General features: G+C 68.3%; 58 protein-coding genes and 1 pseudogene (2 of these 59 cut by a window edge). 32 read left to right on the top strand and 27 right to left on the bottom strand.

Features of this window, described 5'->3' with window-relative positions; all coding sequences use genetic code 11:
• Positions 1 to 45 carry the 3' end of a YidH family protein gene (locus tag ACNUDN_RS27210; RefSeq protein WP_419124786.1) on the top strand. 336 nt of this gene lie to the left of the window's left edge, so the window shows 45 of its 381 coding nt (coding positions 337-381); its start codon lies off the left edge, out of view; the stop codon is at positions 43 to 45.
• Between the two features lies 1 nt (position 46).
• Positions 47 to 388: a DUF202 domain-containing protein gene (locus tag ACNUDN_RS27205; protein ID WP_419124785.1), complete on the top strand. Its 342-nt coding sequence runs from the start codon at positions 47 to 49 to the stop codon at positions 386 to 388.
• On the opposite strand, the gene ACNUDN_RS27200 is transcribed toward ACNUDN_RS27205, so the two are convergent.
• From ACNUDN_RS27200 to ACNUDN_RS27180, 5 genes are all read right to left on the bottom strand, one after another.
• On the bottom strand, positions 381 to 1,724 hold the full coding sequence (locus ACNUDN_RS27200; protein WP_419125337.1) for an MBL fold metallo-hydrolase: 1,344 nt from the start codon (positions 1,722 to 1,724) through the stop codon (positions 381 to 383). The two genes, ACNUDN_RS27205 and ACNUDN_RS27200, sit on opposite strands and share 8 nt — an antisense overlap.
• Before the next feature lie 28 nt (positions 1,725 to 1,752).
• Complete coding sequence (locus tag ACNUDN_RS27195) at positions 1,753 to 2,166, bottom strand: DUF302 domain-containing protein (RefSeq protein ID WP_419124784.1); 414 nt, start codon at positions 2,164 to 2,166, stop codon at positions 1,753 to 1,755.
• A gap of 63 nt (positions 2,167 to 2,229) precedes the next feature.
• Complete coding sequence (locus ACNUDN_RS27190; protein WP_419124783.1) at positions 2,230 to 2,499, bottom strand: metal-sensitive transcriptional regulator; 270 nt, start codon at positions 2,497 to 2,499, stop codon at positions 2,230 to 2,232.
• Between the two features lie 62 nt (positions 2,500 to 2,561).
• The gene (locus ACNUDN_RS27185) at positions 2,562 to 3,437 is read right to left on the bottom strand and encodes a sulfite exporter TauE/SafE family protein (protein WP_419124782.1); all 876 of its coding nucleotides are present in this window, start codon (positions 3,435 to 3,437) and stop codon (positions 2,562 to 2,564) included.
• 5 nt (positions 3,438 to 3,442) lie between these two features.
• Positions 3,443 to 4,027, bottom strand: a complete 585-nt coding sequence (locus ACNUDN_RS27180; protein WP_419124781.1) for a rhodanese-like domain-containing protein — start codon at positions 4,025 to 4,027, stop codon at positions 3,443 to 3,445.
• A gap of 202 nt (positions 4,028 to 4,229) precedes the next feature.
• Between ACNUDN_RS27180 and ACNUDN_RS27175 the strand changes: the two genes are divergently transcribed.
• From ACNUDN_RS27175 to ACNUDN_RS27155, 5 genes are all read left to right on the top strand, one after another.
• Positions 4,230 to 5,606 (top strand): MBL fold metallo-hydrolase, encoded by a 1,377-nt coding sequence (locus ACNUDN_RS27175; protein WP_419124780.1) that lies wholly within the window; start codon positions 4,230 to 4,232, stop codon positions 5,604 to 5,606.
• Between the two features lie 15 nt (positions 5,607 to 5,621).
• Positions 5,622 to 6,821: an NAD(P)/FAD-dependent oxidoreductase gene (locus tag ACNUDN_RS27170; protein WP_419124779.1), complete on the top strand. Its 1,200-nt coding sequence runs from the start codon at positions 5,622 to 5,624 to the stop codon at positions 6,819 to 6,821.
• 31 nt (positions 6,822 to 6,852) lie between these two features.
• On the top strand, positions 6,853 to 7,227 hold the full coding sequence (gene trxA / locus ACNUDN_RS27165; RefSeq protein WP_419124778.1) for a thioredoxin: 375 nt from the start codon (positions 6,853 to 6,855) through the stop codon (positions 7,225 to 7,227).
• Positions 7,228 to 7,256: 29 nt separating this feature from the next.
• Positions 7,257 to 7,748, top strand: a complete 492-nt coding sequence (locus ACNUDN_RS27160) for a DUF309 domain-containing protein (protein WP_419124777.1) — start codon at positions 7,257 to 7,259, stop codon at positions 7,746 to 7,748.
• 108 nt (positions 7,749 to 7,856) lie between these two features.
• Positions 7,857 to 9,458 carry an FMN-binding glutamate synthase family protein gene (locus ACNUDN_RS27155; RefSeq protein WP_419124776.1) on the top strand — a complete coding sequence of 534 codons (1,602 nt, stop codon included), beginning with the start codon at positions 7,857 to 7,859 and terminating at the stop codon, positions 9,456 to 9,458.
• Between the two features lie 40 nt (positions 9,459 to 9,498).
• On the opposite strand, the gene ACNUDN_RS27150 is transcribed toward ACNUDN_RS27155, so the two are convergent.
• The 8 genes from ACNUDN_RS27150 to ACNUDN_RS27115 all read right to left on the bottom strand — a co-directional run bounded on the left by ACNUDN_RS27150 (position 9,499) and on the right by ACNUDN_RS27115 (position 19,124).
• Entirely contained in the window at positions 9,499 to 10,530 is a 1,032-nt protein-coding gene (locus ACNUDN_RS27150; protein ID WP_419124775.1) for a fused (3R)-hydroxyacyl-ACP dehydratase subunits HadA/HadB, read from the bottom strand.
• An 88-nt stretch (positions 10,531 to 10,618) separates the two neighbouring features.
• Positions 10,619 to 12,637, bottom strand: a complete 2,019-nt coding sequence (gene malQ / locus ACNUDN_RS27145) for a 4-alpha-glucanotransferase (protein WP_419124774.1) — start codon at positions 12,635 to 12,637, stop codon at positions 10,619 to 10,621.
• A gap of 109 nt (positions 12,638 to 12,746) precedes the next feature.
• Positions 12,747 to 13,775 (bottom strand): NAD-dependent epimerase/dehydratase family protein, encoded by a 1,029-nt coding sequence (locus ACNUDN_RS27140; protein WP_419124773.1) that lies wholly within the window; start codon positions 13,773 to 13,775, stop codon positions 12,747 to 12,749.
• An 87-nt stretch (positions 13,776 to 13,862) separates the two neighbouring features.
• The gene (locus tag ACNUDN_RS27135; protein WP_419124772.1) at positions 13,863 to 14,810 is read right to left on the bottom strand and encodes an alpha/beta hydrolase; all 948 of its coding nucleotides are present in this window, start codon (positions 14,808 to 14,810) and stop codon (positions 13,863 to 13,865) included.
• Positions 14,811 to 14,916: 106 nt separating this feature from the next.
• The gene (locus ACNUDN_RS27130) at positions 14,917 to 15,339 is read right to left on the bottom strand and encodes a nitroreductase family deazaflavin-dependent oxidoreductase (RefSeq protein ID WP_419124771.1); all 423 of its coding nucleotides are present in this window, start codon (positions 15,337 to 15,339) and stop codon (positions 14,917 to 14,919) included.
• Between the two features lie 59 nt (positions 15,340 to 15,398).
• Positions 15,399 to 15,821 (bottom strand): hypothetical protein, encoded by a 423-nt coding sequence (locus ACNUDN_RS27125; protein ID WP_419124770.1) that lies wholly within the window; start codon positions 15,819 to 15,821, stop codon positions 15,399 to 15,401.
• Positions 15,822 to 15,858: 37 nt separating this feature from the next.
• Positions 15,859 to 17,268: an MFS transporter gene (locus ACNUDN_RS27120; RefSeq protein WP_419124769.1), complete on the bottom strand. Its 1,410-nt coding sequence runs from the start codon at positions 17,266 to 17,268 to the stop codon at positions 15,859 to 15,861.
• 215 nt (positions 17,269 to 17,483) lie between these two features.
• A complete protein-coding gene (locus tag ACNUDN_RS27115; RefSeq protein ID WP_419124768.1) occupies positions 17,484 to 19,124 on the bottom strand; it encodes a threonine/serine exporter family protein in 1,641 nt (546 codons plus the stop codon).
• Between the two features lie 122 nt (positions 19,125 to 19,246).
• On the opposite strand from ACNUDN_RS27115, the gene ACNUDN_RS27110 reads away from it, so the two are divergent.
• Positions 19,247 to 20,239, top strand: coding sequence for a glycoside hydrolase family 6 protein (locus tag ACNUDN_RS27110; RefSeq protein WP_419125336.1), 993 nt, complete (start codon positions 19,247 to 19,249; stop codon positions 20,237 to 20,239).
• An 18-nt stretch (positions 20,240 to 20,257) separates the two neighbouring features.
• Here the strand turns inward: ACNUDN_RS27110 and ACNUDN_RS27105 are convergent, their stop codons facing one another.
• A complete protein-coding gene (locus ACNUDN_RS27105) occupies positions 20,258 to 20,989 on the bottom strand; it encodes a ZIP family metal transporter (protein WP_419124767.1) in 732 nt (243 codons plus the stop codon).
• A gap of 198 nt (positions 20,990 to 21,187) precedes the next feature.
• Between ACNUDN_RS27105 and ACNUDN_RS27100 the strand changes: the two genes are divergently transcribed.
• The 9 genes from ACNUDN_RS27100 to ACNUDN_RS27060 all read left to right on the top strand — a co-directional run bounded on the left by ACNUDN_RS27100 (position 21,188) and on the right by ACNUDN_RS27060 (position 30,750).
• Positions 21,188 to 22,237, top strand: a complete 1,050-nt coding sequence (locus ACNUDN_RS27100) for a glycosyltransferase family protein (protein ID WP_419124766.1) — start codon at positions 21,188 to 21,190, stop codon at positions 22,235 to 22,237.
• Positions 22,234 to 23,472, top strand: coding sequence for a glycosyltransferase family 4 protein (locus ACNUDN_RS27095; RefSeq protein WP_419124765.1), 1,239 nt, complete (start codon positions 22,234 to 22,236; stop codon positions 23,470 to 23,472). Before ACNUDN_RS27100 ends, ACNUDN_RS27095 begins: the two co-directional genes overlap by 4 nt.
• Complete coding sequence (locus ACNUDN_RS27090; RefSeq protein WP_419125335.1) at positions 23,426 to 24,316, top strand: glycosyltransferase; 891 nt, start codon at positions 23,426 to 23,428, stop codon at positions 24,314 to 24,316. The genes ACNUDN_RS27095 and ACNUDN_RS27090 overlap by 47 nt, the downstream gene beginning before the upstream one ends.
• A complete protein-coding gene (locus ACNUDN_RS27085) occupies positions 24,313 to 25,146 on the top strand; it encodes a glycosyltransferase family 2 protein (RefSeq protein WP_419124764.1) in 834 nt (277 codons plus the stop codon). The genes ACNUDN_RS27090 and ACNUDN_RS27085 overlap by 4 nt, the downstream gene beginning before the upstream one ends.
• 332 nt (positions 25,147 to 25,478) lie before the next feature.
• Positions 25,479 to 26,075: a TetR/AcrR family transcriptional regulator gene (locus ACNUDN_RS27080; RefSeq protein WP_419124763.1), complete on the top strand. Its 597-nt coding sequence runs from the start codon at positions 25,479 to 25,481 to the stop codon at positions 26,073 to 26,075.
• Positions 26,072 to 27,394, top strand: coding sequence for a glycosyltransferase (locus ACNUDN_RS27075; RefSeq protein ID WP_419124762.1), 1,323 nt, complete (start codon positions 26,072 to 26,074; stop codon positions 27,392 to 27,394). The genes ACNUDN_RS27080 and ACNUDN_RS27075 overlap by 4 nt, the downstream gene beginning before the upstream one ends.
• A 3-nt stretch (positions 27,395 to 27,397) precedes the next feature.
• The gene (locus ACNUDN_RS27070) at positions 27,398 to 28,651 is read left to right on the top strand and encodes a glucosamine kinase (RefSeq protein ID WP_419124761.1); all 1,254 of its coding nucleotides are present in this window, start codon (positions 27,398 to 27,400) and stop codon (positions 28,649 to 28,651) included.
• Between the two features lie 4 nt (positions 28,652 to 28,655).
• The gene (locus ACNUDN_RS27065; protein ID WP_419124760.1) at positions 28,656 to 29,663 is read left to right on the top strand and encodes an SIS domain-containing protein; all 1,008 of its coding nucleotides are present in this window, start codon (positions 28,656 to 28,658) and stop codon (positions 29,661 to 29,663) included.
• A 37-nt stretch (positions 29,664 to 29,700) separates the two neighbouring features.
• Positions 29,701 to 30,750 (top strand): GlxA family transcriptional regulator, encoded by a 1,050-nt coding sequence (locus tag ACNUDN_RS27060; RefSeq protein WP_419124759.1) that lies wholly within the window; start codon positions 29,701 to 29,703, stop codon positions 30,748 to 30,750.
• On the opposite strand, the gene ACNUDN_RS27055 is transcribed toward ACNUDN_RS27060, so the two are convergent.
• A complete protein-coding gene (locus ACNUDN_RS27055; protein ID WP_419124758.1) occupies positions 30,720 to 31,658 on the bottom strand; it encodes a GlxA family transcriptional regulator in 939 nt (312 codons plus the stop codon). The genes ACNUDN_RS27060 and ACNUDN_RS27055 overlap by 31 nt on opposite strands.
• Before the next feature lie 200 nt (positions 31,659 to 31,858).
• On the opposite strand from ACNUDN_RS27055, the gene ACNUDN_RS27050 reads away from it, so the two are divergent.
• From ACNUDN_RS27050 to ACNUDN_RS27030, 5 genes are read left to right on the top strand one after another with little or no spacing between them, the layout of a single operon-like run.
• Positions 31,859 to 32,383: a DUF1097 domain-containing protein gene (locus ACNUDN_RS27050; protein ID WP_419124757.1), complete on the top strand. Its 525-nt coding sequence runs from the start codon at positions 31,859 to 31,861 to the stop codon at positions 32,381 to 32,383.
• The gene (gene nthB / locus ACNUDN_RS27045; RefSeq protein ID WP_419124756.1) at positions 32,380 to 33,117 is read left to right on the top strand and encodes a nitrile hydratase subunit beta; all 738 of its coding nucleotides are present in this window, start codon (positions 32,380 to 32,382) and stop codon (positions 33,115 to 33,117) included. The genes ACNUDN_RS27050 and nthB overlap by 4 nt, the downstream gene beginning before the upstream one ends.
• Entirely contained in the window at positions 33,114 to 33,734 is a 621-nt protein-coding gene (gene nthA / locus ACNUDN_RS27040; RefSeq protein WP_419124755.1) for a nitrile hydratase subunit alpha, read from the top strand. The genes nthB and nthA overlap by 4 nt, the downstream gene beginning before the upstream one ends.
• Positions 33,731 to 34,039 (top strand): nitrile hydratase accessory protein, encoded by a 309-nt coding sequence (locus ACNUDN_RS27035; protein WP_419124754.1) that lies wholly within the window; start codon positions 33,731 to 33,733, stop codon positions 34,037 to 34,039. The genes nthA and ACNUDN_RS27035 overlap by 4 nt, the downstream gene beginning before the upstream one ends.
• Positions 34,040 to 34,061: 22 nt before the next feature.
• Positions 34,062 to 34,739 (top strand): energy-coupling factor ABC transporter permease, encoded by a 678-nt coding sequence (locus ACNUDN_RS27030; RefSeq protein ID WP_419124753.1) that lies wholly within the window; start codon positions 34,062 to 34,064, stop codon positions 34,737 to 34,739.
• Position 34,740: 1 nt separating this feature from the next.
• On the opposite strand, the gene ACNUDN_RS27025 is transcribed toward ACNUDN_RS27030, so the two are convergent.
• The gene (locus tag ACNUDN_RS27025) at positions 34,741 to 36,210 is read right to left on the bottom strand and encodes an amidase (protein ID WP_419124752.1); all 1,470 of its coding nucleotides are present in this window, start codon (positions 36,208 to 36,210) and stop codon (positions 34,741 to 34,743) included.
• A 61-nt stretch (positions 36,211 to 36,271) separates the two neighbouring features.
• Between ACNUDN_RS27025 and ACNUDN_RS27020 the strand changes: the two genes are divergently transcribed.
• Positions 36,272 to 37,483: an FAD binding domain-containing protein gene (locus ACNUDN_RS27020; protein ID WP_419124751.1), complete on the top strand. Its 1,212-nt coding sequence runs from the start codon at positions 36,272 to 36,274 to the stop codon at positions 37,481 to 37,483.
• Here the strand turns inward: ACNUDN_RS27020 and ACNUDN_RS27015 are convergent, their stop codons facing one another.
• Positions 37,484 to 37,954: a hypothetical protein gene (locus ACNUDN_RS27015; RefSeq protein WP_419124750.1), complete on the bottom strand. Its 471-nt coding sequence runs from the start codon at positions 37,952 to 37,954 to the stop codon at positions 37,484 to 37,486. It lies immediately after the preceding gene.
• Positions 37,955 to 38,079: 125 nt separating this feature from the next.
• On the opposite strand from ACNUDN_RS27015, the gene ACNUDN_RS27010 reads away from it, so the two are divergent.
• Positions 38,080 to 38,928: an LLM class F420-dependent oxidoreductase gene (locus ACNUDN_RS27010; protein WP_419124749.1), complete on the top strand. Its 849-nt coding sequence runs from the start codon at positions 38,080 to 38,082 to the stop codon at positions 38,926 to 38,928.
• Here ACNUDN_RS27010 and ACNUDN_RS27005 read toward each other — a convergent pair.
• The 3 genes from ACNUDN_RS27005 to ACNUDN_RS26995 all read right to left on the bottom strand — a co-directional run bounded on the left by ACNUDN_RS27005 (position 38,918) and on the right by ACNUDN_RS26995 (position 42,471).
• Entirely contained in the window at positions 38,918 to 39,061 is a 144-nt protein-coding gene (locus tag ACNUDN_RS27005; RefSeq protein WP_419124748.1) for a hypothetical protein, read from the bottom strand. The genes ACNUDN_RS27010 and ACNUDN_RS27005 overlap by 11 nt on opposite strands.
• A 133-nt stretch (positions 39,062 to 39,194) precedes the next feature.
• On the bottom strand, positions 39,195 to 39,911 hold the full coding sequence (locus tag ACNUDN_RS27000) for an SHOCT domain-containing protein (protein ID WP_419124747.1): 717 nt from the start codon (positions 39,909 to 39,911) through the stop codon (positions 39,195 to 39,197).
• Positions 39,912 to 39,936: 25 nt separating this feature from the next.
• Positions 39,937 to 42,471, bottom strand: a complete 2,535-nt coding sequence (locus tag ACNUDN_RS26995; protein WP_419124746.1) for a DEAD/DEAH box helicase — start codon at positions 42,469 to 42,471, stop codon at positions 39,937 to 39,939.
• 54 nt (positions 42,472 to 42,525) lie between these two features.
• Between ACNUDN_RS26995 and ACNUDN_RS26990 the strand changes: the two genes are divergently transcribed.
• Together ACNUDN_RS26990 and ACNUDN_RS26985 are read left to right on the top strand one after the other, a co-directional pair.
• Positions 42,526 to 43,371 carry a lysophospholipid acyltransferase family protein gene (locus ACNUDN_RS26990; RefSeq protein ID WP_419124745.1) on the top strand — a complete coding sequence of 282 codons (846 nt, stop codon included), beginning with the start codon at positions 42,526 to 42,528 and terminating at the stop codon, positions 43,369 to 43,371.
• Positions 43,372 to 43,379: 8 nt separating this feature from the next.
• Positions 43,380 to 43,814 carry an SRPBCC family protein gene (locus ACNUDN_RS26985; protein WP_419124744.1) on the top strand — a complete coding sequence of 145 codons (435 nt, stop codon included), beginning with the start codon at positions 43,380 to 43,382 and terminating at the stop codon, positions 43,812 to 43,814.
• 20 nt (positions 43,815 to 43,834) lie between these two features.
• On the opposite strand, the gene ACNUDN_RS26980 is transcribed toward ACNUDN_RS26985, so the two are convergent.
• Both ACNUDN_RS26980 and ACNUDN_RS26975 read right to left on the bottom strand, forming a co-directional pair.
• Entirely contained in the window at positions 43,835 to 44,665 is an 831-nt protein-coding gene (locus tag ACNUDN_RS26980) for an acyl-CoA thioesterase (protein ID WP_419124743.1), read from the bottom strand.
• 4 nt (positions 44,666 to 44,669) lie between these two features.
• Positions 44,670 to 45,872, bottom strand: a complete 1,203-nt coding sequence (locus tag ACNUDN_RS26975) for a metallophosphoesterase (RefSeq protein WP_419124742.1) — start codon at positions 45,870 to 45,872, stop codon at positions 44,670 to 44,672.
• A 44-nt stretch (positions 45,873 to 45,916) separates the two neighbouring features.
• On the opposite strand from ACNUDN_RS26975, the pseudogene ACNUDN_RS26970 reads away from it, so the two are divergent.
• The 4 genes and pseudogenes from ACNUDN_RS26970 to ACNUDN_RS26955 all read left to right on the top strand — a co-directional run.
• Positions 45,917 to 46,159, top strand: a pseudogene (locus tag ACNUDN_RS26970) (SDR family oxidoreductase); the annotation flags it as partial.
• A 4-nt stretch (positions 46,160 to 46,163) separates the two neighbouring features.
• A complete protein-coding gene (locus tag ACNUDN_RS26965) occupies positions 46,164 to 46,784 on the top strand; it encodes a TetR/AcrR family transcriptional regulator (protein ID WP_419124741.1) in 621 nt (206 codons plus the stop codon).
• Positions 46,785 to 46,834: 50 nt separating this feature from the next.
• On the top strand, positions 46,835 to 48,118 hold the full coding sequence (locus ACNUDN_RS26960) for a hydroxyacid-oxoacid transhydrogenase (protein ID WP_419124740.1): 1,284 nt from the start codon (positions 46,835 to 46,837) through the stop codon (positions 48,116 to 48,118).
• Between the two features lie 13 nt (positions 48,119 to 48,131).
• Positions 48,132 to 48,611 (top strand): acyl-CoA thioesterase, encoded by a 480-nt coding sequence (locus ACNUDN_RS26955; RefSeq protein WP_419124739.1) that lies wholly within the window; start codon positions 48,132 to 48,134, stop codon positions 48,609 to 48,611.
• Positions 48,612 to 48,636: 25 nt separating this feature from the next.
• On the opposite strand, the gene ACNUDN_RS26950 is transcribed toward ACNUDN_RS26955, so the two are convergent.
• From ACNUDN_RS26950 to ACNUDN_RS26930, 5 genes are all read right to left on the bottom strand, one after another.
• Positions 48,637 to 49,329 (bottom strand): alpha/beta hydrolase family protein, encoded by a 693-nt coding sequence (locus ACNUDN_RS26950; RefSeq protein ID WP_419124738.1) that lies wholly within the window; start codon positions 49,327 to 49,329, stop codon positions 48,637 to 48,639.
• Complete coding sequence (locus ACNUDN_RS26945) at positions 49,329 to 50,318, bottom strand: NAD-dependent epimerase/dehydratase family protein (RefSeq protein WP_419124737.1); 990 nt, start codon at positions 50,316 to 50,318, stop codon at positions 49,329 to 49,331. The genes ACNUDN_RS26950 and ACNUDN_RS26945 overlap by 1 nt, the downstream gene beginning before the upstream one ends.
• 67 nt (positions 50,319 to 50,385) lie before the next feature.
• A complete protein-coding gene (locus ACNUDN_RS26940) occupies positions 50,386 to 50,736 on the bottom strand; it encodes an STAS domain-containing protein (RefSeq protein WP_419124736.1) in 351 nt (116 codons plus the stop codon).
• Positions 50,733 to 51,821, bottom strand: a complete 1,089-nt coding sequence (locus ACNUDN_RS26935; RefSeq protein ID WP_419124735.1) for a cobalamin B12-binding domain-containing protein — start codon at positions 51,819 to 51,821, stop codon at positions 50,733 to 50,735. The genes ACNUDN_RS26940 and ACNUDN_RS26935 overlap by 4 nt, the downstream gene beginning before the upstream one ends.
• Positions 51,818 to 53,518, bottom strand: a complete 1,701-nt coding sequence (locus ACNUDN_RS26930) for a PP2C family protein-serine/threonine phosphatase (protein WP_419124734.1) — start codon at positions 53,516 to 53,518, stop codon at positions 51,818 to 51,820. Before ACNUDN_RS26930 ends, ACNUDN_RS26935 begins: the two co-directional genes overlap by 4 nt.
• 105 nt (positions 53,519 to 53,623) lie before the next feature.
• On the opposite strand from ACNUDN_RS26930, the gene ACNUDN_RS26925 reads away from it, so the two are divergent.
• Together ACNUDN_RS26925 and ACNUDN_RS26920 are read left to right on the top strand one after the other, a co-directional pair.
• Positions 53,624 to 54,943 carry an aspartate aminotransferase family protein gene (locus ACNUDN_RS26925; RefSeq protein ID WP_419124733.1) on the top strand — a complete coding sequence of 440 codons (1,320 nt, stop codon included), beginning with the start codon at positions 53,624 to 53,626 and terminating at the stop codon, positions 54,941 to 54,943.
• Between the two features lie 162 nt (positions 54,944 to 55,105).
• Positions 55,106 to 55,902, top strand: the 5' portion of a protein-coding gene (locus tag ACNUDN_RS26920) for a glycoside hydrolase 5 family protein (RefSeq protein WP_419125334.1). Its footprint extends 340 nt past the window's final position; the window shows 797 of its 1,137 coding nt (coding positions 1-797); the start codon lies at positions 55,106 to 55,108; its stop codon lies off the right edge, out of view.

The following is a 55,902-nucleotide window of genomic DNA, read 5'->3' as shown; positions in this document are numbered from 1 at the left end:
GCGGTCCTGGCCGTGCTGGTTGTCTGGCCACCCGCGGGACAGTGAGATGCCTCGCCGTGAGCCGACCAAGCCCGGTCTTCCCGCCGAACGCACGCTGTTATCTTGGGAGAGAAGCTCATTCGGGTTTCTTGTGGGCGGCGCCCTGGTGCTGCTGCGCCAACACGGGCCGCTGGGGCCCGGACGGATGCTGCTCGCCTGCACCGCGACGCTGCTCGCGCTGCTGGTCCTTGCGCTGGGCTACCGCCGGTCGCGGCAGATCAGGGACAGCCCGGTCGTCGCCGGCCGGGTGGTCACCGCGGCGCCACACCGGGAGGTGTTGTTGATCGGCGGCGCCACGGTGGTTTTCGCCGCCGGCATCGTCGGCGCGTTGTTGTTCGCGATCAGCTGACCAGACCGATCTTCACCGCCTGGTCGAACGCGTCGTCGACGAGGACCACCGTACGTCCCGGCCGGTCGATCATCGAGGCGGCGATCGACGAGCGGTATCCGGATGCGCAGTGCACCCAGACCTCACCTTCGGGGACTTCCTGGAGGCGCTTGCTCAACTCGTGCAGCGGAATGTTGACCGCACCGGGAATGTGCCCGTCGGCGAACTCACCGCTCTGGCGGACATCGAGGACGGTCGGCTGCTCGCGGATGGCCTCGGCCAGCGCGGCGAAGTCCGCGACGCGGTAGGACCGCAGTGGCGTGCCCGCGGCCAGCGCGTGGATGTCGCCGACCGCGGAGCCCGTCAGGTTGTCCACCCCGATGCGGGCGAGTTCCCTTCGGGCATCGGCGATCTGGTCGACGTCGTCGCCGATGAGCGTCAGCGGTGACCCCCACGAATACAGCCATCCCAGATAGGTGACGAAGGAGTCCGACAACTCGAAGCCGAGGGTGCCGCCGAGATGCCCGGCGGCGAACGCGGTGCGGTTACGCAGGTCCACCACCCATTCGCCGGCTTCGATCCGGCGCCGCAGTTCGTCGGGGTCGACCGGTTCGGGCAGCGACAGGTCGACAGGACCCGGGCCGGCGGTGTTGATGACGCCCATGTGTGCGTAATACGCGGGGTAGGCGCCCAACCCGGCGATCAGTTGGTCGACATAGCTCTGCTCGTCCTGGGTCAGCGCCGGATTGGTCTGGCGTTGATCGGCAATCGTGGAGGAATCCCCGCTGGCCGGGGTTGCCGAACAGAAGCTGCCGAAGCCGTGGGTGGGGTACACCTGGGTGGTGTCGGGCAGCTCGGCGGCGAGCCGGCGCACCGAATGGAACTGCGCGTGGCTGAGCTCCTGGGTGTGCTCGGCGCCGAGCAGGTCCGTGCGTCCGGTCGTGCCGTGCAACATCGACCCGCCGGTGAACACCCCGACCACCGAATCGTCGGAATCACGCAGCACGTAACTGACGTGGTGATGGGTGTGGCCAGGGGTGTGCATCACCTGCAGCCGGACCGGGCCGGCGTCCACCACATCGCCGTCGCTCACCGCGCGGCGCCGGTATCCCACGTCGTCGCCGGCGGGCACCACGTACTCCGCGCCGGTGACGCGCGACAGCTCCAGACCACCGGTCACGTAGTCGTTGTGAATGTGGGTTTCGAGCACATGGGTGACGTGCACCCCGCGCTCGCGGACCAGATCGAGCACGCGGTCGATGTCGCGTTGTGGGTCCACCACGACGCCGGTGCCGTCGATGCTGATCAGGTAGCTTCGGTCACCCAGGCCAGAGGTCTCGATGATGTCGATGTCCACGGTCGTATCCATGTCGAGGTGACGGTGCCTATCGGTTGTCGGCGGATTCCAGTGCAGCGAGCGCCGCCCGCAGCTTGGCGGCGGCCTCGTCGGCGACCTCGCGCAGGCCCGGTTGATCCGAGACCTGGACCATGATCTGCGGGTCCATTGCGTCGACGATCACGGTGTCACCGCCGGCCGAGGTGTCGGCACGGACGGCGACGTTGCAGGGCAGCAGCAATCCGATCTGGCGATCGGCGTTGACCGCGCGATGTGCCAGCGGCGGATTACACGCCCCGAGGATCAGGTAGTCTTCCATGTCCTCGCCCAGTTTCGCCTTCAGGGTGGCTTTCATGTCGATCTCGGTGAGAACACCGAAACCCTGGTCGGCCAACGCTTTCCGGGTGCGCTCCACCGCGTCCTCGAACGTCGTGTGCAGCGTGGTCGACAATGCGTAGCTCACATTTCCTCCGATCTCGTCGTCGTTGACGCCGGTTGGTCAGGCCCCGGGATCAGGCCCCGCTCATTACGCCAAGGCCAGGAACAGCTTCTCCAGTTCGGCTTCGGTCATCGGCTTTTGACCCTCGGCGGCCTCGCCGGTCAGGCATTCCCGCAACCCGGTCGCGACAATCTTGAAGCCGGCCTTGTCCAGTGCCCGCGACACCGCGGCCAATTGGGTGACGACGTCCTTGCAGTCGCGACCCTGTTCGATCATGGAGATCACCCCGGACAGCTGCCCCTGGGCTCTGCGCAACCTGTTGAGCACCGCGGCGATCGCATCCTCGTCACCAACCATGGCGCATCTCCTTTCGACGGGTAATACAGCGATGGTACCCGCCGGGGTATTCCCAGGGCCGGTCATGCGGCTGCATCCCCGGAGGCGGCGGTGCCGGTGAGGCGGCGCAGCGGACAGTGCGCGTAGCGGGTGCACGCCAGCGTCATGATCGCGGCGACCGCGGTGAGCGCCGCGGCGGCCACCCCCACACCGATGTGGATCTCCTGGGCCAGGATGACCGACGACATGGCGAGCACGAACCAGCCGAAGGTCTTCCGCAGGGAATCCGGGTTCACCCGTGCGGTCAACCGGGCGCCGGCCAGGGCTCCGATGACTGCCGCGCCCGTCACCGCCAGCGCAAGCGGCCAGTCGATCTGGACGCTGGACAGATAGCCGCCCAGTCCGGCGAAGGACTTCATCGCGATCACGATCAGCGACGTGCCGACCGCGACCGGCATCGGAAGCCCGCCGAGCAGCGCCAGGGCGGGAACCACCAGGAATCCGCCGCCCGCGCCGACCAGGCCGGTCACCAGTCCCACCACCAGTCCCTCAGCGATGATCTTGGGTATCGGCAGGCGATGGCCGCCCTCGGTCACCTCGACGTTCTTTCGTCCACGCAGCATCGCGACCGCGGTGGCGATCATCATCACGGCGAAGCCGATGAGCAGGACGGTGCCCGGGATGAACCGCGCCAGCAATCCACCCCCGTAAGCGCCGGCCATCCCGGCGGCACCGAAGATCAGGCCGGTGCGCCACTGGACCCGGCCGGCCCGCGCATGCGAGACCGCACCGATCGCGCTGGTGACGCCGACGACCAGCAGCGAGGTGGCGATGGCCTGCTTGGCGTCCATACCGGCCACGTACGCCAACAACGGTACGGTCAGGATGGAGCCGCCGCCGCCGAGCAGTCCGAGGGCTACCCCGACGAAGACAGCCAGGCCGATGGTGAGCGCGATCATGATCGTCAGCTCAGATTCCGGGCCGGACCGACGAGTTGGGACACGACGGTCTGCGCGTCGCAGCGGGCTCCGCGGTTGTAGGGGAGCTTCGAAAGCAACATGCCCATCGCGCAGGTGTTGGACAGTGCGGCGAAGGTCAGTCCGCCGCCGACCGCGCCGGCCAGCCACTTCAGCTTGGGGACGGCGATGCTGCCGAGAACGCTGCTCAGCACGATCGATCCTGCGACCAGCCGTACCTGACGTTCCAAGTCCCAGCGCGCTGCGCCGCGGTTGACCGCCAAACCCTTGGACTGCCAGGCGGTGATGCCGCCGTCGAGGATGTGCACGTTCGACAGTCCGGCGCTGCGCAGCGTCTCTTCTGCCTGCGCGGCGCGCTGGCCGGACCGACAGACCAGGACCACGTCCTCGTCGAGATGCTTGATGATCTCGTCGCGGTGTTCACGGAGTAGGTCCAGCGGCACGTTGTAGGCGCCGGAGATGTGTGCGGTCTCGAACTCGCCCGGAGTACGGACGTCGAGCACTCGCGGTGGCTTGGGCGAGTCGAGCATTTCGCCGAGGGTCTGCGGGTCGATGGAGACCGATGCAGTCATGGCCTGTCCTTTCGGAGGTGTGATACGGGGGCTGGGTGGCATACCGTGGGGGGTATAGCGTCCGTCATGATAAACATACCCCCAGGGGTAAATGCAAGGCGGAATTTTTATACCCCCCCGGGTACTTGACATACCCGTAGGGGTATGGGCACCCTGGTTCTCAGAAGGCCTGACCCACCATCGAACGGAAGGACCGCCCGAAATGAAGTTCATCCAGTACTACCTGGACTGCCTGTCGCACGCGTCGTACCTGATCGCCGACGAGACCACCGGTCGCGCAGTCGTCGTCGATCCGCAGCGCGATGTGGCCGAATACCTCTCCGACGCCGAGGAATACGGCTTCACCATCGAACTCGTCATCGAGACCCACTTTCACGCCGACTTCCTGTCCGGACACCTGGAGCTGGCCAAGGCCACCGGCGCCAAGATCGTGTACTCCTCGGTCGCCGAGACCGAATTCGAGTCCATGGGCGTCGCCGACGGCGAGCGCTACTCGCTGGGAGATGTGAACCTGCAGTTCCTGCACACCCCGGGCCACACCCCCGAGTCGCTGAGCATCGTGGTCTACGAGCACGCCGGCGACGTGCCCTATGGCGTGCTCACCGGCGACGCGCTGTTCATCGGTGACGTCGGCCGGCCCGACCTGCTTGCTTCCATCGGTTTCACCCGCGAAGAGCTGGCCGACAAGCTGTACGACTCGCTGCACAACAAGCTGATGACCCTGCCCGACGCCACCCGGGTGTATCCCGCCCACGGTGCGGGTTCGGCGTGCGGCAAGAACCTGTCCACCGACCTGTGGTCGACGATGGGGGAGCAGAAGGAGACCAACTACGCACTGCGTGCCCCGGACAAGGCCACCTTCATGGCGTTGGTGACGGAAGGGCAGCCGCCGGCTCCGAGCTACTTCGTCTACGACGCGATCCTCAACCGCAAGGATCGGGGACTGCTGGACGAGACCAAGATGCCGACCGCCATGACCTATGAGCAGGTGCGCGCGGCAATGAAGGCCGGCGCGATCCTCGTCGACGGACGCGGTCCCGAGGAGTTCGCGATGGGCCATCTGCGCGGCGCCATCAACATCGGGCTGGAAGGCCGGTACGCCGAGTTCGCCGGATCGGTCGTCCCCACCGACGTCGACATCGTGCTGTTCACCGAACCCGGTCACGAGCTGGAGGGAAAGAACCGGTTGGCGCGCATCGGATTCGATCGGGTGATCGGCTACCTGGACCGTCCCTTCGAGGCGATGCTCGACCACCGCGACGATGTTCAGATGGCCTCGCGGCTGACCGCGAAGGCGTTCGACCAGCGGGCCGCCGAACTGGCCGACCTGCAGATCGTCGATGTGCGCAATCCCGGCGAGGTGGAGGCCGGCGCCATCCCGAACGCGATCCCGGTTCCGGTGGGCCAGCTGCCGAGCCGGTTGGGTGAACTGGATCCGGCCAAGCCGACCGTGGTTTATTGCGCCGGTGGTTACCGATCCTCGGTGGCGGCAAGTCTGTTGCGGCAGAACGGATTCATCGACGTCAGCGATGTCCTGGGTGGCTTCGGCGCCTGGGAAGAATCCCGTCAGAACGCCTGAGCGGCAGGGAATCTCATGTCAACCGACAAGCATCAGATCGTCATCGTCGGCGGCGGCACCGCCGGAATCACGGTCGCCGCCCGCCTGCTGCGCAAGGGTTTCTCCGATGTCGCGGTCATCGAACCGTCCGACACGCACTACTACCAACCGCTGTGGACGCTCGTCGGCGGTGGTCAGGCCGACGCCGCCACCACCGCCCGGCCGGAAGCCTCGGTGATGCCCCCGGGGGCGACCTGGATCAAGAACGCTGCGGCCGCCGTCGACCCAGACGCCAACACCGTGACCTGTGCCGACGGGACGGACTACGAGTACGACGTGCTCGTGGTCTGCCCCGGCATCCAACTGGACTGGGACCGCACCGAAGGACTGTCCGACGCCCTGGGACGGGCCGGGGTGTCGTCGAACTACCGGTACGACCTGGCGCCGCGCACCTGGGAGTTCATCCGCGATCTGCGATCTGGCAGCGCGATATTCGCGATGCCCTCGGGACCGATCAAATGCGCCGGCGCGCCGCAGAAGATCGCCTACCTGGCCAGCGACTACTGGCGATCACAGGGAGTGCTCGACGACATCGACGTCCATCTGGTGGTACCCACACCGCGGCTGTTCGGAATCCCGGCGATCGCCGACAACCTCGACACGATCGCCGCCGACTACGGCATCACCGTGCACACCAACGCCGAAGTGACCTCCATCGACGCCGACTCGCACAAAGTGGCGGTGACCCACACCGTCGCCGGCGGCACCGACGCCATGCTCTCCTACGACCTGCTCCACGCGGTACCGCAGCAGTCGGCCCCGGACTGGATCAAGTCCAGCCCACTGTCGACCGGTGCTGCCGGCGGGTACGTGGAGATCGACAAGCACACCATGCAACACGTGCGGTACCCGAACGTGTTCAGCCTCGGCGATGCCGGATCCTCACCGAACTCCAAAACCGGTGCGGCCATCCGCAAGCAGGCCCCGGTGGTGGTCGACAACATCGACGCCTTCCTCAAGGGGCGCCCGATGACCGCTTCCTACAACGGCTACGGGTCATGTCCGATCGTCACGTCCTCGCACGCGATGCTGCTCGCGGAGTTCGACTACGACCTCAACCTGACGCCGTCACTGCCGTTGCTCGACCCGACCAAGCCGCATCGGGGCTACTGGTACCTGAAGAAGTACGGACTGCCGTTGATGTACTGGAACTTGATGCTCAAAGGTCTGGCCTGAAACCGACTGTCACACAAGGAAGGAAAGACCGATGACCATCAGAGAGCTCAGCTACGACGACTTCGAGTCCACCGTCATGGACAACCCGGTCGTGCTGGTCGACTTCTGGGCGTCCTGGTGCGGTCCGTGCCGCGCCTTCGCCCCGGTCTACCAGCGGTCCGCGGCAGCGCATCCGGAGGTGGTGCACGCCAAGATCGACACCCAGCACGAACGCGACCTGGCTGCCACGCTGGAAATCGCCTCCATCCCCACCGTGATGGCGTTCCGGGACGGCGTCCTCGTCTACCGGCAGGCCGGCGCGATGCCACCGGCGGCGCTGGACGACCTCATCAACCGCGTCAAAGCGCTCGACATGGAAGACGTCCGAGCCAAGATCGCGGCCCGCAAGGCGGCCGCCCCACAGTAGCGGCGGTGCAGAAGGGGCATCATGTCCATATGGTCGAACGCCCCCGCGATGCAGCAGGCCGGCCCCTCAACGCCCGTCCTCGGGACGCGCTGGGCCGGCCGCTCCCGCCGGGCAGCCAGGGGGTGCCCCGCATCCCCGAGAATCTTGCGCTGTCACCGGCCGAGTCGCTCTCCTACGCCCAGGATCTGTTGAACGAGGGGATGGCCTTCCACGCTCACGAAGTGCTGGAAGCGGCCTGGAAGAGCTGTCCGGAGGACGAGCGGCCGCTGTGGCAGGGGCTGGCCCAGCTCGCGGTCGGCCTCACGCATATCCAGCGCGGCAACCCGACCGGGGCCGCGGCGCTACTGCGCCGCGGTGCCGGTCACCTCGGTGAGGTCGCCTCTCCGGCGCCGTATTCAGTGGACCGCGACGGCCTGTGCAGCTGGGCTGCCCAGCTGATCGGTGACCTCGAGGCTGCGCCCGGCATCGCGCCGACGCGGCTGTGCCCGGCACTGACGACGCCCGCGGCGGAGCGGGGTTGAGCGCTGCCGCGCCCCCTGAAAGTGATTGTCGCACTGAGTTTATGAAAGTCGACCGGTTATGACAGTCGACGACGGCCGTGCGGGGCCGAATGTGGCAGTGTTGGCCCCATGAGGAAGCGGACACTGGCCGCACTGGCTCCCGCCGCGGCGCTGGCCGGCATCGCGGTGCAGGACCTGCTGCAGAAGGAGCATGCCCTCCGCCACAATTTCCCGGTCATCGCGCGAATGCGGTATCTGCTGGAGTCCATCGGGCCGGAGCTGCGGCAGTACATCATCACCAGCAATGACGCCGAGCGCCCGTTCAGCCGCGACCAGCGGCGCTGGGTGTACACCTCGGCAAAGAAGGAGAACAACTACTTCGCGTTCGGCACGGACAACGACACCGAGAACTCCGCGTATCCGATCATCAAGCAGGCGACGTTCTCCGAGGTGGTGCCCGCCTCACCGATCCACGGGCGGGACATCGAGGTCCCCGGTGCCAAGGTCCTCGGTGCACCCCGCGGACGTCGGCACGCCTTCCGGCCGGCCTCGGTGGTCAACGTGTCGGCGATGTCCTTCGGATCGCTCAGCCCGCAGGCGATCAAAGCGATGAACAAGGGCGCGAGGATCGCCGGCTTCTGGCACAACACCGGTGAGGGCGGTCTGTCCGATCACCACCGCCAGGGTGGCGACCTGGTGTTCCAGATCGGCACCGGTTACTTCGGCTGCCGTGACGACCACGGGAACTTCGATCTGAACCGGCTGGTCGACGTGGTCGGCTCGGGTCCCGTCCGTGCCATCGAGATCAAGTTGAGCCAGGGCGCCAAACCGGGCCTCGGCGGTCATCTCCCCGGCGCCAAGGTGAATGCCGAGATCGCCCGCATCCGCGGTGTGGAGCAGGGTAAAGATGTCGCTAGCCCGTCGCGGCACACCGCGTTTCGCAACGTCGACGAGATGCTCGACATGGTCGAACGGGTCGCAGATGCCACCGGGCTGCCCGTCGGCATCAAGTCGGCGGTGGGGGAGCTGGGCTTCTGGGAGACGCTCGCCGACCGCATGCAGGACGGGCAGCGCGGTGTCGACTTCATCGCCATCGACGGCGGCGAGGGCGGAACCGGAGCTGCGCCACTGGTTTTCGCCGATCACGTGTCATTCCCGTTCCGGATGGGCTTCGCCCGCGTGTACGGGCTTTTCGCGCAGCGCGGCTTGTGCGACCGGGTGACGTGGATCGGTTCGGGCAAACTCGGGCTGCCCGCGAACGCGATCGTGGCCTTCGCTCTGGGTGTCGATCTCATCAACGTGGCCAGGGAGGCGATGTTGGCGATCGGCTGCATCCAGGCGCAGAAATGTCACACCGACCGCTGCCCAACCGGGGTCGCGACGCAGAATCCGTGGCTGGCGCGCGGGCTGGATCCCGAGCAGAAATCGCATCGACTGGCCAACTACGTCATGACCCTGCGGCGCGACCTGTTGAAGGTCTCGGAGGCGGCCGGGGTACGCCATCCGGCCATGCTGGGCCCCAACCATGTGGAGATCCTCGACGGTGACCGGGGGCACCGGTCGCTCGCCGAGGTGTACGGCTACCAGGATCTGTGGGGCGTCCCCGGCGCGGACATCGTGGCCGACATCGACGCGTACATGCGCCGCCACGAGGACCGGCTCGGCGCCGACGAGGTTGTCCAGCATCCGCCGCTGAAGTCGCCGACCGAGCCCGGCCGGGCCACGGAGTAGCACCCGCGAATACGGCGGGCGATCACCGTGCCGATCACGCTCAGCGGAAGCGGAGGTTCACCGTGGCCAGGCCGAAGATCTTCCTGCCTGCGGATTTCGCGCCGACCAACACCACGCCCGAGCGGGACTCGGGGTCCAGTGACCTGACCTTGCCGCTGTACTCGATGTCGGCGCCCTCCTTGGCCGACACCACGGCGGGCTGGGAGAGCCGCACCGTGTAACGCGTCACCGCCCCGGGGTCACCCGACCACGCCGACACGAAACCGGCGCCCAGACCCATGGTGAGCATCCCGTGGGCGATGACGTCGGGCAGCCCGGCAAGCTTGGCGATGTCTTCGTCCCAGTGGATCGGGTTGGCGTCGCCGGCCACGCCGGCGTAGTTGACCAGATCGCCGCGGGACAACCGGGTGTGGTGCGCCGGTAGCTCCTCGCCGACCTTGACCTGCTCGAGCGGCCGCGTCCCCGGGGTGCGGGTCAGCCCCCCGTCGGCGATCCGGATCTCATCCTCGGGCCGCACCGTCTTGTGGTAGTCGGATGCGGATCCCCCGATGTCGAGGATGTTCATGTCGTGCATCATCGCGTTCTGCACCGCCGCCTTGACCCCGGCGTCGATGTCCTCGGCAGTGACGCCGACGACGGTGGTGTGCAGGGTGTGCACCCGTTCGCCGGCGGTATCGGTGAAGGTGTTGGTGACCGTGATGAAATCTCGGCCGGCGGTTCGCCGTACCGAGGTCAGTTCCACATCGATGAGCAGCTCGTCTCCGGCCACGATCGGACGGTGCTGTTCGAAAACCTCTTCGGTCTGCAGATAGGTGTCATAGCCGACGACGATCTCCTCGAACATCCGGCGGTTGCACTGCATGCCGGGCGCAGAGGTGAACGTCAGCGGCGCGATGACATCTGAGAAGCCCAGCTCGGCGGCGGCGTCGACATCCCAGTGCGCCGGATGGTAGTCCTGCACCGCCCGGGCGTACTCGCGCAGCTTCTCGCGGCCGACGAGGTAGGTGCCGTCCATCTGATAGTGATGGCCCACCCGGGCTTCCAGCGGCGACGTTTCTGCAGGTGCAGTCATGAATAAGCTCAACTTTTCTATCGGCTGGTTCGCAGAGGCCGACCACAGCACACTAACGCCCGACCGGCACGGCGCCGACGGTGCGGGTTCACCGTGCCGGGTCGGCGGCGGCTTCGGATCGGAACACCGAGGTGATCTCGGCGACCCTCGGGTCGGCCCGCAGCTGCTCCAGCGTCACCGGCAACGGCAGCCGCCAGTTCGGATACTCGTCCACCGTGCCGGGCAGATTGGGCTGGCGGACCTCGGCGACCACGTCGTAAGGCGAGATCAGCTTCAGCCGGCTCGGCGTTCTGGCCAGCAACCGGTGCATCGCCGCGATGATCGTGGCCTCGTCAGGTTCGGGTGCGGACGCCTCGCTCGCGTCGAGCAGGCCTTCGGAGCGCAGCAACGCGAGCCACTCGGTCCGCTCCCGGTCGGCGCCGGCCTGCTCGGCCGCGACATCGTCGAGCAGACCCAACTCGGCTCGGGCGCGTACGTGCTCACCACGCAGGAACCCGGCCGCGGTCGGCAGATCATGGGTGGACAGGCTGGCAGCGGCGCGAGCCGGCCAGTGCCGCGGAGCCAGCAGTGGTTCCCCGGCCGCGGATTCGTCACGGGTGAACCAGGACACCGCGCAGCCCAGCATCTCGTTGGCCGCCAGAGCCTCGGTGACTTCCGGCTCGACGGTTCCCAGATCCTCGCCCACCACCGTCGCGTCAGCCCGATACGCCTCCAGCGCCAGTACCGCGAGCATGGTGTCGGCGTCATAGTGCACGTAGGTGCCCCGGTCCGGGCCGTCGCCCGGCGGGATCCACCACAACCGCCAAAGACCGGCGACGTGATCGATCCGCAATCCGTCGGCGTGCGCGAGCACGGCGCGCAACATGTCCCGCAGCGCGGCGTACCCGGTGGCCGCCAGACGATCAGGACGCCACGGTGGCAGACCCCAGTCCTGGCCCCGCGGGGTGAAGTTGTCCGGCGGTGCACCGACACTGACACCGGCGGCGAGCACATCGGCCAGTGCCCACGCATCGGCACCGTCGGCGTCGACGCCGACCGCGAGGTCGTGCAACACCCCCAGCGACATCCCCGCATCGTGCGCGGCCGTGCGGACCGCAGCCAGCTGTTCGGCGCAGCGCTGCTGTACCCAGGCATGGAATGCCGTGCGGGGGGCCAGTTCCTGACGGGCCGATGCCACCGCCGGACCGGCGACGTCGCGTAATGGGTGCGGCCACTGTGACCATCGGCCGCCGTGACGCTCCGCCAAGGCACAGTAGGTCGCCCAGTCACGCAGTCCGTCCGACACCGTCGTGACGAATGGGTCGGGTCTGCCCTCGGCGCGCCAGAGCAGCTCCAGCGCATCCCGTTTGGCCGCCCACACCAGGTCGTGCTCGATGCGCGGTGTGGTGGCCGAGACACGTAGGGCGTCCACCTCGGCGCGGGTGTCCGGATCGGCCCGGTGGTAGGCGGCGAGGTCCTCGATGCGCAGCATCAGCGGATTGGCGAAACGGCGGCTCGACGGGGTATAGGGCGAGGGCTGGACCGGATGCGTGGGACCGGGCGCATGAAGGGGATTGAGCAGCACGGCCCCGGCTTGGTGCGTGGTCGCGGTCCAGGCGAGGAATTCCCGCAGATCACCGAGATCGCCGATACCCCAGGACCGCGCCGACCGCAGGGCATAGAGCTGCAGCATCCAACCCCAGGTCGACGGTGCGGGCGGCACCCGGGGCGGCGCCGCGACCAACATGGCCTCCTGACCGTCGTGGGTGTGCAGCCGGTACCACCCGGGAGTCAACTCGCCGGGCAACTCGTCCCGGACCTGGATCCGGGTGCCGTCCTCGGCCACCACCTCCGCCGCCCCCGGCAGCGGACACCGACGTCCGTCCAACCGCACCGCGACGGTCGGGGCGATGGTCCCGGCCCGGTCACGTTCGGCAAGCTTCGTCAGCTCCGCGCGGCGGCTGGCCTCGGTTTCGGCCTCCACCTCGAGCAGACCGAGCACGCGCACCACCACGTCGGCGTCGACCTGGACCGGCTCGCGGCGCTCGTTGCGGTAGCTGGTGGCCACACCGTGGGCCGCGGCCAAGCGGCGCAGGTCCTCGGGGACGGGCTTCGGAGTCGAGGTCACCGCGAACTCGGCGGGACAACGGGCGAGGCGATCACGACGCACGGAGGGAAGAACACGCGGCGGCTATACCCGTCCGGCAGATTCTCACACCCACGGCGGTGCGCGGTGATCAGACCAGACCGCGTTCGATCAGTGAGCGTCCGGTGTCGAGGATGGTGTCCCGCACGGGCCGTGGCGCGAACCCGAGAACGTCCTTGGCCCTGGCATTGCTGATCTGGGGACGCTCGGAGATCCGGACGAGTGCCTCACGCAAAGCCGGCTGGGACGAGACGAGACCGCGCATCTCCTCGACGGTGTACTCGGCGTCGGGCACCTCCGCGGCGTCCCGCCCGAGACCGTCGCGCAGGATCCCGGCGATGTCGAGGAAGCTCAGCGGCCCGCCGTCGGCAACCACCAGGAAGCGGTGTCCAGCGGCGTCGGCTGTGGTCATCGCGCTGATGTGGGCATCGGCCACATCGCGCACGTCGACGACACCGAAGTACTGCGGCACAACGCGTCTGAGCTCACCGGCCAACATCGAACGGACGAACTGCACCGAGGTGGACAGGTGCGGGCCCAGGGTCGGTCCGAAGATCCCGACCGGGATCACCGTCACCAGCTCGAGGCCGCCGTCGACCGCGGCGACGAAATCCCACGCGGCGCGTTCGGCGATCGCCTTGGACCGGATGTAGGCGGTGTTGTCTGAGCTCGGGTCGGTCCAGTCCTGCTCCGACCAGGTGTCGCTGCCCTTCGGCGAATATCCGACGGCAGCGAACGACGAGGTGAGCACCACTCTGCTGCAGCCCGCGTCGCGCGCGGCCCGCAGCACCCGCAGCGCGCCGTCGCGGGCCGGGGCGATGATCTCCTCGTCGTCGGCCGGGTTCTGGGCGGGAAACGGTGAAGCCACGTGGATCACATACCGGACGCCGGCCACCGCCTCGGGCCACCCCTCATCTGATCCGAGGTCGGTGACGGCGAACTCCACTGCGGCCGGATCGAGGCCGTCCGCGGCGACACCGGCCCGGACTTCGTCGGCGCGGTCGGGGGTCCGGACCGCGGCGCGAACGCCATGACCCGCGCGCAACAGTCGGTGGACGATGTGGCTTCCGACATACCCGGCGGCACCGGTGACCAGAACCGGACTCTGGTTGCGGGTCATCGGGTCAGCGCGCCGAAAGCCAGTCGGGCAAAAGGGTTTCGGCCAGCACGACGTCGCCGCGCCCGGTCGCCCTAATCGCGGTGATCCTCACGGGTTGAACACCTTTCGCAAAGTCGCGGCGGCCAGCTCGACGGCGGCCCGGGTGGCCGCGGTGTCACGGACCGGATTGAGCATCATGAAGTCGTGGATGATGCCGTTGAAGCGCACGCTGGTGGTGCGCACGCCCGCCGCGGTCAGTTTGCGGGCATACGCCTCACCTTCGTCCCGTAACACGTCGTTCTCGTCGACGATGACCAGCGCCGGCGGCAGGCCGCTGAGCTGTTCGACGGTGGCGCGCAACGGTGATGCGGTGATCTCCGCACGCAGCGCCACCTCGGGTAGATAGCAGTCCCAGAACCATGCCATGGCTTTCGCGGTGAGGAAGGGGCCGTCGGCGAACTCGCGGTAGCTGTCGGTATTCTGCGCGGCATCGGTGACCGGGTAGTACATCGACTGGTGGACGAACGACACGTCGCCGCGCTGCTTGGCCAGGATCGCCACCGCGGCTGCCATGTCACCGCCGACGGAGTCGCCGGCGACCGCCAACCGTGATGCGTCCAGACCCTCGGACTCCCCGTGCCGGGTGATCCACTGTGCCGCCGCGTAGGCCTGCTCGATCGCCACCGGATAACGGGCCTCCGGCGACCGGTCGTACTCCACGAAAGCCACCGCAGCCCCGATGCCGACCGCCAATTCACGCACCAACCGGTCGTGTGTGGCGGCGTTGCCGAGCACCCAGCCGCCGCCGTGGATGTACAGCACCACCGGCAACGGCTGGGACGTACCGGGCGGGGTGACGATCCGGACCCCGACATCGCCGTGATCACAGGCAACCGTCACCCAGCGTTCGTCCACGATTGGGGCGTCCACCGGGCCGGACTGCACGTCGTCGAGAACCTTACGGGCTCCTTCGGGGCCCAGTTGGTAGAGGAACGGCGGTTTCGCAGTGGCATCGGCGAATTCGCGCGCGGCGGGCTCCAGAATGTGATCGGACATACGTCCAGGTTGTCAGCGGCCGGCAACCCAAGGACCCCGGAAAACCCGTAGTCCGGGCCGGGGTTCATTCAACCGGGCCTACTCAACCGGGTTCATTCAACCGGGCCTACTCAACGATGAACACCGGTATCTGGCGCTCCGTTTTCGTCTGGTACTCGGCGTAAGGAGGGTAGGCCGCCACCGCGAGCGCCCACCAGTGCTCGCGCTCATCACCGTCGAGTTCGCGGGCGGTGCCCTCGGTGACCTTGTCCCCGTCCTGGACGGTCACGGCCGGATTGGCCTTGACGTTGAAATACCAACTGGGATGCCGCGGATCGCCGCCCTTGGATGCGACCATCGCGTAGCGGCCGTTCTCCTCGACCCGCATCAGCGGCACGTACCGCTTCTTGCCGGATTGTGCCCCCGTGGTGGTGAACAGCACGACGGGCCGATCGTAGACTTCGACACCGTCGGTGGTGCCCTGCTCCAGGATGCGCTGGGTCTGCTCGCGCACCCAGTCGGTAGGACTCAACTCTGCTTGTTCGCTCACCATGCCTCCAACGATTCTGAACTGACCGGATATTCCTGGTGTTTCCGATCCGCCGAGATCTAACCTTGCCCGGCCGGCAGCAGCGGGTCCAGCAGCGCCAGTTCCGCGGCGCTCACCCAGGATGGATTGGACTGTTGTGGGCATCGGAACACCTCCATCGACCTCAGACCTGCCACCGCGGACAGCGCCGCCGCAGTCAGCGGCTCGGCGAACAACGGGATGTGGACCGGCACGTGCAGTCGGCCGTCCCGCCGCTGCGGGACATCGGTGATGCGGCCGGCACCCCAGAAACCACGCAACGGGTGCGACGACACCCAGAACAGGACACGGTGGCCGGGTCGCAGGAGCCCGGACCGGTAGTTGTCGGCGACACACCAGTCCGGCTTGGCCTCGCCCGCGGCGCACATCGGTGCCACCGGCGTGGTGTGCGGGTTGCACCTGATCACCCACGCCCCCAACGCTTCGAGGGTCACCGTCGGCATGAGTGCCGACCCCGGCTCGGTGGCGTTGCCGGGCAGCTCAGGTCGTCGCCTTCTCGTACGGGACCGGGTCGGGAGCCTCCTCGGTACCCGGTGTGACAGTGCCGTTGATCGGGCAACGAGCGGTCTCCGGCACCTTGATCAACGCGATGGCGCCGATGACACACGCGGCCATCATGTAGTAGGCGGGAAACAGCGTGTCGCCGGTCGCACCGGTGAACCATTCGTTCACCGCCGGCGCGGTGCCGCCGAAGATCGACGTCGAGACGTTGTAGGCGATCGCGAAGCCGGCGTACCGCACATGGGTCGGGAACATGGCGGGAAAGGTCGCCGAGATCGTCGCCAGTTGTGGGACGTAGAGCAGGCCCAGGACCGCGAAGCCGATCACCGCACCCGCCACCCCGGTCCCCATCAACATGAACATCGGGACGCCGGCCACGAAGAGACCGATCAGCGAGAACCACCACAGCGGTTTTCGTCCCACCCGGTCGCTCAACAGACCGGCGAACGGGACGAAGACCATCATCGACAACATGCCGATGATCGGGATGATCAGGGACTGGTCGGCGGTCAGCCCGATCTGGGTTTCCAGATATGTGGGCATGTAGGTGAGCAGCGTGTAATTCACCACGTTCAGCGCCACCACCAGACCGCCGAGTCGCAGGATGGGACGCCAGTAGCCGGTGATGAGGTCGCGGAACTGGGTCGAGGTCTGTTCTTCCTTCTCACCTTGTTGCTCGAGTTCCCGGAACACCGGGGTGTCCTCAAGACGTGACCGCAGGTAGACGCCGACCAACCCGAGCGGTGCGGCCACCAGGAACGGCAGCCGCCAGCCCCAGGCCTGCATGTCGTCATCGCCCAGCACCAGCGAGCAGCCCAGCATCATCAGTGCGCCCAACGAGAAGCCGGCCAGCGTGCCGAACTCCAGGAAGCTGCCGAGCAGCCCGCGCCGGCGGTTCGGCGCATACTCGGCCATGAAGGTGGCGGCGCCACCGTACTCGCCACCGGTCGAGAAGCCCTGGATCATGCGCAGCAGCACCAGCAGGAACGGTGCCCACATGCCGATCATCGCGTAGGTCGGTAGCAGGCCGACGCAGAAGGTCGCGCCCGCCATCAGCACGATCGTTATCGCGAGCACGCGTTTGCGGCCCAGCCGGTCCCCGAGCGGACCCCAGACGAATCCGCCGAGCGGACGGACCAGGAAGGACACCGCAAACGTCATCAGGGCCAGCAAGGTCGCCTGTGCGGCTTCACCGGGGAAGATCGCGACCGAGATGTAGGTGACCCCGTAGGCGTAGATGCCGTAGTCGAACCACTCGGTGGCGTTGCCGATGGCGGACGCGGCGATGGCCTTCTTCACCACGCCCGGCGGCGCTTCCTGACCTTGAGCGTCAGGACCGCGCCCGTCAGGACCGCGGGCGTCAGGTTGTCGAGTTGCTCCGGAGTCCACTGGACCCTCCTCGGGCTCGATCGAAGTCACGCTCGGACGCGGCGCGTGCACGCAGAATCACCGGCTTCTGCGGTTCCAAACTCCTGATCCGGTGGCGATTCGGCGCCCCACTCAGCTGCGAGGGGACGGTCGCCGAGCACTGGCTGCCCGATCCGGACACCATCGCCAGATCGGGGCGGGCAAATTGCTACCCCGTGCACACACCGCCCTGCACGTTACCGACCGTCAGGTTCGGCCCCGTCGGACCCCGGTGCTTCTTTGTCCCCACCGTCCTTGTCCCTATCGTCCCCAACGTCCCTATCGTCCTCATCGTCCCGGTGGTCCGCGTGCTGCGACGACGCCGGCTCCAGCGCAACGCTCCACGAACGCTGGTGAGGGCTCCGCGCCGGCTGCTGATCGACCGCCGGACGCAGCGCCACCACATTGCCGACCGCCCGGCGAAGTCCGGGCGGTCCCTCGACCCGCAGGAAATCGCTGATCCGGCCGGCGCGGTAGCGCAAGGGGGACCCGAGCAACTCACCCATGACCACGCCCGCCCCGATGGCCAGCGCGGTGGCCGCCGCGGCGAGCGCCTGCGCCATCCCCGCGGCAAAGTCACGCTCGACGGCGAAGTAGAAGACGGCCCGGAACACGGCCATCCCCGGCAGCATCGGGGTGATGCCCGCGGTCGCCGTCACCAGTGCCGGCGCCTGCCGCCGGATCGAGATCAAGGTGGCCAGCAGACCGACTCCCACCGCCGCGGTACCGGTGGCGACCACCTGGCCGAAACCGGCAGAGCCCAGCCCGATCAGGACGGCTTCGGCCAGGCCGGCCGCGATCCCGGCGGTGATCACCGAGCGCAGTTTGGCGTAGCTGGCGATGACCAGGCAGGCGCCCGCCAGCGCCGCGCCGGACACCGCGAGGACGATCCGATCCGGGGTGTTGGGCAGCACGAAGTACTCCGTGGCATCGACGCGCAGTTGGATCTCGATACCGGCGAGGGCGGCAACCTGCAACCCCGCCAGAATGCCGACGACGATGCCCATGGTCAGGAACAGCACATCGCCGAGGCGGGCCACCGCGGTGAGCATGTAGCCGGTCAGTGCGTCCTGCACCGAGCCCACCAGGGTCATCCCCGCCAGCAGCATCACGATGCCGGTGGCCACCAGCGCGGTGGGGCCCTGCCCGGCGAACAGGAACGCGGCAACCGCGATCAGCGTCGCGATGAACGCGCCGGCCGCCTGCTGGAAGAACAGCGGTGTCCCCAGCCGGTTGAGCAGCCGGCCGCTGCGATCGATCAGCACCGAGGTGAGGGCGGCCAGCAGACATGTCAGCCAGGTGCCGCCGAGCAGCATCGCGATGCCCAGCGCGAAGCCGGCCCACCCCGCCGTGGCAATCCAGCGCGGATAGGGGTGGGGCTGCTCGCTCAGCTCGTCCATCGCCTCGTGCGCCTCATCGACCGACACGCCGCCGGAGGTGATGCGCCGGACCAGTCGGTCCAATTCGGCGAGCCGGGTGTAATCGGTGGAGCGCGCCTGCACCGACCGCACGATGGTCACCGGGGGGCTGTCCGCTGTCGGCAGCGCCGACACGAAGATGGTGGTGACGAACACGTCCACCACGCAGTCGGTGAGCTGATACGCCTGCGCGACGTCCTGAGCGGTCGCCACGACGTCGGCGGTCCCCGACCCCGACGACAGCATCACCTCGGCCAACCGGATCGTCAGGTCGAGCACCTTGCGGGTGTGTCGTTCGCTGAGTCCGCCGGCGGCACGTCTGCGCTGGCCTGCTCCCGATGCGGGGTCGCGGCGCCCCTTCAGCGCGAAATGCAGCGCGCGGCGGCGCCGAGCCGTCCCGTCCGGCCGGTCGGAATCCACGACGCACACGATACTGAGGCCGGCGCGCCCCTCCGAGGGTGCCGATGCCCGCGGGGCACCGCGATTGGCGCCCGTCGATCTGCGACGCTAACTTCTTCGGGGTGACGACCTTCTTCGGCGCCATGACGTTGTCCGCCGGCGCACTGGCCCGCTGGATCGCCCCCGTTCTGACCGTCGGTGTGCTGGCCGGCGTCGGTGTGGTCGCCGAACCGGCGCCGGTCCCGGCGGCCCCTGCGGTACGTCTGGCCAGTGAGGGCAACCCGTTGGCCGGACTGCCGTTCTACGTCAATCCCCAGTCGAAGGGTATGCGCGCGGCACAGGGCAATCCGGATCCGCTGTTGGCCGCCGTAGTGAACACGCCGACGGCGTACTGGATGGACCACATCTCCACCCCGGCTGTCGACGCCGCGTACATCCAGACCGCACAGGCCGCCGGGACCATGCCGGTGCTGGCCCTGTACGGGATTCCCAACCGCGACTGCGGGAGTTACGCCGCGGGCGGCTTCGGATCGGCCGGTGCCTACCGAGCCTGGATCGACGGCGTCGCGGCCGCCATCGGCGGGGGGCCCGCCGCGGTCATCCTGGAACCGGACGCGCTGGCGATGATCGACTGCCTGTCGCCGGGGCAGCAGCAGGAACGTCTCGACCTGATCGGCTACGCGGTGGACACACTGACCCGCAACCCCGGCACCGCGGTCTACGTCGATGCCGGGCACCCGCGCTGGGTGGCGGCCGATGTGATGGCCGGCCGGCTCAACGAGGTCGGCGTGGCCAAGGCGCGTGGCTTCAGCCTCAACACGGCCAACTTCTTCACCACCGAAGAGGCGATGGGTTACGGCGGTGCCATCTCGGGCATGACCAACGGCGCCCACTACGTCATCGACACCTCGCGCAACGGTAACGGGCCGGTCGAAGGCGACGACCTGTACTGGTGCAACCCCAGTGGCCGCGCCCTGGGTGCGCGGCCCACCGCGGCCACCGGCAATCCTCAGGTGGACGCGTTCCTGTGGGTCAAGCGTCCCGGTGAGTCCGACGGGGCCTGCCGCGGTGCGCCGAGTGCGGGCACGTTCGTCAGCCAGTACGCCATCGACCTGGCACGTAACGCCGGCTGGTAGCCGGGTCCGGCGGCCGGATCAGGCGGCCAGGATGAAGGACAGGAAGAAGCCGCCCGCGGTCGCGAACGCGTTGAGCGGGCGGCCGTGCACGAATGCCTCGGGCATCAACGTGTCGGCCAGCGAGGCGAGCACCGCGCCTCCGGCGAAGGCCAGCGTCACCGCCAGCACCGGGTCACTGAGCTGACCTGCCGTGACGCGACCGGCCACCACGGCGGCAGCCAATACGGTGGCGCAGGCCACCCAGACGCCCAGCACCGCCGGCGCGTTCATGCCAGAGTTGCGCATCGACATCGCCCCGACCACGGATTCCGGAAGGTTCGAGAAGAAGATCGCCACCAACAGCGACAGCGATGCGCCGCCGACCAGCGAGACACCGAGCGCCAGATTCTCGGGCACCCCGTCCAGGGTGACGGCGGCCAGCAGGGCCAGCCCGACACCGCGTCGGGCGCCGTCGGACGTCACCTGGCGTTGCCCGGGACCCGAGCTTCCGCTGACGTAGCGGTCGAGCAGGCTGTCGGCGGTGACGAACGCGGCGGCGCCGGCAAGCAATCCGAGTCCGGAATGCAGCGCTCCGCCCAGCTGGAACGCATCCTCGAACAGCTCGAACGCCAGTGCCGAGATCAGCGCCCCACTGGCGAAGGCCAGCAGGACACCCGTCACCTTCTTCGGCAGGTCCCACCGGACACCGATCAGAGCACCGATCACCAGGGCGCTCGATGCCGCGATCCCGAACAGCGCAGCGGTCAACACCGGCTGTGCATTCCCGGAATCGCCGAGCGGCAACCAGACGTCAGGTTTGTCGTTGCGCGGCCGGGGTAATGCGGCTGAGCCGAGTCCTTCAGTGGGTAGGGACCCTCAGCGATCGGGGCGGGTCAACGGCGATCCGCGCTGACCCAGGGCATCACCATGTTTCGCGATGAGGAGACCCCCTTGCTGCGTGTTGCTTCTGTGCCTGGCTCACATGTGTATGTACGACACCTGGCCGACCCCTCCGGCCGGGATACCGTCGTCCGGCTGACGGACCCGGTGCCCGCCGACGGAAGGACGGTGCCGGGTGGGTGGTGGCCGCCGCTGATGCTGGAGCCCGGCTGGGTCAGCGCCAACCACGACCGGTTCGACGTCTTCCACGTCCATTTCGGGTTCGACGCCGTGGGTGCCGACGTGTTGACTGCCGTACTGCAGGAACTGAAGTCGCATCACAAGCCGCTGGTTTACACGGTGCACGATCTGCGTAACCCGCACCACCAGGATCCCGATCAGCACACCCTGCAGCAGGATGTGCTGATCGGTGCCGCGGACGCGCTGATCACCCTGACGCCCGGCGCGGCGCGCGAGATCGGCCGCCGCTGGGACAAGGACGCCCTCGTGCTGCCGCACCCGCACGTGCTGGACCGCGGCTTCATCGAGTCCCCACGCCGCCGCCCGGACCGATTCACCGTGGGGGTCCACGTGAAGAGCCGGCGCGCCAACATGGATCCACTTCCGGTGCTCGAAGTCCTGGCCGAGACGATGACGACACTGCCGGACGCAATGCTGCGCATCAACATCCACGATGAGGTCTTCGATCCGGGCAACCACTGGTATGCGCCGGAATTCGGGACCGCGGTGCTCGACCTCGGACGCCGGCACCGGGTCGAGGTCCGCGTGCACCCGTACTTCTCCGACGCCGAACTGTGGGACTACCTGGCCGGTCTTTCGGTGTCGGTGCTGCCATACCGCTTCGGAACCCATTCCGGTTGGCTGGAAGCATGTTTCGACCTCGGCACCGCGGTGATCGCACCCAGCTGCGGCTACTACGCCCAACAACGGCCGTGCCGGGTGTTCACCTTCACCGACGACGAGTTCGACACGGGGTCGCTGCAGCGTGCCGTGCGGTCGGCCTATGGTCAATGGTGCAGGGGCGAAGCGTCTCCCAGGGCGACATGGGCTGAGCGGGCCGCCGAGCGGGTGATGCTGGCCGGTGCGCACCGAGCGCTCTACGAACGGGTGCTGCGATGAGCCGGCCGCTGCGCATCGCATTGATCGCCTCGTGCCGGTTCCCGATCAGCCAGCCCTTCGCCGGTGGGTTGGAAGCCCACGTGTGGCACCTGGGCAGAGCGCTGGCCGAGCACGGACACGAGGTGGCGCTGTTCGCCGCGCCCGGCTCCGATGCCGGCTTCGGGAGCTCCTGCCTGCAGGTACAGGAATTGGAGCTGACCGATGCCGCGGTGGCGGACGTGTCCATGCCCGCCGAGTCGTTCATGGCCGATCATCACGCCTATCTGAAACTGATGTTGGACTTGGCTGCCGACCGCGGTGACCGCTTCGACGTGATCCACAACCACAGCCTGCATTACCTGCCGGTGGCGATGGCGCCGACGGTATCGACGCCGATGCTCACCACCTTGCACACACCCCCGACGCCCTGGTTGGAATCCGCCATCCGGGCCACCGGAGGGCGCGGTACCGGATTCGCCGCGGTCTCCGAGCACACCGCTGCCGCCTGGGCCGGCGTGGGCGTCCCGTTCACGGTGGTGCCCAACGGGATCGACACGCGCCGTTGGCCGTTGGGGCGCGGTGGCGAGGATTTGGTGTGGTTCGGGCGGATCACCGCGGAGAAGGCGCCGCACCTGGCGATCGAGGCGGCACACCGTGCCGGTCGTGCGCTCACGCTGGCCGGTCCGATCTCCGACGCCTCCTACTTCGCTGCGTCCATCGCACCGCGCCTGGGCGACCGGATCCGCTACGCCGGCCATCTCACCCAGCAAGGTCTGGCCGAACTCATCGGGACCGCTGCGGTCGCGTTGGTCACCCCGGCCTGGGACGAACCCTACGGACTCGTCGTCGCCGAGGCGATGTGCTGCGGCACACCGGTTGTCGCCTTCGACCGCGGCGGCATCCCCGAACTGGTCACCGCGCAATCAGGGGTATTGGTACCGCCCGGTGACGTTGCGGCCATGGTCGCCGCGATACCGCGGGCGGCCCGACTGCCGCGACAACAGGTGCACGAGCAGGCGGTGCGCCGATGCTCGGCCGCAGCGATGTTGCAGGGCTACCTGTCCCTTTACCGACACATGATCTCCACCGGGGGCGATGACACCGATGATCGGCTACTACATTCACCATCACGGCTACGGCCATCTCGCGCGGGCCGTCAGCATCACCTCGCATCTGCGCCGACCCGTGACGGCACTGACCTCGGCGACCATCCCGTCCCGGCATCCGTTCTCGGCCGTCATCAAGCTTCCGCGTGACGACGCCGCCAATCAGGTGCACGAGCCGACCGCCCATGGAGCGCTGCACTGGGCGCCCCATCACGACCCCGGATACAGCGCACGGATGCAGGTCCTGGCGCAGTGGGTGGCCGACGCCCACCCCGAGGTATGCGTGGTCGACGTATCCGTCGAAGTGGCGCTGTTCCTGCGGTTGCTGGGTGTCCCCACCGTGGTGGTGGCGCTCCCGGGCGAGCGGACCGACCCGCCGCACGACCTCGTGCACCGTTCCGCAGACCACATCCTGGCCGCCTGGCCCGAACGGTTGAACGCGCCGGCCTGGTTGCGATCCCACGCGCACAAGACCAGCTACGTGGGGGGGATCAGCCGCTTCGAGCATCGATCGCGACCAGCCCGGCCCCCGGGTGGCGGAGACCTGAGGCTGCTACTACTCGGCGGCGCCGCAGATGCGTTCGGCGCCCACCTCGAACAGCCCGGTGTCACCTGTACCGCGCTGGGCGGGGCGTCGGGGCGATGGACCGACGACCCGTGGCCGTACCTCTGCGACGCCGACGTGGTGATCAGCCACGCCGGCCAGAACAGCGTCGCGGACATCGCCGCGGCGCGACGGCCCGCGATCGTCATCGCCCAACCCCGACCGTTCGACGAACAGCACATGACCGCAGCGGTGTTGGATCGCCACCGGCTCGCCGTCACCGCCACCACGTGGCCGCCCGAGCAGGACTGGCCCGCGCTGTTGCGTCGTGCCCGCCACGGCGATCCAGACCGGTGGCTGCACTGGCAGGTGCCCGGAGCGGCGGACCGGGCGGCAGCCGCGATCACGGCGACCGCGGCCCGGTGCAGGGTACCGGCGGTCCGGCGATGAAGACCGCGGTGATCACGATCGCGCACGGCCGACATCGTCACCTGCGCAACCAGATCGGTGGCCTACGGCGCAGTGCGCGGCCTGCCGACGCGCACATCGTGGTCGCTCTCGGTGACAGCGGCGTGGCCACGGTGCTGCACCGGGAACGGCACACCGCGGAGCTCGTCGACTTCCCGGCGACGGTGCCACTGCCGTTGGCGGCCGCCCGCAACGCCGGCGCGCAACGAGCGATCGCCGACCGGGCGGAGCTGTTGGTGTTCCTCGACGTGGACTGTGTCCCGTCGACGCGCCTGATCGAGCGCTACCACCGGGCAGCGCAACAGACCCGGCACCGCGACGCGCTGCTGTGCGGCCCGGTCACCTATCTGCCGCCGCCGGGACCTTCGGGATACGACCTCGCCACCCTCGACGACCAGGTCCGGCCGCACCCCGCCCGGCCAGCGCCACCGGGGGAAGCCATCGTCGCCGGCACCGATTACGCACTGTTCTGGTCGCTGTCGTTCGCAGTCCGCCGCGAGGTCTGGGACCGGATCGGCGGGTTCTGCGAGGAGTACCAGGGCTACGGGGGTGAGGACACCGACTTCGCACGCTGCGCCGAGGCGAACGCGGTTCCGATGCGGTGGGTGGGCGGCGCGCACGCCTTTCACCAGCATCACCCCGTCGAGAACCCACCGGTGCGCCACCTCGCCGACATCGTGCGCAACGCCCATGTCTTCCACCGCCGCTGGGGTGCGTGGCCGATGGGCGGCTGGCTGGAGGGTTTCGCCGAACAGGGTCTGATCACCCGGGACGCCAACGGCGCACCCCGTTGTCTGATCGATTCCCATTAGGGTGGCCGGAAGGCCCCGATCATCTGGAGACATGCATGCGGCCGAGTCCCGCCGAGCACGACGCCGCCGAACGGTCTGCGTTCATGGTCGCGACACTCTGGGCAGGTGTGAACCGGGCTCTGCTCGATGAACTGACACCCGGGCGTTGACAGCCCCATGACTGCAGTCTGGGTCAAGTCTCATCAGGCAGATATGACCAGCTGGTGAGTCCTGTCTACGTTAAAGCTGAGTAACTCTTCAAATAATCGCACCGCCGCGGGCGGATCTCTGGCACAGTGGGCCCGACGAACTCCAGGGAGATGCCGATGCCTGTCAGTCGCGCGGAGCGACGCGTGAGACTGCTGCACGCCGCGCAGCGCGCCGTGACGAAACACGGTGCAGGCGTGCAACTCAACCAGGTGGCCGCCGAGGCCGGGCTGACCTCCGGAGCGGTGCTCTATCACTTCCCCGACGTGCAGACCTTGCTGGTGGAGGCCAACCGCGCCGGGATGGAGCGGTTCTACGACGACCGCCTGCGCGCCATCGACGGTATCGCTGAACCGGACCGGCGCCTGGTGGTCACCATCGAATCGGGGTTGCCCGTCGATTCGGAGGACCCGGCCGTGAAACTGCTGTGCGAGCTCGGCGGGGCCGCGGGCCGATACCCGACCTATGGCGTGCTGCTGACCGCGCTCTTCGACCGGCAGGTGGCGATGTATCAGGTGATCCTGGAAGTCGGTGCCGCACAGCGGATTTTCCGCTTGTCTTCGCCCTCGGTGACCATCGCCCGAAACATCGTGGCGCTCGAGGATGCCTATGGCTACCGCATGGTGGCCCGGCACCCCAGCCTCGACGCCGACGCCTCGATCGAGCAGATCCTCGACTATGCACGGGTGGCCACCGGCCATTCCCTGCCCCGCAGTGAAAAAGGCGAAAGGACGCACCGTTGACTGCAGCAGACACACCGCTGACCATCATGTTCTGGCCGGAGTCCGCCTACGGGCCCACCAACCAGTGCATAGGTGTCGCGGCGAAACTGCGGGAGCGGGGCCACCGGATCGTCTTCGCGGCCGAATCATCGTGGGCCGGCAGAATCGCGCGGTACGGATTCATCGAAGAACTGGTCGATCTGGCCGAACCGTCGCAAGACGGCGGCGAGGCCGACGCCGGACATTTCTGGACCGACTTCATCACCGAAACCGCGCCCGAGTTCGCCAAGCCGACGATCGAACAGCTGGCGACGTTCATCGCACCGACCTTCCAGGCACTCATCGACGGTGCGAAGTACTGTGAGCCCCGCCTGCGCGAGATCATTGCCACACATCAGCCCGATGTGCTGGTCGAAGACAATGTCGTGCTGTTCCCGGCGTTGGCCACCGCGGGAAAGCCGTTCGTACGCTTCATCTCCTGCAGCCCACTGGAAGTCCCCGGGCCCGATATCCCACCGCCGTTCTCCGGACTGCCCAGCGACGACCGCTCCCAATGGGGGGCCTACACCGCGGAGTTCGACCGGGTGTTGCGACCGATGTGGAAGGAGTTCGACGCTTGGGTGCGTGAGCAGGGTGCGGAGCCGCTTCCCGATCTGGAGTTCATGCCGCGCGACAACGCCGCCACCATCTACATCTACCCGGCCGAGGCCGACTACACCGATCTGCGTCCGCTCGACGACTCCTGGATCCGGGTGGACTCCAGCATCCGGGAGACCGACGACGAATACCAGCTTCCCGCGGCCGTGGCCGATCGTCCCGACGGCAGCGCGCTGGTCTACCTGTCACTGGGTTCGCTGGGTGCCGCCGACGTCACGTTGATGCAGCGGCTGATCGACGTGCTGGCGCGCACCCCACACCGCTTCATCGTGAGCAAGGGCCCGCAGGCCGACAAGATCGTGTTGGCCGACAACATGGTCGGCGCGCAGATGTTGCCGCAGACCCGGATCATGCCGTTGGTCGACGCGGTGATCTCGCACGGCGGCAACAACACCACCACCGAGGCACTGCACTTCGGCAAGCCACTGATCGTGCTGCCGCTGTTCTGGGATCAGTACGAGAACGCCCAGCGCATCGATGAACTCGAACTCGGTGCGCGACTGGACACATATCACTTCGACGACGACGACCTGATCCGCGCGCTCGACCGTCTCCTGAGCGATGAACCCCTCCGTGAGCGAGTAGCCCGGATCGGCGCCGACATTCGCCGGCGTGACGGCCTGCGGCTGGCCGCCGACACCATCGAGCGGGTGGGCCGCGCCCATCGCGCCGGCTCCGGCTGATCCGTGCCGTCCGATCCGTCTGACCTCGTCGCGGCCGATCTGCTCTGCCTGGGAGACCGGCATGCCCTGGTGATCGCCGATGACGGAGGAACATTGTCGGCGGTGCCGGCGGTGGCCGAGGGGCAGCGGTGGCGGCGCGCGATCGCCGGCGACGGCGCGGCCGAGGCCCTGGTTCAGCTGTTGCGCCGATCGCCCGGCCGCACGTCACGCGGACGGTTCCGGATCATGTCGTGGACAACCGATGCGGTTGCGGAAGGGGAGCGTCCCATCACCGTGGACCAGACGAACGAATCGGTCATCGTCGGAGATGCTGCGGTGGTGAAGTGGGCGACCCACCTGGAGCCCGGGCCACATCCGGCGCCCGGCCGATTGGCGTGTCTGGCTGCTGCCGGCTTCACTGCGATGCCCACGCCATGGGGGGTGGTCACCTGGGCGCCGGAGGATGGCGCCGAGACCGACCCAGAGACAGGCGCGCAGACACTGGTCGCCGCCGTCACCGGCTACCTCCCCGGCGCCGTCGACGGCTGGACCTGGGCTGTGGAACTGTTCACCGCCGCGGCCCGCTCCGGTGATCGCAGCGCTGTGGTGCGCACCTGCACCGCGCTGGGAGAGATGGTCGGTGATCTGCACTCGTCATTGGCCGCTACGGTGACCACCTCCACCCGAGCCGACGCGGAACGCTGGCGCGACAACGCCTTTGCCACCTTGGCGGCGGCACGTCAACTGGCCGGAGCCGCCAGTGCGGAATTGCTGGAACAGCGCGCCGAGGCGGTGGCGGCGGCCTTGGAGCAGCTGGCAGATCTGGTGGATGTCCCGATTCTGAACGCGCACGGCGATCTACACGTGGGCCAGGTGTTGCGGGCCGGTGAGGCGCTCTTCGTCACCGATTTCGACGGAAACCCGGTGCTCACCCCGGGCGAACGGATGCGACCGGTGCCCGCAGCAGTGGACCTGGCCGGGATCCTGCAGTCGCTGGCCCATGTCGCGATCGTCGCGGCCAAGCATGCTGATCTGGCAGCGCAGCGTCTGGAGCCGGTCGCGGCGGCCGCCCGCGGCGCCCTCTACGAGGGCTACTTGCGCGAGCTGTCCGCATCCGGCCGCGCCGACTTACACCTCGACCGTGCCCTGACGCCGCTGCGGCTGCAACAGGTGCTTCGCGAGATCGTCTACGCCGCACGTCATCTGCCGCGCTGGATGTATGTGCCCGACGCGGCGCTGCCCGCCGTACTGCAAGACCTGCCCCAGCCGCAGAGATGAGCCGATGAACCCCGACGCCTTCGCCGCCGACCTCACCCGCAAGCCGGAGGTGCTTGCTCGACTGGCCGACATTCTGGCACAACACAATCCATGGTCGGACGTGGTGACACCGGCAGTGTCGCGGGTCGTGTTCATCGGCATGGGATCGTCGGCCTACGCCGCCGGCGTGGCCGCCGCGCGGTTGCGCAGCAGGGGCATCTGCGCGGTCTCGGAGATCGCGTCCTCGCAATTGCTACCCGTCTGGGGTCCGGGCACACTGGTGGTCGCGACCTCGGCCACCGGCGGCTCGGTCGAGACCCTGGACGCGTTGGACCGGATGGATCCCACGGCCACGACGGTGGCATTGACCAACACGCCGGGTTCGGCCATCACGGCACGGTGCAGCGCCACCGTGGAACTCTCGGCCGAGCCTGAGCGCGGCGGGGTGGCCTGCCGCAGCTTTGCGCACACCCTGGCCCTGCTCTTGGCGCTGGAGTGCCGGCTGACCGACACTGCCACCGATGATCTGGTCGCTGCGATCGACGCCGCCGCACGAGCCGGTGAGCATCTGCTGTCCACCGAGAAAGACTGGCTGCCCGAGGTTTCCGATCATCTGCTGGGGCCGGTCGAGACGCATCTGTGCGCACCCGCGCACCGGCTGTCGTCGGCCCAGCAAGGCGCGCTGATGCTCCGCGAAGGCCCCCGGCGGTCGGCCATCGGTTGCGAGACCGGCGACTGGAGCCATGTCGACGTCTACCGCACCAAGAACACCGATCTGCGGATGCTGGTGTTCGCCGGATCGACCTGGGAGGCCCAGATGGCGGAGTGGACCGGACCGCGCGGGACCCGGGTCGTCGGCGTGGGCGCGCAGGTACCCACCGCGGCGGTCACGTTGCGCTATCCCGGAGACGACGTCGACGAGGTTCGGTTGCTCATCGAGACGTTGGTGCCCGAGCTGATCGCCGCGCGGGACTGGCAGGCCGCGGCCGAGACGACGCCGCAACCCGGCGGTAACACAGGACCGCTACAGTAGCGCGACGCACAGCGGTCTCAGGGAAGGGCGACTGCGGGTGGCCGACAATTCCCGGACGGTGGTGTTCGCCCTCTACGACAAGGTCACGTTGCAGGACGTGGCCGCGCCGTTGGAGATCTTCGCCCGCGCCAACGATTTCGGCGCCCGCTACTCGGTGCTGCTGACCTCTCCGTCGGGCTCGGCGGTGGGCACGACGGCCTATGCGCGGCTGAACGTGGACCTACCGGTGGCCGACGTCCCGGAGTCGATCGACACCCTGCTCGTTCCCGGTGGAGTACCAGCGGGGTTCATGTTCACCCCGGGGCTGCACGATATCCCGGAGGAGCCGACTCCGGACATGGTGCCGGATGCCCTGATGATGGTCCGTGAACTGGCACCCCGCGCGCGCCGGGTCGCCTCGGTGTGCACCGGCGCGTTCGTGCTCGCCGCGCTCGGCCTGCTCGACAACCGCCGGGCCACGACGCACTGGGCGCACTGCCAGACATTGGCCCGCAACTACCCCAGGGTGATCGTCGACCCGGATTCGCTGTTCGTCCAGGACGGCGCCTATATCACCGGCGCGGGCATCAGTGCCGGCATCGACCTCGCGCTGGCGCTCGTGGAGAGTGACTACGGGCCGGCGGTCGCGCGTCGGGTCGCGCGCTGGATGGTGGTCTTCCTGCAGCGGCCCGGTGGGCAGGCGCAGTTCAGCGTCTGGGCCGAGGCGGCGCTGCCGGCGTCAGGTGGGCTGCGCGCCGTGCTGGACTCGGTCATCGCCGACCCCGGCGCGGACCATTCCACCGCCGCCATGGCCGACCGCGCGGCGCTCAGCGAGCGGCATCTGGTCCGGATGTTCCGGGAGCAAGTCGGAATGACCCCGGCGCGGTTCGTCGAACAGGCGCGACTGGAGGCGGCGAAGGTTCTGCTCGCGACGGGGGACCAGAGCCAGGACGCCGTTGCCCGTCGCGCCGGCTTCGGCACACCGGACACCATGCGACGGACCTTCCGCCGCAATCTCGGCATCTCGCCGAGCACATACCGGAGTCGGTTCCGCACCACCGGGATCGGTGGACAGGACTACGCGGGCGTGCGTCGCGTCACGAGGTGATCGCGGACCCGGGCGCCGGACCGCAGACCACTGCGCCGCGCGGCGGAGTGGAACGACTCACCGGCAAGGACGAGCGCGACCGCGTTCTCCAGTCGCACCTCGTCGACGTATTCACGTAGCGTCACGCCGACCTGCGCTTTGAACAATCGGGCGAGGTGACGCGGACTGACCCCGAGTTGCCTTGCCACAGTGTCGAGTTCGTAATGACCCGCCGGGTCGACGACGATGGAGGCCATCAGCCGCTCCAGGCTCGGGTGTTTCGGCCGCGGTGTGCGAGCGGCCGCCGAGATCTGAGGATGACCTTCCATACGCCGACCGAGGATCAGCATCTCCTTGGAAATAGCTTGGGCGACAGAACTTCCGAAGTCCTCGGCCACCAGGGCCAGTGCGAGGTCGATACCTGCCGTGCCACCCGCGGACGTCCAGATGTGGCCATCGCGGGTGTACACCGAGTCACGTTCGACAGTTGTCGAAGGGTATTGACGGCCGAACGCATCCTGGTGACGCCAGTGCGTGGTCGCTCGCCGTCCCGCAAGTACACCTGCAGCCGCCAGCGCGAAGGCTCCCGCGCAGACCGCGGCCACCCGATTCGCCTGCTGTGCCAGCGTTCCGGTCACCCGCCTCAGTTGGTCCGGAACCCCGTCAGTGACCAGGGATTCACTGCCCGGTAGCAGCAGCGTGTCGATCGCAGCCGTGCGCGCCGACGCCGGCGATGCATCGACGGTCAAACCCGTTGAGCACGCAATCCTGTCGGACCCGGATGCGGAGTACAGGCCGACGGAATAGGCACATCCCTGCTCACCTGCCACGTCGAACACCTCGAGCGGTCCGGTGAGATCGAGCGTACGAACGCCGTCGAACACCAGGACCGCGATGTGCCGCGGCCGGGTGCCGGACGGGATGCTCATCGCGAAAGCGTCACCGGTCCCCGGTGGTCGCGTGCGCCGATGTCCGGATCTGCCGCCTTCATGTCCGGGACGGTCGGATTGTCCTGATTCGACCGAAACATGTCCGTGCCGGTCATCAGCCGAAAAGCCCGGGTTACGCCGCCGAAACAACCGGGGCTCAACGTTGTTCGCAACCCGACCGATCAAGAAGGTGGATATCGATGGATTCGCGGTCTGCGCTGACGTTGAGCATAGGTGTGCTCGGCGGGGTGGCGGTGGCGTTCACCGCCACCGTGATCACCGTACCGATCTGGGTGGTGTTCCTGGCCTGGGCATCGTTCTTCTTCGTCGGAGGCGGACCCGCCGGCTGGATCCGCTCGGTGTGTTCCAACCTGGTGGGTGTGGCGATCGCATGCGCGAGCCTGTACGCGGCGCATCTACTGGGCGGCACCCTGACCGCCACGGCCATCGCGGTCGGTGTGGGCAGTGCGCTGATGGTGCAGGCGTCGTGGATCGGGTTGTTGTCCACCACGCCGGCGGTGGTGGTCGGGTTCGCCTCGACGGTGTCGACGGTCGCCGGGACCGGGCAGTTGGTGATCGCGACCAGCATCTCCCATCCCGGCCTGGTCGCGGCGTGCGCGTGCGTGCTTGGCGCGACGTTCGGGATCGCCTCCGAGTATCTGGCGAACCTGATGACTCGAACGGCGCCGGCCGAGCACTCAGACACCGAAGGAGCGACCGCATGAAGCTACAACACAACCTGGGCGGGCTGGAGGGCCTGCCGCAACCGCTGAACTTGGAGAAGAGAGTCTTCGTCGAGGAATGGGAGAAGCGGATCTTCGGCATCCACGTCGCGATGATGGGGCTGAGCAACCATCTGGGATCGGCGCTGCCCGAGTATCCGATCGCCGAGGTGCCCACCGCGTTCCGGGACGAGTGGACATGGGCGGACCTGCGCACCGGCGCCGAGGCGATGAATCCGTTCGATTACTTCAAGTTCCGCTACTACGAGAAATGGCTGGGCGGTATCACACAGTTCTTCATCGACAAGGGCTATGTGTCCGAGGAGGAGTTGATCGACGGGCTCGGCGCGCCCGTTGCGGCGCCGGACAGCAGCGCGGACGCCGCGATCGACGACCAGGTGATCGACTATCTGCGCCGCGGCGACAGCCCGCGCCGAGACGTCGCCCATCCGAGGTTCGCCGTCGGTCAGTCGGTGCGGATCAGTGATGTGCCGCCGGGGGCGCACACCCGGCTGCCCGGCTACCTACGCGCGCGGACCGGCACCGTCGAGCGCGTCTTCGAAGGCGATTACGGCTATTTCGTCGAGACCGGAGACGGAATCGGCGAGCCGATGCCGATTTACATCGTCGAGTTCACGCCCGGCGAGCTGTGGGGCGCACGGGCCGAACCAGGCGCGAACACCCTCTACGCCGAGCTGTTCGAGGCGTATCTGCAACCCGTCGAGGAGGACCAGTGACCGACCAGTTCGCCTATCCCGCCGACCGGGAGAATTCCAGTGCCGACTGGGTCGCCGCACTCGAACGGTTGTTGATCGAGAAGGGCGTCATCACCGGTCAGACCGTCGAAAAGGTGCTCTCATACTTCGAATCCGAGATGACCCCGCTGAACGGCAAGAAGATAGTCGTCAAGGCGTGGACCGATCCTGACTTCGCCGAACGCGTGGTAGTCGACACCCCGGGCGCCCTTGCCGAATTGGAGCTTCCGGAGGGAATGGCCGGCGCCGAGGGCGAACACCTGCAGGCCGTCGCCAATTCCCCGGGTGTGCACAACCTCGTCATCTGCACGCTGTGCTCGTGCTTCCCATGGCCGGTACTCGGACTGCCGCCGTACTGGTACAAGGACCCGGTCTTCCGCGCCCGTGCCGCGCGCGAGCCCAGAACCGTACTGGCCGAGGTCGGAGTCGCCTTGCCGGCGGACACCGAGATCAAGGTCTGGGACTCCAGTGGGCACTCACGGTGGTTCGTCATTCCCGAACGACCCTCGGGTACCGAGGATCTCACCGAGTTGGAGTTGATGGATCTGGTCACCACCGAATCCATGATGGGTGTCGCGCTCGCGGGGCAGCCGACATGAAACTGCACAGCACCTGCACCACAGACCAGGCCGCGCCGTCCTTCGACCACGAGTGGCAGCGCAGGGCCTTCGGGCTGGCGTTGGCGCTCTCGGAGTTCGGCCATTACCCGTGGAGTGAGTTCCAGCAGAGCCTGATCGAGACCATCGGAAGCTGGGAGGCCACCGCGGCGTCAGACCGGGGTGACTGGCAGTACTACGACCACTGGGTGGCCGCGCTGGAGAAGGTCGTGGCGCACCGCGAGATCCTGACCAGGCCGCTGGCCACCGATGATGACGACCACGCCGTCGCCGGCGACCACCACTGACCCTGAACTGAAAGGTAAGGCGATGCACATCGAGCCTGGGATTGTCGACGGCGCGAAAATCGTCCTCAGCTATGTCACCGCGGCGGGCGCCGGAGCCTATGCCCTGCACGTGGCGCGGAAACACCTCACCGAGCGCGGCGCGGGATCCCTGCTGCTGGGTAGCGCCGCGACTACGGTGCTGACGCTGGCGTTCTTCGAGGTCCTCCCACACTTCCCGGTGGGGGTGTCCGAAGTGCACCTCATCCTCGGGTCGACCCTGTTCCTGCTGTTCGGCGCCGCGCCGGCCGCTTTCGGCCTCGCCCTCGGGTTGCTCATCCAGGGGTTGGTCTTCGCACCGTTCGACCTTCCGCAGTACGGGATGAACGTGACCACGCTGCTGGTACCGCTGTTCGCGCTGCAGTACGTCGCCCACCGCGCCATTGCGCCCAAAACGCGCTACATCGACCTCAAATACCGTCAGGCGCTGGCGCTTTCGGCCACCTACCAGGCCGGCATCGTCTCGTGGGTGACGTTCTGGGCGCTGTACGGGCAGGGTTTCACCGCTGAGGCGGTGGGCGGTATCGCGACCTTCGGACTCGCCTATATGGCGGTCATCCTGGCCGAACCGCTGGCGGATCTCGGAGTTCTGGCCGCGGCGAAGACGCTACCCCGGTTCGGCGACTTGACCTGGCTGCAACCTCGGCTGTTCAGCCCCGCGTGACTCAGATCGGTGCCACCCGGTCACGCCACGGCATCGCCTGCTCAAGTTGGGCGGCCAACCGGATCAGCAACGCTTCACCGGCCAGCGGCGCGACGAACTGCACCCCCAGCGGCAGACCCTGTTCGGTCCAGTGCAGGGGTAGTGAAATCGCCGGGCGCCCGGTGATGTTGGCCAGTTGGGTGTAGGGCACCCAGCCCAGGTTCTTGTCCACCATGTCATCGACGATCCGGGTGAACCGCAGCAGGTGGGCGGTGCGGGTTCTCAGCAGTACATCCGAGGCGCGCTGCAGAGCCGCCGGCAGATCGAATTCACCGATCGCCGGCGGCGGGGTGGCCAGGGTGGGCGTCAGGAGCAGATCGTAGGAGTCGAAGAACTCGGTCAACCTGCGGGTGTGCTCATGTCTGCGCTGTACGGCATCGAGGTAATCCACGCTGCTGGTGGCCCGCCCGATGGCGGACAGGATCAAGGTGTCGCGTTCGAAGGCTTCATCTTTCGCTCCGGTCAGTCGTTTGGCGTCGTCGAGTTCCCATGCGGTGTAGACGAACCAGGTGAGCAGGAACTCACGCGCCAGCGCCGCATCGTCGAACGGCGCCTGCGGCAGCTCCTCGACGTGATGGCCGAGTTCGGTGAGCGTACGCACGGTTGCCTCCACGGCGGCGAACGCCTCGCGGTGCGGCGCCGGGGTCATCGCCGTCGGCACCCGCACCCCGATACGCAGCCGGCCGGGATCCTGCTCCAGGCAGGAGGTGAAGGTGTGCTCGGGTATCGCGGGTGTGAACGGACCCCACGGCTCGCCGCCGCTGATGACGTCGAGCATCGCCGCGGTATCGCGGACGGTGCGCGATACGACGCCCTGCACCGCCGAACCGTGCATCGACTCACCGACCTCGGGTCCCATCGGGGTGAGCCCACGACCCGGCTTGAGCCCGACGAGCCCGCAGCACGCCGCCGGGATACGGATCGAACCGCCGCCGTCGTTGGCGCCGGCGCACGCGACGATGCCCGCGGCCACCGCCGCCGCCGAGCCGCCCGACGAGCCGCCGGGCGTCCGGCCCAGGTCCCACGGATTGCGCGCCGGCCCCCAGGCGTCGGGTTCGGTGATCCCCTTGGCCCCGAACTCCGGCGTATTGGTCTTTCCGAAGATGACCAGGCCGGCGTCGATCCAACGCCGCACGATGGTGGAGTGCTCGGCCACCGGCGTTGACATCAACGCGCGCGACCCGCGGGAGCTCGGCAGGCCGGCGTAGTCCTGAGCAAGATCCTTGATCAGGAACGGCACACCGGCAAAAGGTCCGTCACCCGCATCGGCGGGCGTTGCCGTCACGTCGCGCACGATCGCGTTGATACGCGGGTTCACCGCGGCGGCCCGTTCCCGTGCCAGCGTCAGCAGTTCCTCGGCGGTGACCTGCTTGTCGGCCACCAGCTGCGCGAGCCCGGTGGCATCGTGACTGCGGTACTCCTGGAAATCCACGCCTCGACGGTAGTCGGTGCGGATCCGCTGCGGTGACGCAGACGATCTGAGAACCTTGGCCGTGGCAGCGGAGCCGAGGTCGACGGAGTACGCGGGTGTGCGGGCGGTCGTCGTCGGGGGGTCGATCGGAGGCTTGACGAGCGCGCTGTTGCTGCGCGGGTTGGGCTTCGATGTCGACGTCTTCGAGCGGACGCCGACCGCGCTGGACAACCGGGGCGGCGGAATCGTCTTGCAGCCGATGACGATGAAGTGGTTCGACGACCGCGACGCCCGTCGGATCGAAGGACTCAGCACCCGGAGCGTCCGACTGCAGTACCTGGGCCGCTCCGATCAGGTGATCCACTGCCGGCCCTGGGAAACCCGCTGTGCCTCCTGGGGAACGGTCTACCGGGCGTTGCTCGCGGATTTCGGCCCCGAGCGATACCACCTCGGCGAGTTCTGCGTCGGTTTCAGTCAGGACGCCGACCGCGTCGAACTGCGTTTCACCACCGGCCGCACCGAACGCGCGGACTTGGTGGTGTTCGCCGACGGTGTCACCTCGACCGCCCGCCGGCGTCTGTACCCGCAGCTGAAGCCCGAATACTCGGGTTACGTCGGTTGGCGGGGGACGCTGCGGGAGGACCGGGTCGGCGCCGGCACCCGGGGGCTACTGGCGGACTCGTTGACCTACAGCGTCGGGGAGAACACGCACGCGGTGCTGTACACGATTCCCGGCATGGACGGTGAACTTCGCCAGGGCCGCCGGCTGCTGAACTTCGTCTGGTACCGCAACGTCGACGACGGTCCGCAGCTGCAGGAGATGACCACCGACGTCCGTGGTTGTCAGGCGGAGGTGTCCCTGCATCCCGGCTCGGTGCAGCGCCGGTACATCGATGAGATGAGGGCGGCCGCGACCCGACAGCTCGCTCCGGCGGTCGCCGAAGTGATCACCGGGACCGAGCAGCCGTACCTGCAGATCGTCGCCGATGTGCGGATCCCCGCCATGGCGCACGGCCGCATCGCGGTCATCGGTGACGCCGCGTTCACCGCGCGTCCGCACCCGGCCGCGGGGTCGGCCAAGGCCGCTGCGGATGCGTGGGCGCTCTACGAACACCTCCGGTCGGGTGACGGCGATATCGCGGCTGCGTTACGGGCTTGGGAGCCGGAGCAACTCGATCTCGGCAATCGGCTCGTCGATCGCGCGGCGGCCATGGGAGCCCGATCTCAGGTCGCCAACACCTGGTTTCCGGGTGACCCCGATCTGCTTCCCGGCCTCTACGGGCCGGGGTGCTGATCAGGACAGCCGCACCGGTGTGCGGGGCCGGGCGCAGCTGACAGGGGCAGGCTGGACGCTGCGGAGTTCGCCACGCTGCCTGCGCTCGTCGCGCAGGATACGGCGGGCCAGGGCGCGCTCGTCGCGCGCGGACACCGACCGGGTGTGCCGCGCAAGCTGGTCGAGTTGCTGCCAGCTGAGTCCGTCGAGGTCACCGTCGGCGTCGTGGGTGGCGACGACGACGCTACCGCGCAACAGCGGCACCGACTTGGCGGTGAACTCGGTGGTCGCCATCAACAATTCGGTGGCGATCTGGTTGACGCGACGCTGGCAGCCGCGGGCGGCGGGGCTGAACCAGAAGTCGAATTGGTTGTCGGCGCTGCTCAGGCAGTGCAGGCCCTGATCCTGGACGAGCTGGTGAATATCGGCGTTGGTATAGGCGCGGGTTTCATACACGGCGCCGCTGGCGCTGAAATACAAGACGGTGTTCATGGCGATGATCCATTCGATTCTTTCTCTGCGATTGTGGTGCGCTGACGTCAAGCGCTGTGACTGAAGTTACCCATGTGACTGAAGGGGCAAACTTCGGTATCAATCCGGTCACGTACGGTGAATCGATGAAATTCGGGATCTCGACGTTCGTCAACGACGACACCATCGACACGGTTTCCCTCGCCCGAGCTGTCGAGGAGCGCGGCTTTCATTCGTTGGCGGTCGCTGAACACACCCATATCCCGGCCAGTCGGGAGTCGGCCTACCCACTGGGCGGTGATCTGCCGTCGATCTACTACCGGACCCTGGACCCGTTCGTCACCCTGGCGGCCGCCGCGGCCGTCACCTCGACCATCCAACTTGTCACCGGGGTCGCGCTCTTGATCCAGCGGGATCCGATCATCACCGCCAAAGAGACCGCCAGCATCGACCAGATCTCCAAGGGGCGCTTCGTCTTCGGCGTCGGCGCAGGGTGGAACCTCGAAGAGATGCGCCAGCACGGCACCGATCCCAGGACACGGGGTGCCCTGCTGGACGAACGGATCGATGCGATCCGGGCGCTGTGGACGGCCGAACCCGCCGAATACCACGGCCGATTCGTCGATTTCGAGGCTTCCTACCTACGTCCCAAACCGGTGCAGAAACCGCACCCGCCCATCCTGATCGGCGGGGACTCCGATGCCACCGTCAGGCGCATCGCGCGGCATCGGGCCGGCTGGATCTCCAACCCACTGCCGGTCGAGAACCTCAGACGCCGGGTCGACCAGATCCACGGGGCGGCCACGCACGCGGTGCCGTTGTCGATCTTCGGCGCCCCGGTCGATCTCTACTACTGGCAGGCCACCGAGGAGCTGGGCTTCGACGAACTCAGGCTGCTGTTGCCGACCAGATCCCTCGACGATTCGCTACGCCGGCTCGACGGTTACGTCGAGCAGGTGGCGCGGTATCGCGGCGGAACGTCGGTCAGCGGGTGATGCCCTCGTACCGCTGCGCCACGGCGACCAGCTCGTCGCGGACCGCCGAGTGCGGCATCGTCGCAATCCGTGCGTAGAGGCGCCGCCGATCACGAGCGATCTGGCGGGCGGCACGGTACTGCGCGAGGGACATGGCGGAACTCCTGTTCGAGTGTTTGGGGTCCGGCGCAACGAGGATCGCCCGTCGGCCGGACCCCATCGATACTCCGTGTTACAGGTAGGTAAATCAAGCCGCTGACCTGTGATTTCGGGTACAGAGACTGCCGTCACAGCCGAGCCAGCAGCTCGGCCTTCTTCACAGCGAACTCCTCGTCGGTCAGGATTCCGCGCTGGTGCAGACCCGCCAGCGACTCGATGGCAGCGACGATCGCGGCCGGGTCCGGGGCGGCGGTCGGCTCGGCCGGGGCGGCGGTGGGCTCGGCCGGGGCGGCGGTGGGCTCGGCCGGGGCGGCGGTGGGCCGGGCGCCGACCTCGGGCAGGGCGGAGATGTCGAACGTGCCGAGCTGACTGGTGAAGCTCACCGATCCGTGCCGCCCGCCCTGTTGCTGCTGCACGCCTCCGATCCGATGCTCCCCGGTGTCGAACACCCGGACAGTGCCGCGGATGTCCACGGCCAGGCGGCGAGTCGACGGGAACACGGCATAGCGGACGTCGTTCTGTCCGCCCGTTGCGCTGGGAACTCCGAGCTCGGCAGGCCACCAGTGGCCGGCGGGGAACACCGCCGTCGTCGACAGCACGTGCACCAGCTCATTACACACCGCGTCGACACGCGCCTTGAGCGCGTTGTCGAACATATCGCCCACCATCGTCATCCCGCCACGCATCCATTGCCCCGAACCGCCCAGCTCGGGAATCGAGAATTGCGCCATGGTGCCACCGCCGGCATACAGGGCGGCCAGCATCGCCAGCACGGCATCGCGGGAAAGGCCGTGCCGCCGTGCGATGTCGGTGACCGCGCGATCGGCGTCGGGGGGTACGTTCATGGTCGCAGGGTTACCCCCGCCGCGGTCAGTCCATGCGGCCCGCATGCACCAGACGCAGCACCACCGCACCCTCCTCATCGGAAGCGTCGAGGTCAACCTCTACATCGATGCCCCAATCATGGTCGCCGGCAGGATCATCGAGGATCTGCCGGACCTTCCACACATCGGCTCGCCGATCGAAGATCAGCAGCGCGGGCCCGCGGGCGTCGGCGCCGGTTCCTACGTCGTCGTGCTCGGTGAAGTACTCGTCGCCGACGTCCTGCCAACGCTGTGCCGTCCAGCCCGAACCGGCGTCGAGCGCGGCCAACTCGTCCCACCGCTCCCGTGCGAACAGCTCGACCCGACGGAACAGCGCATTGCGGATCATCGCGGTGAACGCGCGCTGGTTGCCGGTGAGGGGCCGCGGCCGCCCCGGCAGCGCAACCGGTGCGTCCAAGGGCCGGTCCGGGTTGGTGAGCTGCTCCCATTCGTCGAGCAGACTCGAATCCACTTGACGCACAAGCTCGCCCAACCATTCCACGATGTCGGACAGTTCCTCGGTGCGCGCCGCCGCGGGCACGCCGGACCGCAGCGCCTTGAACACGTCGGACAGGTAGCGCAGCACGGCGCCCTCCGAGCGGGTCAGCCCGTAGACGCTGACGTACTCCCGGAAGGTGAAGGCTCGCTCCCACATCTCGCGGACCACCGATTTCGGCGAGAGTTTCCCGTCGGCAGCCCACGGATTGCTCTGCAGGTACACCGCGAAGGCGTGCTCAAGCAGATCGGCCAGCGGCTTGGGATAGCTGACCTCGTCGAGCAGTTCGATCCGTTCGTCGTACTCGACACCGTCGGCCTTCATCTGCGCCACGGCCTCACCCCTGGCCTTGTTGAGCTGGGCGGCCAGGATCTGGCGGGGATCCTCCGAGGTCGCCTCGATGACGGAGACCACGTCGAGCGCATAGGTTTCGGCGTCGGCGTCGAGCAGCCCGATCGCGGCGAGCGCGAACGTCGACAGGGGCTGGTTCAGCGCGAAATCGGGCGGCAGGTCGACGGTGAGCCGATAGCGCCTGCCCTCGGAGTCCGGCTCCGCCAGCCGCTCGAGCACGCCGGCCTGCAACAGCGACCGTGCGATGCCCACCGCCTCCCGGATCAGCCGCAGCTGGCGCTTACGCGGCTCGTGATTGTCGGTGAGCAGCCGGCGCATCGCGTCGAACGGGTCCCCGGGTCTGTCGACCACGTCGAGGATCATCGCCGTCGACACTTTCATGTTGCTGGTCAGCGGCTCCGGCGCGGCGTCGACCAAGCGTTTCATCGTCGCCTCGCTCCACGGCACCATGCCCTCGGGCACTTTGCGCCGCACCAACTTTCGGCGCTTCTTCGGGTCGTCGGCGACCTTGGCGAACTGCTTGAGGTTCTCCACCTCGTGGTCGGGTGCCTGCACGACGACGGTGCCCGCGGTGTCGTATCCGGCCCGTCCGGCCCGGCCCGCGATCTGGTGGAACTCGCGGGCGTTGAGCAGCCGGGTCCGGGTGCCGTCGTACTTCGACAGCGCCGAGAACACCACCGTGCGGATCGGGACGTTGATGCCCACACCGAGCGTGTCGGTGCCGCAGATGACCTTGAGCAGGCCGGCCTGCGCCAGCTGTTCGACCAGCCGCCGGTACTTGGGCAGCATGCCGGCGTGGTGCACTCCGATGCCGTGCCGGACCAGTCTCGACAGCGTGGACCCGAACGCCGAGGAGAACCGGAACGCACCGATCATCTCGGCGATGGCGGCTTTCTCGGCTTTGGTGCTGACGTTCACACTCATCAGCGCCTGGGCCCGTTCCAGCGCCGAGGCCTGGGTGAAATGCACGACGTAGATCGGTGACTGTGCAGTGTCGACGAGTTCCTGGATCGTCTCGTGCATCGGTGTCGTCGCGTAGGAGTAAAACAGCGGCACCGGACGTTCGGCATTGGCCACCAGCGCGGTGGACCGCCCGGTGCGCCGGGTCAGATCCTCCCGCAGGAACGTCACGTCGCCCAGCGTCGCCGACATCAGCAGGAACTGGGCGTGCGGAAGTTCCAGCAGCGGCACCTGCCACGCCCACCCGCGGTCGGGGTCGCCGTAGAAGTGAAACTCGTCCATCACGCACAGCACCGGCTCGGTGCCCAGCCTTCCGGCGCCGCCCTCCCGCAGCGCGAGGTTGGCCAGGATCTCGGCGGTGCACACGATGATCGGCGCGTCGGCGTTGACTGCCGCGTCACCGGTCAGCATGCCGACGTTGGCCGCACCGAACACCTCGCACAGTGCGAAGAACTTCTCGCTGACCAGCGCCTTGATCGGCGCGGTGTAGAAGCTCACGCCCCCCGCGGCGAGCTGGGCGTAGATGGCGCCGGTGGCGACCAGTGATTTACCCGAACCCGTCGGGGTGGCAAGGATGACGTTGGCGCCACTGACCAGCTCGATCAGCGCTTCCTCCTGCGCCGGGTAGAGCGTGGTGCCGTTGGACTCGGCCCATGCGGCGAACGAGGTGAACAGCTCGTCGGCGTCGTCGCCGGCGGCACGCAGTGCGGACAGGTCATCGATCAGCGCGGGCATCGGCCCCCAGCCTGCCAGGTTTGCCGGACGCAGCCACAGTCAATATCCCTTCGCATGGCGGGGTTCGGAGATGTCCTCGAGATGGTCAAACATCAGGTCTCGGCACGTGTGCCCAAAGCTGACCTGGACCAGCGCGACGCCGACTACATCCGAGAACAACTGCCAGGCCTGTGGTTGTTGGCCTCGCTGTACTTCCGCTCCGACGTGCGCGGACTCGACCACATCCCGGCCGACGGCCCGGTACTGCTCGTCGGTAACCACAGCGGCGGAAACCTACCGCCCGACACTTTCGTGTTCACGCTGGCGTTCTGCTCCTACTTCGGTGTGGAGCGCCCGTTCTACCAGCTGGCCCACAACCTGGTGGTGTCCATGCCCGGTCTGGGGTCACTGCGCAAGTTCGGCACGGTCGCCGCCAATCACGACAACGCCACCCTGGCCCTCAGGTCCGGTGGAGCCCTGCTGGTGTACCCGGGTGGCGACTACGAGGTCTTCCGGCCGTCCTGGGAGCGCCACCAGGTCGACTTCGGTGGCCGCAAAGGCTATGTGACGCTGGCGCGCGAAGCCGGTGTGCCGATCGTCCCGGTCGCCAGCGTCGGCGGCCAGGAGGCCGCGCTGTTCCTCGACCGCGGACAGTGGCTGGCGAGGCTGCTGAAGGTCGACAAGATCGCGCGGCTCAAGAGCGTCCCGATCCTGCTGGCACCACCGTGGGGGCTCACCGTCAGCGATATGGTGCCCCGTCTTCCCCTGCCGACGAAGATCACGATCGAGGTGCAGGAGCCGATCACGCCCGACGACATCGCCGCAGCCGACGATGATTCCGTCCACGACCGGGTCGAGGGCGCGTTGCAGGCCGCGGTGGACCGGCTCGCCGCCGAGCGTCGCTTTCCGGTGCTGGGATAGGGGCCGCAATGCGACTGCAACGCAGCGTCGTCGTCGACGTGGGACCGCACATCGTGTGGAAGCACGTCAGCGACCCCGGCTGTTACCCGCATTTCATGGCCAGCCTGGAACGCTGGGAAACGGTCACCGAAGCGCCGGTAGGGGTGGGTTCGCGCTACACCGTGCACTGGAAGGTCGGCTCGGTTCCGATCGGGGGCGTCATCGAGGTGGCCGAATTCGACGAGCCGCGCGACCTGGCCTGGATCGGTATCACCGGTGTCACGTTGCGCGGTCGGTTCCGGATCCGCGAAACCGGTGACGGCCGTACCAAGGTGACGTTCCGGCTGTCCTACGAGGCGCCCGGGGGAGTGCTCGGGCTGCTTGCCGACTGGGTGGCGGCCAGGCAGGTCGGGCGCATCATGGACAAGACCGTCAAACAGCTCAAGACCCTTGTGGAGAGCTGACTTGCGCAGAGCTGGTGGCGCTAACCGCGCGGCGGCGGGAAGTGCATTTCCTGGCGCACCGTACAGACCAGCTCGCCGGTGCGGTTGAACATCGTCCCGTCGGCCAGGGCGAGGGTGCCGGCGCTGCTGGGCGAGGACTGTTCGTAGAGCAGCCAATCGGACAGATCGGCGGTCGCGTGGAACCACACCGAATGATCGCGCTGGGCGGCCGCGACGAGCCCGCCGCCGCGTGCGGTATAGGCCGGTTCGGTCAGCGTCGCCGCCGACAGGTAAGTCACCAGTGCGGCGACCAGCACCGGATCGTCGGGCACCGTACCGTCGGGCCGCCACCAGATTCGGCACCGGGCCGGCGGCGTCGACTCGGTGTCCACGGTGCGGCGCTCGAACCACCGCAGACTGGCCCACTGCCCCTTGGTGTATTCGTCGGACTCGGCGAGATGCGGCGCCACCGGCGGCAGCGATTCCGGTTGTGCCACTGCGGGAAACACCGGTTGGTGACCTGCAGGAGCGGCACCGGTGGGCGCCCCCGTGAGAGAGGACAGTGCTTCGGCCAGGACCCCGTCGCCCTGGCGGGCGGTGACCCGGCGCGCCGCGAACGTGCGCCCCTCTTGGAGTCTGGCCACCTCGAACGTCACCGGTAGGCGGGCATCGCCGGGCCGCAGGAAGTAGATGTGCATGCTGTGCGGGGTGCGTCCGGGCGCGGTCAGGCTCGCCGCCAGTAGCGCCTGCGCCGAGATGTGGGCGCCCAGGATGTGATTGGCCGGTGCCGCAAGCTGGGCGCCGGTGAACACATCCGGAGCCACCCGAGCCAATTGCAGGCAGGCGAGGACGTCGCCCAGCGAAGAGGACATCCGGCTATCTTGCCGAACCGCTGTGCAAGGTGAGCACGGTGATCTCACTGGGGGCGAACACCCGGAACGGCGGACCCCAGAACCCGGTGCCCCGGCTGGTGTAGAGCTGGGTGCGGTCCCCGTGGAAGCTCAGGCCGTGCACCACCGGCTGCTCCAGCCGCACCAGGAAGTTGAACGGCCAGATCTGGCCACCGTGGGTGTGACCGGAGATCTGCAGGTCCACCCCGGCCCGGACCGCGTGCCACACCTGCTTGGGCTGATGGGCGAGCAGCAGCACCGGCAGCTGCGGGTCTGCCCCCGCCAACGCCGTTTCCAGATCGGCGCCGTGCCCCCGCAGCCCGGTGCCCGCGGCGGTGGCATCGTCGATGCCGGCCACGACGAGCCGGTCGGTGTCGCGCTCGACGACGATGTGGCGGTTGTGCAGCGCGTCCCAGCCGATGCGCTCCATGTAGTCGAGCCATCCCTGTGCCTCGCTGAAGTACTCGTGGTTGCCGGTCACGTACACGCGGGCCGACCCGGCACGCACCGACGCCAGCGGGGTGGCCTGGGCGTCGCGGATTCGGGGCGACCCGTCGGCGATGTCGCCGACATGGCACACCACGTCAGCGTCGAGCCCGTTGACCCGCTCGACCACGGCCGCAGACCACCGGGCCCGGTTGATGGGTCCGTAGTGGGTGTCGGTGATGACGACGACGCGCAGGCCGTCGAGACCGCGCCCGAGGCGGGGGATGCGCACGGCGACGTTCTTGACGCGCGGCACCCGCATCGCCTCGAACCAGCCCCAGACCAGCAGCGCGACGACCACGACCAGCACGGTCCCCGCGACGATCCGCGAGCGCAGCGGATCGGCCACCCCGGTCGCCAGCAGTGCGAGCTCGGCGAACTGACCCAGCACCGACCACACGAACAACACCCAGGCAGCGCCGAGCAGGGCGTCCCCGGCGGCGGCCGCCCGGTCCGACCGCCGCCGGCCGTGCCCGAGCATCATCAGGGTCGGCAACGCGACGAGTCCGACCACGAACAGCAACGTCGCGCCGACCACGACGCCGGACGGCCAATCCGGTCCCCCGACCACCAGCGTCGACCACGGCACCCCGAACAGCAACGCCAGGACGGCTCCCACCACCGCCAGCCGACGGCCCCGCCCCGGGGATCGTCCCGGCGGGTGGGCAGCCTCTTCAACAGTGTCGGCCGGAGTGTCTGACATCCTTCGAAAGTACCGACGACCCGTCACCGGCAGCTGCGGCCCGGGTGTCGGTGTCTCCGGGATCGGTCGACACCGAGATGGGGCGGCTGGAAGAACAGGCCGGTGCGGGGGCGGTGGTTGCCGACGCCGCGGTCCCGCGATGGGCCAGACCCGAGGAGATGGCGGAGTTGCTCGCCTTCTGCGGTGGAGCCAAGGCGGGCTATCTGACCGGCACCGACATCCTCAACGACGGCGGAGTGGTGGCGTCGCTCAACGAGCGGGCCCGCCGCGCCGCGCGGCTAGGATGACCGCGTGCGCAGCCACGGGTGGGGCGGTAACACCCCTTCCTCCGACGAGGAGGCCATCGACCGGATCCTCAACGCGGCGGACGCGATCATCGCCGAGCGGGGTGCTGCCATGCGCATCGCCGACGTGGCGCGTGAACTCGCGGTGACCCGCCAGACCGTCTACCGCTACTTCCCGAGTACCGACGCGCTGCTGGTGGCGTGTGCGATGCGCTCCGCCGACGGCTTCCTCGACCAACTCGCCGCACACCTGCGCGGTTACACCGACCCAGGGGCCGCGATGGTCGAGGGCGTCGCGTACGCGATCGAGGCGCTGGCCGACGACGACACCATCGAGTTCCTGTTCAACCAGCGCGGCCGGGGTGGCGCGGTGCCGTCGATCACGTCCGACACCGCCCGCACTTTCGGCAGGGCGCTGCTGCACCGTCTCGACGTCGATTGGGCGGCGCACGGCTTCGACGAGGCTGCACTGGACCGGCTCGCCGAGTTCGGGTTGCGCTCGATTCACTCGCTGCTGCTGGACCCCGGAAGCCCGCCCCACACCGGCGCGGGGCTGCGCAGTTTCCTGACCGGCTGGCTCGGCCCGGCAGCCACGTCGCAGCGCCGCAGCACACCTGCCGCCTCCTGACCCGGACAGGGTGCAGAATCGGCGGGATGAGTTGTTGTCACCACGGCGGAGTGGACGGCGCAAACGAGCGGGCGTTCACCGTGGATGCGTCTCGGGTCACCTTCGGCAGGGGCTGCCTCGTCGAGGTGGGTGACCGTATCGCGACGCTGGGCGTCGAACGGGTCGCGGTGTTCAGCGATCCGGTGGTCGCCGGACTCCCGGTGTTCGACACCGTCCGGCGCTCACTGCGCGACGCCGGGGTCGACGTCGTACCCTACACCGAGGTCCGGGTCGAACCCACCGACGAATCATTCAGGCAGGCAGCAGAATTCGCTGCCGAAGCCAAACCTGACGGCTATGTCTCGGTGGGCGGCGGTTCGGTCATCGACACCGCGAAAGCCGCCGACCTCTACACCACCCATCCCGCCGACTTCCTCGACTACGTCAATGCCCCGGTCGGCGCGGGAGCCGCGGTGCCCGGACCGCTGCGGCCCCACATCGCGTGCCCGACCACGTCCGGAACCGGCAGCGAGGTCACCGGTATCGCGATCTTCGATCTGTTGTCGATGGCTGCCAAGACGGGTATCGCCTCGCCGGCACTGCGCCCCACCGAAGCGCTCGTCGACCCGGATGCCACCGATACCCTGCCCGCCGGCGTGGTGGCCTGCAGCGGACTCGATGTGCTGTCGCATGCGCTGGAGTCCTTCACCGCGCGCCCGTACCTACGGCGCAGCGCGCCGGACAGGCCCACTCAGCGGCCGATGAGCCAGGGCGCCAACCCGTGGAGCGACCTCGGCAGCCTGGAGGCGCTGCGGTTGCTCGGCCGCCACCTGCAGCGCGCTGTCACCGACGGGACCGACCGTGAGGCCAGGGAACAGGTGATGTGGGCCGCGACTCTGGCCGGTATCGCGTTCGGAAACGCCGGAGTCCACATCCCGCACGCCATGGCCTACGCGGTGGCCGGCCTGGCGCACGACTTCCAGCCCGACGGCTATCCGCCCGACGTGCCACTGGTCCCGCACGGAATGTCGGTCGTGCTGAACGCACCGGCGGTGTTCCGGTCGACCGCACGCACCGATCCCACCCGCCACCTGGAAGCGGCCAGGCAGCTGGGTGCCGACGTGAGTGGCGCCACGCCCGATGACGCGGGGGCGGTGCTGTCCGACCAGCTCATCGGGATCATGCGGGCCGTCGGCATGCCGAACGGGCTCGCTGGCGTCGGCTATACGGCCGAGGACGCGGTCACCCTCGCCGAAGGCGCCTGGCCGCAGCAGCGTCTACTCGGCAACGCCCCGATCGAGGTGGACAAGGCGTTTCTGGCCACCACGTTCCGCGACGCCCTGAGTTACTGGTGACGGGGGCCCGCCGATGACCGAACCGTCGACACCCGCGCGGCCCCGCGCCGCGGATTACCGGTACTTCCTGCCGATCACCACCAGGTGGATGGACAACGACGTCTACGGCCATGTCAACAACGTCACCTATTACAGCTACTTCGACACGGTGGCCAACCACTTCCTGATCCGCGAAGGCGGCCTCGACATTCACACCGCGCCGGTCATCGGGCTGGTGGTGGAGTCGAAGTGCTCCTATCTGGCCCCGGTGGCCTACCCCGACGAACTGCGGGCCGGGCTGCGGGTCGACAAGCTCACCACCCGGGCGGTGACCTACGGCATCGGTATCTTCGGCACCCCCGGCACCGCCGGCACCGCCGGCACCCACCGCGACGACGCCGTCGCGCACGGCCATCTCGTCCACGTCTTCGTCGACCGTGACACCCGCACCGCGGTTCCGATACCGGACCGGATCCGTTCTGCCCTGGCAACTCTCGCGACCGGAGCGCCCTGAGGGTCGGGGCCCGCGCCGAGCCGGTTCACCGGAGATCGCGCAGCGCGCGGAGCGTGAGGTCGGCCACCTCGGCGGCGGTGCGCACGGTGGCCGGGTCGTCGTCGGCGGCGTACCGGTCGCCGGCCGCGTCGTAGCGCGCCCCGGCGATGCTCCCGTGGTCGGCGTCGAGTTCACGCAACTGCACCGGCCACCCGGCGCTGTCGAGGGACGCCGCGAACCTCCGGCTGGCGGCGGGCGGCACGACGTCGTCGGCCGTGCCGTGCAGCAGGGTGAACGGGGTGCGGACGCGGCCGCCGGGCTTGGCCTCGGCGAGTCGGGCAGCGATGTCCGCGCCGGAGATCGGGTCGCGTGCCATGAAGGCTCCGGCCAGGCAGACGGTGTGCCGGAGCGCGACGTCGTGGTCGTCGGCATGGACGGTGAGGCCGGCCGCTGCGACGCCACCCAGGGACCACCCCACCAGGGTCAGCGGCTCCGGGCCGGCCGACCAGGACTGCGCATACCTGACCGAGCTCAACAGATCCGTGCGCCCGCCGTCGGCGCGGTGTGAATCCCAGTCCGGCGCAATCACCGAGAGACCGCGCTCGGCCAGCAGGCCGGCCAGGACCCGGACCGTGGCGCGGGCGTCGGTCTGCGTGCCATGCCACAGCAGAATTGTCGGAGCTTCCGGTTCACCGAACACATCCACCGCGCGGCCCTCGGCATACTCGTCGGTCCGCATCACTGCCTCACACTGCTCGCCAGCGCCGAAAGTGTCTCTGCAGCAGTAAATTTCGGTCGCCAGCCGAGCACATCTCGGGCTTTGTTGGTGTCCATCACCACCGACGTGCGGCCGGCGTGCAGCCATTCCAGCACCGACGGGACGAACGGCAGCCGGGCGATGACCTCAGAGGTCGCCACCGCAGCCGTGTGCGGCACCCGCACCGGTCGCGCTCCGAGCGCATCGCCGACCGCCGACATCGACAGCACTCCGTCGCCGGCGATGTTGTACGCGCCGGGCGGGGCGGAGTCGGTGGTGACCGCGGCCGCGATGGCAGCGGCGACATCGTCGTGGTGCACGAGCTGCAACGGGGTGCCCGGATCCGGGAAGGGCGGCTTGAGCAGCGGCAATGCCTGGGTGACCCGGCGCACGGGACCGGGCAGCTGATTCCACGGCATGGCGTCGGCCAGCGCGGTGGCCTTGGGGCCGGCGACGATACACGGCCGCAGCACATATACCTGCAGCGGTGAACCTGCGGTCACCTCGGTCAGCACCGCTTCGCAGGCGGCCTTCTGTTCGGAGTAATAGTGTTCCGGCGAGCCTCGCGGCGGGACGTCCTCGGTGATCGGGATGGGATTGTCGGAGTGGTAGCCGTACGCGGCGACCGACGAGGTGTAGACCAGCCGACGGACGTGCGGCGCAGCGACGGCGGCTTCGAACACATTGCGGGTGCCCTCGAGGTTGACGCGGGCGCTCTCCTCCCGCGACCCCATGATGATGAACGCCAGATGCACCAGCACATCGGCGTCGGCGACCAGGGATGCGACCGCGTCGCGATCCAGGATGTCCCCTTGCCGGTAGGTCGTCTTCGTCCACCCGTGGACGCTGGGATCGAAAGGTCGCCGCGCCATACCGACGATCGTGTCCACCTCCGGGTGGGCTTCGAGCGCCGAGATGGCGGAGATCCCGATCTCGCCGGTGGGGCCGGTGACCGCGACACGCATAGCCATAGCGGAGTGGTTCCCGGATCGTGCGCGACGAAAACGGCGCGGCCGGAGCGGTAGGACCCGCGACGGGTCAGCCGAGCCCTGATTCGTCCGGCCGCCGGGCCGCCGACCGGGTCGTCAGGAACTCCAGCAGGCCGGTGATGTCCAGGATGCGTTCGAGCTGTGCCGGCCGGTCGTCGAGGTGCAGATCCAGCCCGGCGGCCGTGGTGCGGCGGTGGATCAACACCAGCCCTGACAGGCCCGCCGAATCGCAGAACGCCAGATCGGTGAAGTCCAGATGTAGATCCTGCAGCGCCGACGGCTCGTTGAGCAGGTCGGAGACGGTGTCGAGCAACAGTCCGGTCGATCCGAAGTCGAGGTCTCCGGCGACCCGCACGCGTGCCGATCGGTCGCTGGTGTGGACGGTGAGTGTGAGTTTCATGCGGTGAGTGGAGGGTTGGTGGTCGGGTACGAATGGACGGCAGTGTGCGCTGCCGTCAGTAGACGCTGGGCGCGGGGGAACTCCGGCAGCTGTGCGGCCATCGCTTCCAGCGCCGGGGTCAGCGAGGTGGCCGGTACGGAGCGCGCGGCCAGGATATCGGCGGTCCAACCGATGAATTCGACGAACAGGGCGTCGTCGTCGACGTAGAGCGCGGCGGTGAGGAAATCGACGATGTGGGCGATGTCCTCGACGGTGTGGTGCCGTTGCATCTCGGTGTAGCCGCCCAAAGCCGGGAACCGGTCCTCGAGCTCTTTGACCGTGCCCTGGATCAGCTGCGCACCAGCCTTTTTCACCATGGTGTATTCCTGATCTGCCAGGTGGGGCAGATCGTCGATGGGTTGATGGGTGGCCGGCACCGCAACCGGGCGCAGGCCGTAGCGCAGACCAGGGTGCAACAATTCGGCCGCGGTGCGCGCGTCCGGGGCCCACGCGTCGGCGCCGAGTCGGCGTGCGAATCGGCCGTCGGCGCCGAATGCCGCACCGCCGGCCAGCACCGCGACGCCGGCGGCCTGACAGGCGGTGATCGCGGCATGTGCGGTGGGCAGACGGGTCGGGATCATGCACGACAGCGCCACCGCGTCCGGCCCGTGCTGGTGCAGATGGGCGATCAGGTGCGGGGTGGGCACCTGCGCTCCGAGGAAATCGACGTTCCACCCGCGTAGTGCGAATACTTCGGCCAGCAGCCGCGCCGGTAGCGCGTGCCATTCGCCGTCCACACACGCTACCGTGACGCGCCCGGCGCCACCGCTGCGCGTGCACGCGGGATGGCGGGCCAGTGCCGCGATCACCCGGTCGTTGATGGCGGTGGCCGCGTGCTCCTGGGCGACGGTGATGCGGTTGGCCGCCCACTCGGCGCCGACCCGGCGCTGAACCGGGGCGATCACCTCGAGCAGGACGTCCTCGGGGGTGAGCCCGCGGTCCGCGGCGCCGAGCACCACCGCGGTGGCGGCGTACTCGTCGCTGTCGAGGACCGCGGCCCACAGCCGCTCCGCGTCCGCCGCCACCGCGGCGTCGGTGACGCTCATGCGGTGTACCTGCCGGCAGTGTGACCGTCGACCGCGCTCAGGTGCGTGCGCCGGGGGGCGGTGATGGCAACCACGGCGATGTCGTCGTGGGCGCGTTGGCCCACCCACTGGCTGGTGAGCATCATGACGCGTTCGACGACGGCCTCGGCCGGCAAACCCGAGCATTCGGCCAGCGCCGCGGTCAACCGCTCTTCGCCGAACATGTCGGTTCCCAGCGGCCCGCCCCGGGCCTCGGTGACCCCGTCGGTGTACAACAGGCAGGTCTCACCGGGGGCCAGCGACGTCTCGACGGTGCGCGCCCTGATCTGGGGCATCACCCCGACCAGTGTCCCCCTGGTGTCGGCTTCCTCGATGTGGCCGTCGTTGCGCACGATCAGTGGGGCGAGGTGGCCGGCGCTGGTCAGCCGCAGCACCACGTGCCCGTCGCGGTGCGCCACCGAGGCCAACACCAACGTCGCGAACCGGGTGCTCTCCGCCGACAACAACGCACTGTTGAGCAGCCGGAGCACCCCGGCGTGATCCTGGGCCAGCGGTGCCAGCGCCATCAACGTGTTGCGAATCTTGCCGGTCAGCACCGCGGCTTCGAGCCCTTTGCCGCACACGTCGCCGAGAACCACCAACGTCTCGTCGTCGGGCGTCATGGCGGGGTGGACGTCGTAGAAGTCGCCGCCGATCGCCTCGTGGTCCTCCGACGCGCGATAGCCACCGGCCAGTTCCACGCCGTCGAGCCGGTGCAGCCGAGGCGGCAGCAGATCGCGCATCAACGTGCGGGTGATGGCCGACTGCTCGGCGTACAGACGCGCCGCGGACAACGCCGCGCCGGCACGGGCGGCGAAAATCCTCGCGAACATCTCCTCACCCTCGCTGAACGCCGACTGCGAGGTCCGGCGTAGCAGGACCAGGGCACCGGCTGCAACGCCGTGACCCGGCAGTGGGGTGATCACCACCGAGCCGACGGGTCCCGGGAAGTTCGCCGGTACCAGCCAGTTCGGTACCGAGGTGGGATCGATCCAGCGCGACGGGACGGGCGGGAAGCCGCGCAATGCCTCGCTGAGGCCTGCCACATCGGCCGGGTCGGCGTCGACTTTGCGGTGCTCTGCGGCACCGATGCCGGCGCTGCACACCACCGGGATATGTCCGGCCGTGACCGGCGCCACCAGCACGGCCGCGTCGGCCAGGTGCTGCGCCGCCATGTGCACTGTCGCTTCCATGCAGCGCTCGCTGTTCAGCGATGCCATCAGCACCGCGGACGCCTCGTCGAGAAACGCTGCGCGTTCCCGCTCCAGAACCAGAGCCTGTTGTGCTTCGCGGGCCGACCGGTCGGAGTCCCCGACCAGCCACCAGGCCACCTCACCGTCGGGTAGCAGGGTGGGGTGAGCTTCGAACTCACGCCCGTCCACACTGCCCGACGCGGCGGCAAGGCGCCGGTGGGCACCCGACAGCCAGGGCGGTACCACGTCCTCCAGCGCACCGCCCGAGCTGAGCTCCGGCAGCACGGTCCGGGCCGAGGCGCTCGACGTGCGGATCACTCCGTCGCGATCGACCACCAGCACCGGGTGGGGTATCGATCCCCAAGCGTCGTCGTATCCCGAGTCGTCGTATTTCGAGTCGTCGTATTTCGAGTCGTCGTATTTCGAGTCGTCGTATTTCGAGTCGACGTATTTCGAGTCGACGTCGAGGGGTGTACGTTCACCCATCGTTGCCTCCTCACGGGTCCGGACCATGTCCGGCCATCGGACGACGTTACGTACCGACGGTTGCGCTGTCGACTCGCTGAGCGAAGCGTCCGTAGGGTGTGGGCCGTGGACTCGACCCCGGTATCCGATCCCGACCGGTTTTGGCAGCGCGCAGACCGGCACCTGGTGCGTTATGGGGCGGCATTCGTGCCCCGGATCATCGAACGGGCCCACGGAAGCCACGTCTACGACAGCGCCGGGACCGCGATCCTGGACTTCACCTCCGGGCAGATGAGCGCCGTCCTCGGACACGGGCACCCGGAGGTTGTTGCGACCGTGTCGGCGGCGGTGGACACCCTCGGTCACCTGTACAGCGGAATGGTCAGCCGCCCGCTTGTCGACCTCGCCACCGCGTTGTCGGCCACGTTGCCGGCCCCCCTCGGCAAGGTGCTGCTGGTGACCACCGGCGCCGAATCCAACGAGGCGGCCGTCAAGATGGCCAAGCTCTACACCGGCAACTACGAGATCGTGTCCTTCGACCGGTCCTGGCACGGCATGACCTCGGGCGCGGCTTCGGTCACGTTCAGCGCGGGACGGCGGGGATACGGCCCGGCGATGCCCGGCAGCCTCACCTTGCCGACCCCGAACGCCTACCGCTCACCGTTCCGTCATGCCGACGGGACCCACGACTGGGAAGCCGAGCTGGCGTACGGGTTCGATCTGCTCGACGCGCAGTCCGCAGGCAGCCTGGCTGCGTGTCTGGTGGAACCGATCCTCTCCTCGGGGGGCATCGTGGAATTACCGCCGGGCTACCTGCGCCGGCTCAAGGAGCTCTGTGTCGAGCGTGGGATGCTGTTGATCCTCGATGAGGCGCAGACCGGTATCGGGCGCACCGGCCTGATGTATGCGTTCGAGCGGGACGGGGTCACCCCGGATCTGCTCACGCTGTCGAAGACCCTGGGCGCCGGTCTGCCGGTGGCCGCCGTGGTGACCAGCGAGGAGATCGAAGCGACCTGTCACGCCAAGGGATTCCTCTTCTTCACCACCCATGTGTCGGACCCGCTCGCGGCTGCCGTCGGTTGTACGGTGCTCGAGGTCGTCGCGCGCGAGGGGTTGGTCGATCGGGCGGCCCGGCTCGGGCTGCAACTGCGGGAGCGGCTGACCGACATGTACGAGCGCTACGACCAGGTCGGTGATGTGCGCGGCCGGGGCCTGCTGCAGGGCATGGAACTCGTCGTCGACAAGCGGACCAAGGAGCCCGCGGACGCGCTCGGGGCGGAGGTGACCGCCGCGTGCCTGCAGCGCGGGCTGCACATGAACATCGTGCAGCTGCCGGGGATGGGCGGGATCTTCCGCATCGCACCGCCGTTGACCATCGCCGAATCCGATCTGCACCGCGGACTGGACATCCTCGACGAGTCGCTGAAGTCCGTCCTGAGTCGCTGATGCCCTCCCGGGGATCCCCGGGAGGGCTATCCGATGAGCGAAATCTACTCTGCGCCTTGGCTTCACAGTAACGCCGGTGGGGTGCGCGCCGATACACTGACGACCGTCGAATCGCCGCGCCGGATTCCGACCGAAGGATTGCACTTGCCGTCCCAGCGCTTCCTGGATCGCCGCACCGCACTCACTGTGCCCGCGGTACTTGCTGCGGGTCTGGCGCTGTCGAGTGCCCCGCGTGCCTCGGCCCAGCTCGCGCGCTGGTCGCCCGAGCGTGCCCACCGCTGGCACCGTGCGCAGGGCTGGCTGGTCGGCGCCAACTTCATCCCGGCCAACGCCATCAACCAACTGGAGATGTTTCAGCCCGGCACCTTCGATCCGCGCCGCATCGACACCGAGTTGCGGATGGCAAAGTTGATCGGGTTCACCACGATTCGGGTCTTCCTCCACGATCTGCTCTGGGTGCAGGATCGGATCGGATTCCAGCGGCGGCTGGCCCGGTTCGTCGACATCGCGGCCCATCACGGCATCAAGCCGCTGTTCGTGCTGTTCGATTCCTGTTGGGACCCGCACCCGCGGTTGGGGGAGCAGCGCGATCCGATCCCGGGCGTGCACAACTCGGGATGGGTGCAGAGCCCCGGTGCGGTGCACCTCGGTGACCCGGGACATCACCGGGTGATGCGCGACTACGTGGTGGGTGTGCTGAGTCAGTTCCGCCTCGACAAGCGGGTGCTCGGTTGGGACCTGTGGAACGAACCGGACAACCCCGCCGACGCCTACCGCGCGGTCGAGCGCAGCGACAAGGTCGAGCGGGTCGCGCAGTTGCTGCCTCAGGTCTTCCACTGGGCCCGTTCGGTCGACCCGGTCCAGCCGCTGACCAGCGGCGTCTGGGACGGCGTCTGGGGAGATCCGGCCCGCCGCAGCGAGATCGCCCACATCCAGCTCGAACTCTCCGATGTCATCAC

Origin of the sequence: Mycobacterium sp. smrl_JER01, from assembly GCF_048513595.2 — a bacterium.
GTDB lineage: Bacteria > Actinomycetota > Actinomycetes > Mycobacteriales > Mycobacteriaceae > Mycobacterium.
Note: the sequence above shows the minus strand (reverse complement) of the source record. Positions and strands in the feature narration are given on the sequence as shown.

Coding starts and splice junctions, on each gene's coding strand:
- ACNUDN_RS27205 (WP_419124785.1), top strand. CDS start 47: ATGCCTCGCCGTGAGCCGACCAAGCCCGGTCTTCCCGCCGAACGCACG.
- ACNUDN_RS27190 (WP_419124783.1), bottom strand. CDS start 2,499: ATGGTTGGTGACGAGGATGCGATCGCCGCGGTGCTCAACAGGTTGCGC.
- ACNUDN_RS27185 (WP_419124782.1), bottom strand. CDS start 3,437: ATGATCGCGCTCACCATCGGCCTGGCTGTCTTCGTCGGGGTAGCCCTC.
- ACNUDN_RS27180 (WP_419124781.1), bottom strand. CDS start 4,027: ATGACTGCATCGGTCTCCATCGACCCGCAGACCCTCGGCGAAATGCTC.
- ACNUDN_RS27175 (WP_419124780.1), top strand. CDS start 4,230: ATGAAGTTCATCCAGTACTACCTGGACTGCCTGTCGCACGCGTCGTAC.
- ACNUDN_RS27170 (WP_419124779.1), top strand. CDS start 5,622: ATGTCAACCGACAAGCATCAGATCGTCATCGTCGGCGGCGGCACCGCC.
- trxA (WP_419124778.1), top strand. CDS start 6,853: ATGACCATCAGAGAGCTCAGCTACGACGACTTCGAGTCCACCGTCATG.
- ACNUDN_RS27160 (WP_419124777.1), top strand. CDS start 7,257: ATGGTCGAACGCCCCCGCGATGCAGCAGGCCGGCCCCTCAACGCCCGT.
- ACNUDN_RS27155 (WP_419124776.1), top strand. CDS start 7,857: ATGAGGAAGCGGACACTGGCCGCACTGGCTCCCGCCGCGGCGCTGGCC.
- ACNUDN_RS27150 (WP_419124775.1), bottom strand. CDS start 10,530: ATGACTGCACCTGCAGAAACGTCGCCGCTGGAAGCCCGGGTGGGCCAT.
- ACNUDN_RS27140 (WP_419124773.1), bottom strand. CDS start 13,775: ATGACCCGCAACCAGAGTCCGGTTCTGGTCACCGGTGCCGCCGGGTAT.
- ACNUDN_RS27135 (WP_419124772.1), bottom strand. CDS start 14,810: ATGTCCGATCACATTCTGGAGCCCGCCGCGCGCGAATTCGCCGATGCC.
- ACNUDN_RS27125 (WP_419124770.1), bottom strand. CDS start 15,821: ATGCCGACGGTGACCCTCGAAGCGTTGGGGGCGTGGGTGATCAGGTGC.
- ACNUDN_RS27110 (WP_419125336.1), top strand. CDS start 19,247: ATGACGTTGTCCGCCGGCGCACTGGCCCGCTGGATCGCCCCCGTTCTG.
- ACNUDN_RS27095 (WP_419124765.1), top strand. CDS start 22,234: ATGAGCCGGCCGCTGCGCATCGCATTGATCGCCTCGTGCCGGTTCCCG.
- ACNUDN_RS27085 (WP_419124764.1), top strand. CDS start 24,313: ATGAAGACCGCGGTGATCACGATCGCGCACGGCCGACATCGTCACCTG.
- ACNUDN_RS27065 (WP_419124760.1), top strand. CDS start 28,656: ATGAACCCCGACGCCTTCGCCGCCGACCTCACCCGCAAGCCGGAGGTG.
- ACNUDN_RS27055 (WP_419124758.1), bottom strand. CDS start 31,658: ATGAGCATCCCGTCCGGCACCCGGCCGCGGCACATCGCGGTCCTGGTG.
- ACNUDN_RS27050 (WP_419124757.1), top strand. CDS start 31,859: ATGGATTCGCGGTCTGCGCTGACGTTGAGCATAGGTGTGCTCGGCGGG.
- nthB (WP_419124756.1), top strand. CDS start 32,380: ATGAAGCTACAACACAACCTGGGCGGGCTGGAGGGCCTGCCGCAACCG.
- ACNUDN_RS27035 (WP_419124754.1), top strand. CDS start 33,731: ATGAAACTGCACAGCACCTGCACCACAGACCAGGCCGCGCCGTCCTTC.
- ACNUDN_RS27030 (WP_419124753.1), top strand. CDS start 34,062: ATGCACATCGAGCCTGGGATTGTCGACGGCGCGAAAATCGTCCTCAGC.
- ACNUDN_RS27015 (WP_419124750.1), bottom strand. CDS start 37,954: ATGAACACCGTCTTGTATTTCAGCGCCAGCGGCGCCGTGTATGAAACC.
- ACNUDN_RS27010 (WP_419124749.1), top strand. CDS start 38,080: ATGAAATTCGGGATCTCGACGTTCGTCAACGACGACACCATCGACACG.
- ACNUDN_RS27005 (WP_419124748.1), bottom strand. CDS start 39,061: ATGTCCCTCGCGCAGTACCGTGCCGCCCGCCAGATCGCTCGTGATCGG.
- ACNUDN_RS27000 (WP_419124747.1), bottom strand. CDS start 39,911: ATGAACGTACCCCCCGACGCCGATCGCGCGGTCACCGACATCGCACGG.
- ACNUDN_RS26995 (WP_419124746.1), bottom strand. CDS start 42,471: ATGCCCGCGCTGATCGATGACCTGTCCGCACTGCGTGCCGCCGGCGAC.
- ACNUDN_RS26990 (WP_419124745.1), top strand. CDS start 42,526: ATGGCGGGGTTCGGAGATGTCCTCGAGATGGTCAAACATCAGGTCTCG.
- ACNUDN_RS26985 (WP_419124744.1), top strand. CDS start 43,380: ATGCGACTGCAACGCAGCGTCGTCGTCGACGTGGGACCGCACATCGTG.
- ACNUDN_RS26980 (WP_419124743.1), bottom strand. CDS start 44,665: ATGTCCTCTTCGCTGGGCGACGTCCTCGCCTGCCTGCAATTGGCTCGG.
- ACNUDN_RS26975 (WP_419124742.1), bottom strand. CDS start 45,872: ATGTCAGACACTCCGGCCGACACTGTTGAAGAGGCTGCCCACCCGCCG.
- ACNUDN_RS26955 (WP_419124739.1), top strand. CDS start 48,132: ATGACCGAACCGTCGACACCCGCGCGGCCCCGCGCCGCGGATTACCGG.
- ACNUDN_RS26950 (WP_419124738.1), bottom strand. CDS start 49,329: ATGCGGACCGACGAGTATGCCGAGGGCCGCGCGGTGGATGTGTTCGGT.
- ACNUDN_RS26945 (WP_419124737.1), bottom strand. CDS start 50,318: ATGGCTATGCGTGTCGCGGTCACCGGCCCCACCGGCGAGATCGGGATC.
- ACNUDN_RS26940 (WP_419124736.1), bottom strand. CDS start 50,736: ATGAAACTCACACTCACCGTCCACACCAGCGACCGATCGGCACGCGTG.
- ACNUDN_RS26935 (WP_419124735.1), bottom strand. CDS start 51,821: ATGAGCGTCACCGACGCCGCGGTGGCGGCGGACGCGGAGCGGCTGTGG.
- ACNUDN_RS26930 (WP_419124734.1), bottom strand. CDS start 53,518: ATGGGTGAACGTACACCCCTCGACGTCGACTCGAAATACGTCGACTCG.